Genomic DNA, 50,247 nt, shown 5'->3' with positions numbered 1-50,247 from the left:
CCACCACCCCCGTCAGCGAAGTACGCGCACCGCTCCAGGAAGGCGCCCCAGCCGCATGACCACCACCCCCGCCACCGCCCCCACCACCGGCGCCCCCACCACCGGCACCGGCGCCCCCGCAACCACGCCCGCACCCACCCCCGCCGACGCCCGCGCCGAGCTGCTCGCCCGCCGTCTGCGCCGCGCCCGCACCGCCGCCCCGGCGGCGGCCGTGCCGCGCCGCCCGGAGGGCACCGCGCCGCCGCTGTCCTTCGCGCAGGAACGCCTGTGGTTCATGGACCAGTTCGTCCCGGACAGCACCGCCTACACCGTGCCGCTGGTGGTGCGGCTGCGCGGCCCGCTCGCCCCGGAGCGGCTGTCGGCGTCGCTGGAGCGGCTGGTGACCCGGCACGAGAGCCTGCGGATGCGCTTCCCAGCGGCGGCCGACGGTACGCCGACGGTGGTGGTCGACCCGCCCGGCGGCGTCCGGCTGGAGGTGCGCGCCGCCGACCCGGCGCTCGCCCCGGCCGACCGGGAGGCGCAACTCGACGCCTGGGTGCGGGAGGAGACCGGTCGGCCGTTCGACCTGGCGGCGGGCCCGGTGGTGCGGGCGGCGCTGCTGCGGGCCGACGAGCAGGACCACGTGCTGGTGGTGGTACAGCACCACATCGTCTCGGACGGCTGGTCCAGTGAGCTGCTCCTGCGCGAACTGCTGGCCGGATACCGGGAGGGCGGGGAGGGCCCGCTGCCCGAACTGCCGGTGCAGTACGGCGACTTCGCGGCCTGGCAGCGCGAGCGCTACCGGGGCGAGGTGCGCCGGGCGGACGTGGACCACTGGCGCGGGCGGCTGTCCGGCGTCCCGCCGCTGGACCTGCCCGCCGACCGCCCGCGCCCGGCGGTGCCGACGCTGCGCGGCGCGGGCCACGGCATCGCGCTGGACGCGGAGACCAGCCGGGCGGTGCTGGCGCTGGGCGCGGCGCACGGCGCGACGCCGTACATGACGCTGCTGGCCGCCTACCAGGCGCTGCTGGGCCGCTGGTGCGGGCAGGACGACTTCGCGGTCGGTTCCACCGTCGCGGGCCGGACGCTGCCCGAACTGGAGCCGCTGGTGGGCCTGTTCGCGAACGTGCTGGCGCTGCGTGCGGACCTGTCGGGCGACCCGGGGTTCTCCGGCCTGCTGGCGGACGTCCGGGAGCGGTTCGTCGCCGACCTGGCGCACCAGGAGATGCCGTTCGAGCAGTTGGTCGAGGAGCTGGCGCTGCCGCGCGACCCGAGCCGGACGCCGGTGTTCCAGACCTCGTTCACGCTGCTCAACTACGAGCGGGCCGAGGCCGGTTCGGCGGACGGCGGCCCGGAGGTGGGCCACCAGCCGTTCACCACCGGCTCCACCCGCTTCGACCTGGAGCTGTACCTGCGGCACACCGACGAGGGCCTGCACGGCTACTTCACCTACAGCTCCGACCTGTTCGAGCCCGGCACGATCGCCCGCCTCGCCGAGCTGTTCCACCGCCTGCTGCGCCAGGTCGTCCTTCACCCCGAACTCCCGCTCTCCCAGCTCGACCTGACGGACACTCAGGAGCTGCGCACCACCCTGGAGGAGTGGAACGACACCGCCCTCCCGCTCGAACCCGGCACCCTGCACGGCCGCTTCGAGGCCCGGGCCGCCGCCACCCCGGACGCCGTCTGCCTGGTCGTCGACGCCACCGGCGAGCAGCTCAGCTACCGCCAACTGGACGAGCGGGCATCGGCGTTGGCCGCGCACCTGGCCGTCGCCGGGGTGGGGCCGGGCAGCGTGGTCGCGGTCTGCGCCGAGCGGTCGGCAGAACTGGTGGCGGCCCTGCTGGGCGTGCTGAAGGCGGGCGGCGCGTACCTGCCGCTCGACCCGGACTCCCCGGCCGAGCGGCTGTCCGGCATGCTGGCCGACGCGGCGCCCCGGGCGCTGCTGGCCCAGGACGCCCTGCGCGACCGGCTGCCGTCCGAACTCCCTCGCGGCACGCGGCTGTTCTCCCTGGACGACGCCGCGCTGCGGCGGCCCCCGGCCGAGCGCCGCCCGCTGCTCCCGGCCGGGCCGGACGACCCGGCGTACGTGATCTTCACCTCGGGTTCGACCGGCCGCCCCAAGGGCGTGCTCTGCTCGCACCGGGGCATCGACAACCGGCTGGACTGGATGCAGCGCGCCTACCCGCTGGGCCCGGCGGACGCGGTGCTGCAGAAGACCCCGGCGGCGTTCGACGTCTCGGTGTGGGAGCTGTTCTGGCCGCTGCGCGAGGGCGCCCGCCTGGTGATGGCCCGCCCGGGCGGCCACCGCGACGGCGCCTACCTGCGCGACGCGATCCGCGAACACGCCGTCACCACCGCGCACTTCGTGCCGTCGATGCTCGCCGTCTTCCTCGCCGAGGAGGGCGTGGAGCACTGCACCGGCCTGCGCACCCTGGTGTGCAGCGGCGAGGAGCTGCCCGCTGACCTGGCCCGGCAGACCCTGGAGCGGCTGCCCGCCGTCGGCCTGCACAACCTGTACGGGCCGACCGAGGCGTCCGTCGACTGCACGGCCTGGACGTGCACCCCCGAGGGCCTGGCGGGCGCGCGCCGCACCCCGATCGGCCGGCCGATCCAGAACATGCGGGTGTACGTGCTGGACCGGCACGGCCGCCCGGTGCCCGCCGGGCTGCCCGGCGAGCTGCACATCGCCGGGCCCGGGGTCGCCCTCGGCTACCTGAACCGGCCCGAGCTGACCGCCGAGCGCTTCCGCGACGACCCGTGGGGCCCGCCCGGCTCCCGGATGTACGCCAGCGGCGACCTGGCCCGGCACCGGCCCGACGGCACCGTCGAGTACCTGGGCCGCACCGACCAGCAGGTCAAGCTGCACGGCCTGCGGATCGAGCCCGGCGAGGTCGAGGCCGCGCTGCGCGCCCTGCCGGGCGTGCGGGAGGCGGCCGTCGCGGTCCGCGAGGACCGGCCTGGGGTGCGCCGCCTGGTCGCCTGGACCGTCCCGGACGGCAGCGGCGCCGACACCGCGCCCGCCGTGCTGCGCGCGGGCCTGCGCCGCAGCCTGCCCGACTCGATGCTGCCCTCCGCGTACGTCGTCCTGGACGCCCTGCCGGTCGGCCCCACCGGCAAGCTCGACCGCAGGGCGCTGCCCTCCCCGGCCCCGGCCGCCCCGGGCGCCGACCGCGCCGAACCGGCCACCGACGCCGAGCGGGTGGTCGCCGGGGTCTGGTCCGAGGTGCTCGGCGTCCCGCTGCCCGGCCGGGACGACGACTTCTTCGACCTGGGCGGCCACTCGCTGCTCGGCATCAAGGTCGTCGCCAGGCTGCGCACCGCGCTCCCGGACGCCGCCGCCCTGTCCCTGATGGACCTGTTCAAGCACCCCACCGTCCGGGGCCTGGCCGCGCTGGCCGCCACCCCGGCCGCCGACCGCGGCCCGGCCCGCGTCCTGCACGAGCTGACGCCCCGGCAGGCCGCCGACCCGGTGCTGACCCTGGTGTGCGTCCCGTACGGCGGCGGCAGCGCGGCCGTCTACCAGCCGCTCGCCGACGCCCTGCCGCCCGGCCACGCCCTGCTGGCACTGGCGGGCACCGGCGAGGAGATGGGCCGGGCCGAGGGCCGGGCGGCCTTCCCCGAGCTGGTCGCCGCGGCCGTCGCCGAGATCCGCGAGCACGTCCGCGGCCCGGTCGCGGTGTACGGGCACTGCGGGGTCGGCGGGGCGCTGGCCGTCGCCCTGGCGCTCGCCCTGGAGGCCGACGGCCGGGAGGTCGAGGCGGTGTACACCGGCGCGATCTTCCCGTTCGCCCGCCCGCGCGGCCCGGTGGTCCGGCTGATGACCCGGATGGAGCGGCTGACCGGCGACCGCCGCTACCGCAACTGGCTGACCTCGCTGGGCCTGAGCCTGGACGACGTCGACCCGGCCACCGCCCGCCGCCTGGTGCGGGACATGCGCGCCGACAGCGAGCAGGCCGAGGAGTACTTCACCGGTCTGCTGACCGGCGGCGTGACGCCGCTGGCGGCGCCGGTGGTCTCGGTGGTCGGCGAGCGCGACGACATCACCGACTACTACCGGGAGCGCTTCCGCGAGTGGCACTTCGTCACCGGCACCACCGCCCTGGTGGTGCTCGCCGAGGCGGGCCACTACTTCCTGAAGTACCGGGCCGCGGAGGTCGCCGACATCCTCACCACCGTCCACCGCGAGCTGCCCGCCGAGACCCCGCCCGCCCCGGTCGACGACCCCACCTGGCACCTCGCCGACGTCTCCCGCTCCACCGACGTCTCCCGCTCCGCCACCGCACCGCCCGCCACCACCGCGAAAGCGGCGAAGGCTGCCACGCCCGCACCCGGCATGCCGCGCTTCCTGGCGGTCGCCGCGGGCCAGCTGGTGTCGATGGCGGGCACCGCCACCACCGAGTTCGCGCTGCCGCTGTGGCTCTACCTGAGCAGCGACTCGCTGCTCCAGCTCGCCCTGCTCTCCTCGCTCGCCCTCGTCCCGGGCCTGCTGGCCGCCCCGCTCGCGGGCACCGTCGCCGACCGCTACAGCCGCCGGGCCGTGATGCTCGCCGCCGACACGGCCGCGGGCGCCACCCAGGCCGCGATGCTGGCCCTGCTGCTCGCCGGGGCGCTGCACCGCCCGGCGGTGTACGCGCTGATGACGGTGCTGTCCGTGGCCCTGACCTTCCAGCGGATCGCCTGGTCCTCCGCCGTCCCGCAGCTCGTCCCCAAGCGCTTCCTCGGCCACGCCAACGGCCTGGTCCAGGCGGGCGGCGGCGTGGTGCAGTTCGCGGTCCCGCTGCTCGCGACGACCGCCCTCGCCACGGTCGGCCTGCGCGGCATCCTGATCGCCGACGTGTGCAGCTACGCGGTGGCGATCGCCGTCACCGCCGCCCTGCGCTTCCCCCGCACGCTGGGCTGGCGCCGCCGGGAGAGCGTCGGCACGGAGCTGCGGGCCGGGTTCCGGCTGGCCCTCGGGACGCCGGGGCTGCGCGCGATGCTGTTCTTCTTCGCGGGGACGAACCTGCTGGTCGGCCCGCTGTTCATCTTCTTCCAGCCGCTGGTCCTGGGTTTCGGCTCGCTCGCCGACGTCGCCCGGGTCTCGCTGGCGGGCGGCCTCGGCATCGTCCTGGGCGGCACCCTGATGGCGGTGTGGGGCGGCCCGTCCCGGCACCGGATGCGCGCCGTCCTGGGCGCGTTCCTGCTGATGGCGGCGGGCTGCCTGGTCACCGGCCTGCGCCCGTCGACGGCGCTGGTCGGCGTGGGCGTGTTCGGCATGTTCCTCGGCCTGACCGTGATGAACACCGTGTACGCGACGATCGTCCAGGTGAAGGTGCCGGCCCGCTTCCACGGCCGGGCCTTCGCCGTCAACGCGCTGTTCGCCTGGTGCACGATGCCGATCGGCTTCGTCCTGCTCGGCCCCGGCACCGCGGCCCTGCTGCAGCCCGCCCTGGAGCCCGGCGGCGCGCTCGCCCCGACCGTCGGCCAGCTGATCGGCACCGGCCCCGGCCGCGGCCTCGGCCTGACGTACGTCCTGTTCGCCCTGGCCCTGATCGCCACCGGCCTGGTGCTGCGCCGCCTGCCGGTCTTCGCCCACTTCGACCGGCAGGTCCCCGACGCCCGCCCGGACGACCTGGTCGGCCTGGAGGCGCTCCACAACCGCGGCTAGCCCCGCCGTTCCCCGGGCCCCCGGCCCGGCCCGACCCCGGCCCGCCCGTCGGCGGCTCCTCCGCCCCGCGGGGCCTCTCAGCCGCCGATCGCCGACATCGGCCGCTCCGGCTGGTGGAACTCCGGCTGGTCGATGCCCGCGCCCGCCTTCTTGCCCCACATCGCGGCCCGCCACAGCTCGGCCAGTTCGGCGTCGTCCGCGCCGCTGCGCAGCGCGCCCCGCAGGTCGGTCTCGCCGGTCGCGAACAGGCAGTTGCGGACCTGCCCGTCGGCGGTGAGCCGGGTGCGGTCGCAGGCGCGGCAGAACGGCCGGGTCACGGACGCGATGACGCCGACCGTCGCGGGGCCGCCGTCGACGAGCCAGCGCTCGGCGGGGGCGGCGCCGCGGTCGGCGGACGGCTCGGGGGTCAACTCGAAGCGGGTGCGCAGGAGTTCGAGGATCTCCTCGGCGGTGACCATCTGGGTGCGGTCCCAGCCGTGCTGGGCGTCCAGCGGCATCTGTTCGATGAAGCGCAGCTGGTAGCGGTGCTCGATCGCCCAGGCCAGCAGGTCGGCGGCCTCGTGGTCGTTGACGCCGCGCATCAGGACGGCGTTGAGCTTGACCGGCCGCAGCCCGGCGGCCTCGGCGGCGGCGAGGCCGTCCAGCACGTCCTGGTGGCGCTTGCGGCGGGTGAGGCGGGCGAAGGTGTCGGGGTCGAGGGTGTCGAGCGAGACGTTGACCCGGTCGACCCCGGCGTCGCGCAGCGCGGGGGCGATCCGGGCGAGCCCGATGCCGTTGGTGGTGAGGGAGATCTCCGGCCGGGGCTCCAGCGCGGCGCAGGCGGCGATGATCGCGACCAGGCCGGGCCGCAGCAGCGGTTCGCCGCCGGTGAAGCGGACTTCGCGCACGCCCAGCGTGCCGACGGCGAGGGCGACGAGGCGGACGATCTCCTCGTCGGTGAGCAGCTCGGGCTTGCCGAGCCAGTTCAGGCCCTCTTCGGGCATGCAGTAGGTGCAGCGCAGGTTGCACCGGTCGGTGAGCGAGACCCGCAGGTCGACGGCCTGTCGTCCGTAGGTGTCGAGGAGCATCCCGGCCACCCGCCTTCCTGTGGGAAAAAGCCTGCTGGCCCGGCCGCCGCGCGGCGGCCGGGCCAGCTTAGCGCCGCTCCCGGACACCACCGGGGAGCGGACCGCTCCGCGGGCGCCTCAGTGCGCGCCGAGCCCGGTGAGCGAACGGACCTCCAGTTCAGCGTACTTCGCCGGGTCGGCCTTCTCCCTGGACAGGTAGGTGCCGATCACGCCGGCCAGGAAGCCGACCGGGATGGAGACCAGGCCGGGGTTCTCCAGCGGGAACCAGTCGAAGTCGCCGCCCGGGATCAGCGCCTTGGCGTTGCCGGAGACCACCGGGGAGAAGACCACCAGGCCGACGGAGGTGATCAGGCCCGCGTAGGTGGAGGCGACCGCGCCGGTGGTGTTGAACCGCTTCCAGAACAGCGAGTACAGCAGGGTCGGCAGGTTCGCGGAGGCGGCGACCGCGAAGGCCAGGGCGACCAGGGCGGCGGCGTTCAGCTTGTCGGCGAAGATCGACAGCAGGATGGCGACCGCGCCGATCGCGACGGCGGCGAACTTGGCGCTGGCGACCTCCTCCTTCTCGGTGGCCTTCCCGCGCCGGATGACGTTGGCGTAGAGGTCGTGGGCGAAGGAGGACGAGGAGGCCAGGGTGAGTCCGGCGACCACGGCCAGGATGGTGGCGAAGGCGACCGCGGAGATCACCGCCAGCAGCACGGCGCCGCCGGTGGTCCCGGCGCCGCCGCCGAGGTGTTCGGCGAGCAGCGGGGCGGCGGTGTTGCCGGACTTGTCGGCGGCGAGCGCCTTGCGGCCGACCAGGGCGGCGGCGCCGAAGCCGAGGGCGAGGGTCATCAGGTAGAAGACGCCGATGATGCCGATCGACCAGAGCACGGACTTCCGGGCGGTGCGCGCGGTGGGGACGGTGTAGAAGCGCACCAGGATGTGCGGCAGGGCGGCGGTGCCGAGGACCAGGGCGATGCCGAGGCTGAGGAAGTTGAGCTTGGTGGTGCCGTTGGTGCCGTACTTGAGGCCGGGCTGCAGGAACTTGTCGCCGCTGCCGCTGGCCTTGGCCGCGGAGCCGAGCAGTTCGGACAGGTTGAAGTGGAACTTGGCGAGCACCAGGACGGTCATCAGTCCGGCGCCGAGGATCAGCAGCACGGCCTTGATGATCTGCACCCAGGTGGTGCCCTTCATGCCGCCGATGACGACGTACAGCACCATCAGCGCGCCGACCGCGACGATCACCCAGCGCTTGGCGGCGTCGCCCTGGGCGCCGAGCAGCAGGGCGACCAGGGATCCGGCGCCGACCATCTGGGCGAGCAGGTAGAAGATCGACACCACGATGGTGGAGATGCCCGCGGCGGTGCGGACGGGCCGCTGGCGCATCCGGAAGGCCAGCACGTCGGCCATGGTGTAGCGGCCGGAGTTGCGCAGCGGTTCGGCGACCAGCAGCAGGGCGACCAGCCAGGCGACCAGGAAGCCGATGGAGTAGAGGAAGCCGTCGTAGCCGGAGAGCGCGATGGCGCCGGTGATGCCGAGGAAGGACGCGGCGGACATGTAGTCGCCGGAGATCGCCAGGCCGTTCTGGAAACCGGTGAAGCCGCGGCCGCCGGCGTAGAAGTCGGAGGCGTCGCGGGTGCTGCGGCCGGCCCACAGGGTGATGCCGAGGGTGGCGAGGACGAACACCCCGAACAGCGACATGATCAGGGTGCGGTGGTCGCCCGCGGAGGTGGCCAGCTGCATCATTCGGCGGCCTCCTCGGCCACGGGGGCGTGGTCGCCGGACTGGGCGGGCAGGGTGGCGTCGGCGCGGCCGCGGATGACGGCGGCGCGCGGGTCCAGTTGCCGGCCGGCGAACCTGGCGTACCAGGCGGCGATGGCGAAGGTGCTGACGAACTGCAGGATGCCGAGCACCAGCGCGAGGTTGATGTTGCCGACGACCTTGGTGCTCATGAAGCCGGGGGCGTAGCAGCTGAGCAGGACGTACAGCAGGTACCAGAGGACGAATCCGGCCGTGACCGGGAATGCGAAGTTCCGGAAGGAGCTCCTGAGTTGCCGGAACTCCGGTGACTCCTCGATACGTTGGAACGATTCGGGGACTGTCTCGGGCGGGGGTGCCACGCGGGGTCTCCTGACGTCTTCGGTGCGACGGACGATCAGATGGACGTGAGTGACGTCACATTGAGTGCGCTGCATGCTAGATCCAGGAGCGGGCGGCGAGAAGATCCCCCACGCGATGTGGCCGAAAACTGACCAGAACACGCCACCGGGGCGGCCGTTTTGCGGCCACCCCGGTGTGATGATCCTTCGATTTCCGCTGTTCAGCGGTCAGTTGTTCACCCGACCGACGGGTCTCAGAACGCGATCCGCACCTTCAGCGCCGTCCGCTCGTCCATCGCCCGGTAGCCCTCGGGCACCCCGTCCAGCCCCACCGTGCGGTCGAACACCGCGCCCGGGTCGATCGCGCCGGAGAGCACGTCCGCCAGCAGCTCGGGGATGTACGCCCGGGCCGGGGCGACGCCGCCGCGCAGCTGCACGTTCCGGTTGAACATCTGGCCGATGTCCACGCCCGCGCTGCCGCCGTGCGGCACGCCGACGTAGCCGACCGCGCCGCCGTCCCGGGCGATCGAGATCGCGGTGCGCATCGACTCCTCGGTGCCGACCGCCTCCAGCACGGCGTGCGCGCCCTGCCCGCCGGTCAGCTCGCGCACCGCCTCGACCGCCGCCTCGCCGCGCTCGGCCACCACGTCGGTGGCGCCGAAGGAGCGGGCGATCGCGGTGCGGCCCTCGTGCCGGCCGAGCGCGATGATCCGGCCCGCGCCCAGCCGGTGCGCGGCCAGCACGCCGCACAGCCCGACCGCGCCGTCGCCGACCACCGCGACCGTCGCCCCGGGCCGCACGCCCGCCGAGACCGCCGCGTGGTGCCCGGTCGCCATCACGTCGGACAGCGCCAGCAGCCCGGGCAGCAGCTTCTCGTCCCCGGCCGCCTCCTTGGGCAGCCGCACCAGCGTCCCGTCCGCGAACGGCACCCGGACGGCCTCGCCCTGCCCGCCGTCCGACCCCGGGGTGCCCCAGAACCCGCCGTGCGGGCAGGAGGTCTGCAGGCCCTCCCGGCAGTACTCGCACACGCCGTCCGACCAGACGAACGGGGCCACCACCAGGTCGCCGACCGCGAAGCCGCGCACCTCGGCGCCGACCTCCTCGACGAAGCCCAGGAACTCGTGCCCGATCCGCTGCCCGGCCTTCCGCGCGGCCACCCCCCGGTACGCCCACAGGTCGCTGCCGCAGATGCAGGCGTTCAGCACCCGCACCACCGCGTCGGTGGGCCGCTCGATCCGCGGGTCCGGCACCTCCTCGATCCGGATGTCCTGGGGGCCGTGGATCACGGTGGCGCGCATGAGGGGAGTCCTTCGTCCGTACGGGGGAGCCGCGGGTGTCCGCACCCGCGTCCCCAGTGCCAAGGCGCGGCCCGCCCGCACTATTCCGACCGGGGCAGTCGGGGCCGCCCGCCGTTCCCCGTAAAGTGGTGCGTTATGTACGCGCCATTCCCCACCCCGCCGATCCCGGCACCGCGCACCGGCCCCGGCGGGGGCGGCGGGCGCGGCTTCGCGGTGGTCGACGTGGAGACCACCGGTCTCGGCCGCTCCGACCGGGTCATCTCGGCGGGCGTCTACCAGCTCGACCCCGACGGCGAGACCACCGACCACTGGTACACCCTGGTCAACCCCGAACGGGACCCGGGGCCGGTCTGGATCCACGGCCTGACCAGCGAGGTGCTGGCGGGCGCGCCGACCTTCCCGGAGGTCGCCGCCGAGTTCGCCGAGCGGCTGCGCGACCGGGTGCTGGTCGCCCACAACGCGCTGTTCGACTGGAACATGATCTCCCGCGAGTTCTCCCGGGCGGGCCTGCGCGCCCCGGTCGAGCAGCGGCTGTGCACCATGGTGCTGGCCCGCGACCTGCGGCTGCCGCTGCCCAACGGCAAGCTCTCCTCGCTGGCCGCGCACTTCGGCGTGCACCAGCGCCAGGCCCACCACGCGCTGGACGACGCCCGGGTGCTGGCCGAGGTGTTCCGGCCCTCGCTGGAGCTGGCCCGCAGCGGCGGCGTCCCGCTGCCGCTGACCGCCTGCGTCGCCGTCACCGACCTCGGCGAGGACGCCGCGGCCGCCGCGCCGGCCACCGGCCCGGCCCGCGGCTCGTGGAGCTCCTCCTACCGCCCCGGCCGCAAGCGCCCGGCCTGCCCGTACCCGAACCCGGGCCGCTGGACGGACGGCTCGCCGCTGGTGCAGGGCATGCGGGTGGCGATCACCGGCGACACCGCCACCGACCGCGAGCTGCTGGAGGACCGGGCCACCGAGGCCGGGCTGCACATCGCCTCCTCGGTGAGCCGGCTCACCAGCCTGCTGGTCACCAACGAGCCCGGCTCCTGGAGCGGCAAGGCCCGCAAGGCCCGCGAGCACGGCACCCCGGTGGTCGGCGAGGACGCGTTCCTGCAGCTGCTGCGCGAGGTCGCGCCGCACCCCGGTGCCTGACCCGGCGGTAAGGAGGGCTAGCGTGCCGGGTGTGTACCGATTCCTGCTGTCCCTGCGCTGGGCGGTCATCGTGCTGGTGGCCGCGGTGCTGGTCCCCACCATGATCAAGCTGGGCTTCTGGCAGTACCACCGGCACGAGGCCCGGGTGGCCCGCAACGACCTGGTGGCGCAGAACCTGGGCAGCACCCCGGTCGCCTTCGACTCGCTCTCCTCCCCCGGCTGGTCCGTCCCGACCGGCGAGGTGTGGCGCACCGTGACCGCCACCGGCAGCTACGACACCGCGCACGAGGTGGTGATCCGCGGCCGCACCGAGCCCGGCGGCTCCACCATCGGCTACTTCGTCGTCACCCCGCTGGTGCTCGCCGACGGCCGGGGCTCGGTACTGGTCAACCGCGGCTGGGTGGAGTCCGCCGCGGACGCCGCCAGCATCCCGGACGTCCCCGCCCCGCCGTCCGGCGAGGTCACCGTCACCGGGCGGCTGCGCGCCGACGAGACGTACGCCTCGCTGGGCGTGAAGAACCGCGGCGGCCTGCCGGACCGGATGTTCAAGGTGATCAACACCGCCGAGCAGGCGAAGTACGCGGGCACCGCCGTGCTCGGCGGCTACCTGGAGCTGGCCTCCTCCCTCCCCGCCGCGGGCCCCTCCCCCGAGCTGCTCGCCGAGCCCGGCCACTCCGACATCGGCCCGCACATGGCGTACGCGATCCAGTGGTGGCTGTTCACCGCGCTGATCCCGGTCGGCCTGGTGGTGATGGCCCGCCGCGAGGCCAGGCAGGACGCCGCCGGGCCGGCCGCGGCGGCCGAGGAGCCGGTCGCCGTCACCGGCTGAGCGGCGGCGCGCGCCCGGTGGGGGCCGTCAGGCAGGCCCCAGCGGCTGCTCGGCCCAGATGGTCTTGCCGTTGCGGGTGTAGCGGCTGCCCCACCGCTCGGTCAGCTGGGCGACCAGGTACAGGCCGCGGCCGCCCTCGTCGGTGAGCCGGGCCCGGCGCATCCGCGGCTGGGTGGAGCTCGGGTCGGAGACCTCGCAGGTCAGCACCGAGGAGCGGATCAGCCGCACCATCACCGGCCCGCCCGCGTACCGGATCGCGTTGGTGACCAGTTCGCTGAGCACCAGCTCGGTGGTGAACACCAGCGCGTCCAGCCCCCACCCCTCCAGCGTCCGGGTGGCGGCCTCGCGGACCCCGGCGACCGCGGACGGGTCGGCGTCGATGGTCCACACGGCGGTGTCGGCGGCCGGGACGGGGTGCAGCCGGGCCAGCAGCAGCGTGACGTCGTCGCTGAGCCCGGCGGTGGACATCTCCGCGACGATCGCCCGTCCGGCCGCGGCCAGGTCGCCGCCGAGGTCGGCCTCGCCGAGCCGGGCGGCGAGCTGGGCCATGCCCTCGTCCAGGTCGCCGCCGCTGCCGCCGCCCTCGATCAGCCCGTCGGTGTACAGCGCCAGCACGCTGCCCGCCCGCAGCGCGCACTCGGCCGTCTCGAACGGCAGCCCGCCGACGCCGAGCGGCGGCCCGGGGTTGACCGGTAGGTACTCGACCCGGCCGCCGGGGTGGACCAGGGCGGGCGGCGGGTGCCCGGCGCTGGCGGCCTGGCAGATCCCGGAGACCGGGTCGTAGACGGCGTACACGCAGGTCGCCCCGGAGGGGTCGGCGACGCCGCGCTCGCGCTCCTCCTCGCTGCCCTCGACGACCAGCTGGGAGACCAGGTCGTCCAGGTGCACCAGCAGCTCGTCGGGTTCCAGGTCGAGGTCGGCGAGGGTGCGCACGGCGGTGCGCAGCCGGCCCATGGTGGCGCTGGCCTGGAGCCCGTGGCCGACCACGTCCCCGGCGACCAGGGCGACCCGGGCGCCGGAGAGCGGGATGACGTCGAACCAGTCGCCGCCGACGCCGGTCGCGGTGTCGGTGGGCCGGTAGACGCTGGCGGTGGTGGCGGCGGGCACCACGGTCTCGGCGGGCGGCAGCAGCGAGCGCTGCAGGCCGACGGCGGCCCGGTGCTCGCGGGTGTAGCGGCGGGCGTTGTCGAGGGCCAGCGCGGCCCGGGCGGCGATCTCCCGCAGCAGTTCGAGGTCCTCGTCCTCGTACGGGCCCTCGTCCTCGCCGCGGTGGACGGCGACCCGGCCGAGCGGGCCGCCGCGGGCGTGCAGCGGGGCGCTCATCGACAGCGGTCCGGCCGCGGCGGGGGCCCCGAGGCGTTCGCGGCCGAGCGGGCCGAGCGGGCGGGCGTCGGGGCCGGGCGGGCCCGCGGTGGCGGTGCGGCGGACGGCGAGCAGGCCATCGGCGCCGGGCGCGGGCTCGTCGCCGGTGAAGACGGCCTCGGCGATGTCCACCTCGGCGCGGCCGCCGAGGCCGGGCACCAGGACGCCGGCCAGGTCCTCGGCGGTGCCGACCACCGAGAGCGAGCCGCCGACGGCGGCGGTGGCCCGGTGCAGCACGTCGGCGCGCCGCCGGTAGCGGTGCAGCTCGGTGACGTCGCCGAACAGCGCGGTCACCCCGATCAGCGTCCCGTCGGGGGCCTGCAGGCGGAAGGCCTGCACCTCCATGACCACGGCCGGGCCGGGGTCGTCCAGGGTCCGGATCGGCAGCTCGGCCCGCACCACCGGCTCCCCGCTGACCAGCACGCCGCGCAGCACCGCCTCGGCGGCCGCGGCGTCGGCGGGCTGCAGGAAGTCGCCGAGCCGGTGCCCGGCCAGGTGGGCGGGCAGGCCGGTGTACGGGAGCAGGTGGGTGTTGGTGCGCAGCAGCCGCAGGTCGGTGTCGAAGAAGGCCAGGCCGAGCCGGTCCTGCAGGAACAGCTCCCGGGTGAACGCCTCGTCCTGGCGCCGCCGGGCGACGGTGTCGGCGGGGGTGGCCAGCACCAGGGCGCGGACCTCGCCGTGCTCGCCGGCCAGCGGCAGCACCTGGTAGGCGACCTCCAGGGTGGCGCCGTCGCCGGTGCGCAGCCGGACCTCGCCGGTGCGCCGGCCGAGGGCCCGGGCGTCGCCCGCGCCGTCGGCCAGCAGGTCGGCGGCGGGGCGGCCGGTGACCTGGTCGGCGGGCAGGCCGAGCAGGTGCTCGGCGGCGGAGGTCCAGCCCACGACGCGTCCGTCGCCGTCGACCAGGGCTGCCGCGACGCCGTCGATGTTCGGCATCCGCCGACTGTCCATGCGCTGCACCTCGGGTGGGTGGTCCGGTTCCCCCATCTTCGGACGGTTCCCGGTCCGGCGCCATTGACACCCGGTCGGCGCCGGGTCGGGCGGCCGGTCGGGGACCTGTCCGCGCACACCCATTGACTCCCCGCAATGGTCTAGTCCAAATTGGCCGTGCACATGCCCTGAACCGCTCTTTCCCCCACACCGGAGCGCTCGTCATGACACACCGCCCCCACCGCGGCGCCGCCGCGGCCGGCGCCCTCGCCCTGGGCTCGGCCGTCCTCGCCCTGCTGCCCGCCCAGGCCGGCGCGGCCACCGAACTCCTCGCCAACGGCGGCTTCGAGGCCGCCGCGCTCTCCCCCTGGACGTGCACCGGCACCGCCGCCACCACGACCTCCGCCCCGCACTCCGGCACCGCCGCGCTCAGCGCCTCCCCCGGCGCCGCGGACCTCGCCCCGTGCACCCAGGACGTCGCCGTCCAGCCGAACACCGGCTACACCCTGACCGCCTGGGTGAAGGGCTCGTACGTCACCCTCGCGGCCTCCGGCACCGGCGTGTCCACCTCCACCTGGGCGAACGCCCCCGGCTGGACGCAGCTCGCCCGCACCTTCACCACCGGCCCGGACACCACCCGGGTCACCGTCGCGCTGAGCGGCTGGTACGGCAGCCCCTACCAGGCCGACGACGTCTCGCTGACCGCGACCGGCGCCGCCCCCTCCTCTCCCCCGCCCGCCTCGGCCTCCCCCACGCCCTCCTCCTCGGCCTCCCCCACGCCCTCGGCCCCCGTGAGCACCCCCGGCCAGAACGACGCCACCCTCTCCCCGCCCCCGGCGGACACCGTCCGGGTCTCCACCGCCAAGGAGCTCCAGGCCGCGCTGAGCGCCGCCGTCCCCGGCCGCACCATCCAGCTCGCCGACGGCACCTACACCGGCAACTTCAAGATCACCACGGCGGGCACCGCCGCCGCCCGGATCACCCTGACCGGCTCCCCCGCCGCCGTCCTCACCACCTCCACCGGCGGCGGCTACGGCCTCTCGCTGGCCGGCGCCCCGTACTGGACCGTCCGGGGCATCACCGTCACCCACGCCCAGAAGGGCATCATGGTCGACGCCTCGGACCACGTGGTGCTCGACGGGGTGACGGTCCACCACACCACCATGGAGGGCGTGCACTTCCGCAACTCCTCCAGTTACGGCGTGCTGCGCGGCTCCACCGTGCACGACACCGGCACCGCCCGCGACGGCAAGGGCGAGGGCGTGTACGTCGGCACCGCCAACACGCTCACCGACCGGAGCGACCACGTGCAGATCCTGGACAACACCATCGGCCCCAACATCGGCGGCGAGAACATCGACCTCAAGGAGGGCACCACCGGCGGCCTGGTCTCCGGCAACCGCTTCGACGGCAACGGCCTGACGAACGTCAACTACGACGACTCCTGGGTCGACGTGAAGGGCAACGGCTACGTCATCGAGAACAACACCGGCACGCGCACCATGAACGACGGCTACCAGACCCACACCCAGCAGCCCGGCTGGGGCTGCGGCACCGTCTTCCGCCACAACGCCTCCGACCTGACCGGCGCCACCGGCAGCAACCCCGCCAAGTACGCGATCGACGTCACCAACTACTCCGCGGCCTGCCCCGTCACCGTCACCGCCGACAACACCGTCACCGGCCCCGCCGCCCTCACCAACCCCGGCGTCCCGGTGGGCTGACCCGCCGTCCGGGATCCGTGCCGACCGGCGAGAATGGTCGGCATGGATCTCGGACTCAAGGACAGGGTGTACGTGGTCACCGGCGCGACCCGGGGACTCGGCCACGCCACCGCGCAGCAACTGATCGCCGAAGGCGCCAAGGTGGTCGTCACCGGCCGCACCGAGGCGGCGGCCGCCGCCGCCGCGGACGCCCTCGGCGAGCACGCCCACGGAGTCGGCGCGGACAACGCCGACCCGGCCACCCCGCAGCGCCTGGTCGACGCCGCCCGCAGCCGCTTCGGCGGCTTCGACGGCATCCTGATCAGCGTCGGCGGCCCCGGCGCGGGCCCGGTCGCCACCGCCACCGACGAGGCCTGGCGCACCGCGTTCGACTCCGTCTTCCTCGGCGCCCTCCGGCTGGCCCGCACCGCCGCCGAGCACCTCCCCGCCGGGGGCGTCATCGGCTTCGTGCTGTCCACCTCGGTCCGCCAGCCCATCCCCGGCCTCGGCATCTCCAACGGCCTGCGCCCCGGCCTCGCCATGGCCGCCAAGACCCTCGCCGACGAGCTCGGCCCCCGCGGCATCCGCGTCCTCGGCCTGCTCCCCGGCCGGATCGACACCGACCGCGTCCGCGAGCTCGACGCCCTCGCCCCCGACCCGGCCACCGCCCGCGACACGGCCGCCGCCGGCATCCCGCTGCGCCGCTACGGCACCCCCGAGGAGTTCGGCCGCACCGCCGCCTTCCTGCTCTCCCCCGCCGCCTCCTACCTCACCGGCCTGATGCTCCCCGTCGACGGCGGCGCCACCCGCAGCCTGTAGGACGCACCCGGGCAGCGAGCCCGGACGCGAACCCAGGGGCGCGGGGAACTGCGCGGCCGACCGAGCACGCCCAGCCGGATCGCGACGCAGGACGATCACTTGCCCTGTCCCGCGAACCGATTGACGTGCTCCCCCGCCCCGCGCAGTTCCCCGCGTGCCTTCCCCGGCTACTGCACCCGCGGGGCCTTCTTGCGGGACCGCTCCCGGCGCGCCTTCGCGCCGCGCAGGCGCAGCTGGGCGGGCAGCGCGGCCAGGCCCAGGGAGCGGCGGGCGTGCTCGACGGGGCCGGTGCGGTAGGCGGTGACCAGGGCGCCGGTGTCGGCGCCGGGCGCGAGCCGCACGGCGGTGCGCACCTCGGGGCGGCGGGCCGCGCCGGTGACCTTGACGGTGACCCGCTCGACGTCCGGGAGGGCGACCGTCTCGGCCTCGATGGCCTCCTCGACGGCCCGGCTGCGCACGTGCAGGGCGAAGTGCGGTTCGCCGGACGCCGCGGGCGAGGGCAGGTCGACCCCGGCCGGGCCACCGCGGTGCAGCTGGGAGAACAGCCACCACAGGCAGCCGGCGACCACCAGCGCGGGGACGGCGATCGCCACCGGCCACCACCAGTCCCGGTCGGTCCAGCGGGTGCGGCTGGCCTCACTGAGCACGGGCTGGTCGGGCGAGGTGAGCGGCCACCAGTCGGGCGGGGTGACGCCGAGGTGCCGGTAGGCGTCGAGCCCGCCGAGCAGCACCAGCGCCCCGCCGGCCAGCAGGCCCAGTCCGACCAGGCCCAGCAGGGTGCGGTTGACGGCGCGTCGGCTCATCGGGGCGGCTCCAACTCGGCGAGTTCCCGGCGGTGGTGGCGTTCGTGCACCGGCTTGGTGCGGACGTCCAGCCGGTGCGGGGCGGCCAGCGGGATCCGGGCCAGTTCGGCCCGCAGCTCGCGCTCCGCACCGGCGGCGTCGGTGGTGCCGGTCAGGGTGACCCGGGTGCGCCGCCGGCCGACCTTCACCTGCCAGGAGTGCACGTCGGACCGGTGCTGGGCGCGCCGGGCGATCAGCGCGGCGACGGCCGTGCGGTGGATCGCCGCCCCGCGCGGCTCCAGGGCGAGCCAGCCGCGCAGGCCGCGGGCGAGCGCCAGCCACAGCAGCAGCAGGCCGAGCACGACCGCGCCGCCCGCGATGCCGAGCACCCACGGGTCGTCCAGGTGCCGGGTCGCGAGCTGCTCCGACAGCTCCCGCCGCCACGGCCGGGCCTGTCCGCCCGCCCGGACCGCCACCACGTCGTACAGCAGTGTCCCGGCCGCGACCAGCAGCGCCGCCACCACCAGCGCGGTCGGCACCGCCCGCCGGGAGCGCAGCCACCGCCCGGCCCGCCGCCGCCTGCCCTCCACCTCGCTCGGCCCGCTCCCGTGCACCGACTCGGGCACGGGTTCGGCCGCGGGCTCCCGCTCCGACTCCGGCCCGGTCATCCGGCGGCCGCCGGGTGCAGGCGGTCCACGATCACGTCCGCCCCGGTCACCGGCGTGCCGGTGAGTTCGGCGACGGTGCGGCAGGCCGCGTCCCGCGCCGTCCGGGCCAGCGTGCCGACGTCGGACGGGAAGGGCAGCTCCAGGTGCAGCGTCAGCCGGACCCGGCCGTGCGAGAGCAGCGCCGAGACCTTCGGGTACGGGCCCGTCCCCGGCCGGTCCTGCCAGGCCGGGGCGAGCGCGTCGGCGGCGGCACGGGCCGCGATCCGCCGGTAGACCCGGTCCGCGACCTGTTCGCCGCCGCGCTGCGCGACCACCCCCGGGTGGGCCATCAGCGCCGCCGGTCCCGGCCGCGCAGCAGGTCGCCGAGGTCACCGAGTTCGATGTCCCCCTCGATCAGCCGCCCGACCACGAAGCCCACCGCTCCGAGCACCGCCACCAGCAGGAACGCGGCGAAGCCGCCGAAGTAGCCGGCGAATCCGAGGGCCATGCCCACGAGCAGGCCCACCAACGCCAGGTTCATCCACTACTCCTTCACGATCCTGCTGCTCGGCACTCCGGACGGTCACGACTCACTGCACGCGGGGGCGCTTGCCGGAGGACTGGGACTCCTCCTCCTCGTCCTCGTCCGGCTCGTCGGGCAGGTGGACGTCGTTGACGGAGATGTTCACCTCGACCACCTCCAGGCCGGTCATCCGCTCGACCGCCTCGATGATGTTCGCCCGCACCTCGGAGGCCAGCCTGGGGATCACCACCCCGTACTCGACCACCAGCGCGATGTCGATGGCGGTCTGCTTCTCGCCGACCTCCGCCTTGATCCCGCGGCCCACGCTCGACTTCGAACCCGGCACCCGGTCCCGCATCGCCCCGAAGGTCCGGGAGAACCCCGAGCCCAGCGCGTGGATCCCGGACACCTCCCGGGCCGCCATGCCGGCGATCTTCTCCACCACCCCGACGGCGAGCGCCGTACGGCCGCGCTCACCGCCGGACTGGTTCTCGGTCGAGCTCTTCTGCAGGTCCGCGGGGGTGGGGGTGTGGGGCTGCGTCATTTCGGGTCTCCTGACGTTCGACACCAGCTATATCGCAAATCACCCCAACCCTGACATCGCGCCACGCAGGGCGCACCACAAGTGCGTACAGTCAGGTGCACCCCCCCCGGCTACCGGCCCGCGAGGTCCCGGAGGCGGCGCGCCTGCGACTCGCGCTCCGCCGCGCGCTGCTGGTCGTAGGTGCGGTCGGCGGCGCCGCGGAGCAGGGCCTTGGTCTCGATGACGGCGCTGCGGGGGGCGGCCAGGAGGGCGGCGGCCAGGTCGGCGGCGGCGGCGTGCAGGTCCGCCGCGGGGACGGCGAGGTTGGCGAGGCCGGTGGCGACGGCCTCCTCGGCGGCGACCCGGCGGCCGGTGGCGCAGATCTCCAGGGCGCGGGCGTAGCCGACGAGTTCGGTGAGGGGCTTGGTGCCGGCGAGGTCGGGGACCAGGCCGAGGGAGGTCTCCTTCATGGCGAACTGGACGTCCTCGGCGACGACCCGCAGGTCGCAGGCGAGGGCGAGCTGGAAGCCCGCGCCGACCGCGTGGCCCTGGACGGCGGCGATGCTGACCAGGTCGTTGCGGCGCCACCAGGTGAAGGCCTCCTGGTAGGAGGCGATGGCGGCGTCGAGTTCGGCGTCGGCGGAGGCGGCGAGCTGCAGGAAGCCGGTCTCGCCGGGGATGCCCCCGGGGGTGAACATGGCGCGGTCGAGGCCGGCCGAGAAGGAGCTGCCCTCGCCGCGGAGCAGGACGACCCGGACGCTGCCGGGCAGCGCGCGGCCGACGGCGGCGAGGGCGCGCCACATCGCGGGGGTCTGGGCGTTGCGGCGGTCCGGGTCACAGAGGGTGACGGTGGCGAGTTCGCCGTCGAGGTCGAGGCGGACGCCCGCCTTCTCCCACTCGGTACGGTCGGCGTCGGGGATGTCGGTGGTCATGGCGGGGCTACCTTCCAGCGGCGGGGCGGGGCGCCCGCCGACCCCGACGGGCTACTGGAGGGTAACAAAGGCCCCGGTGTACGTACAGGCGCCCGCGCGGGCCGCCGCGACCGGGCCCGGAAACGGCGGTCGGCGGCTCGGGAGTGACCCGGCCGCCGATCCGCTGTGGAGCGTCGTGCATGGCGAGCAGCGTGCTGTGAACCGGGGCGGCCGGAGCTGCTCGGGTGCCGCCCGCCCGATGTGACGGGCCGTCAGGAGCCGGTGGCGGCAGCGGCCTTGCCCTTGCCGCGGGTGGCGCCGCCGCGACCCCGGAGGTTGACCCCGGACTCGCTGAGCATCCGGTGGACGAAGCCGTAGGACCGGCCCGTCTCCTCCGCGAGGGCCCGAATGCTCGCCCCGGAGTCGTACTTCTTCTTGAGATCGGCCGCGAGCTTCTCACGCGCGGCACCTGTTACCCGGCTGCCCTTTTTCAGAGTCTCGGCCACCCGTGCCTCCTCGTAGAGGTGATCGGTCAGATTCCCATGATCACCCATTGCCCCGTCCATGGCCACCCATTCGACAAGGTCCGTCGCGGGAAAGCGGGCGCGAGTGGTGGTGCGCGCTCCGCACCGGGGCGCTCACGGAGGGTGTGCACGCCCCTGCGGGATTCGCTCCGGTGAGCGAATCCGCTGATCAGCCCGGACCGTCAGCGGGCAAACCGCGCACCCCGGCGCGGGCCCCCGGGGCCCTCCCTCCGGGGACGCCGGGTCGACGGGGGACGAGTTCCCCTCGTACCGAAAACGGACCCCGCGTCTACGCGCGAGGTCCGTACGGTGGCCCGGAGCGGGCCGCGGGGTGGCCGGGCGGGGGGTCAGGCCAGCGACACCAGGTCGTGGTAGGCGGGGCTCCACAGGTCCTCGACGCCGTCGGGCAGCAGGATGATCCGCTCCGGCTGGAGCGCCTCGACCGCGCCCTCGTCGTGGGTGACCAGGACGACCGCGCCGGTGAAGGTGCGCAGCGCGCCGAGGATCTCCTCGCGGCTGGCCGGGTCGAGGTTGTTGGTCGGCTCGTCGAGCAGCAGCACGTTGGCGCTGGAGACCACCAGCGAGGCCAGCGCGAGCCGGGTCTTCTCGCCGCCGGAGAGCACCCCGGCCGGCTTGTCCACGTCGTCGCCGGAGAACAGGAAGGAGCCGAGGATCTTGCGGATCTGCACCAGGTCGGTGTCCGGCGCGGCGGAGCGCATGTTCTCCAGCACGCTGCGCTCGGGGTCGAGCGTCTCGTGCTCCTGCGCGTAGTAGCCGATCTTCAGGCCGTGGCCGGGGATCACCTCGCCGGTGTCCGGCTGCTCCACGCCGGCCAGCATCCGCAGCAGGGTGGTCTTGCCCGCGCCGTTCAGGCCGAGGATCACGACCCGGGAGCCGCGGTCGATCGCCAGGCCCACGTCGGTGAAGATCTCCAGCGAGCCGTAGGACTTCGACAGGCCCTCGGCCGTCAGCGGGGTCTTGCCGCACGGGGCCGGGTCCGGGAAGCGCAGCTTGGCGACCTTGTCGGAGACCCGGACCTGCTCCAGGCCGGAGAGCAGCTTCTCGGCGCGGCGGGCCATGTTCTGCGCGGCGACCGTCTTGGTGGCCTTGGCGCGCATCTTGTCGGCCTGCGAGTTGAGCGTCGCGGCCTTCTTCTCGGCGTTGGCGCGCTCGCGCTTGCGGCGCTTCTCGTCGTCCTCGCGCTGCTGCTGGTACTGCTTCCAGCCCATGTTGTAGATGTCGATGGCGGAGCGGTTGGCGTCCAGGTAGAAGACCTTGTTGACGACCGTCTCGACCAGGTCGACGTCGTGCGAGATGACGATGAAGCCGCCCTTGTAGGTCTTCAGGAAGTCCCGCAGCCAGGCGATCGAGTCCGCGTCGAGGTGGTTGGTGGGCTCGTCGAGCAGCAGGATGTCGGCGTCCGAGAACAGGATCCGGGCCAGCTCGACCCGGCGGCGCTGACCGCCGGAGAGGGTGTGCAGCTCCTGGCCGAGGATGCGGTCGGGCAGGCCGAGCGCGGCGGCGATGGTGGCGGCCTCGGCCTCGGCGGCGTACCCGCCCTTGGTGAGGAACTCGGTCTCCAGCCGGGCGTACTTCTTCATCGCGTTGTCGCGGGTGGAGCCCTTGCCGTTGGCCATCCGCTCCTCGTTCTCGCGCATCTTCTTCAGCACGGTGTCGAGGCCGCGGGCGGAGAGGATGCGGTCCCGGGCCAGAACGTCGAGGTCGCCGGTGCGCGGGTCCTGCGGGAGGTAGCCGACCTCGCCGGAGGTGGTGACCGTGCCGCCCGCCGGGAGGCCCTCGCCGGCCAGCACCTTCGTCAGCGTGGTCTTGCCCGCGCCGTTGCGGCCGACCAGGCCGATCCGGTCGCCCGGAGCGATCCGGAAGCTGGCGGACTCGATCAGGATGCGGGCACCGGCACGAAGCTCCAGGGCGTTCGCGGAAATCATGGCTGGGGTCTCTCCTCGACGTGGGTATGGCACTCAGCCATTGGGACCAAGTCTACGGGAGGGCGGGAAAGCCTTTTCTCGACGCCGGCCGCGACGGCGCGCACCACCGGGCGCCGGCCCGGGCGGCAGCGGGTGCCGACCGGGCCGGGGCGGTCACTTCCCGCAGGCCGGGCGGGCCGCCGCGAACGGGGCGCCGTCGGTGCCGCAGGCGGCCTCCCGGCCGCCCAGCGTGGTGTCGTACACCCAGCTGCCGATCACCGGGCCGTCCTCGACCGAGACGCGGTGGCCGTCCAGCGGGCGCATCACCACGTCGGGGCCGGTGTTGAGGAAGTTGCCGTGGTCGGTGAGCGAGAACACCATGACGCCGCCCGGCAGCTGGCGGGCCCCGGCGCTGGTGGTGGGCGGGCACAGCCGCGGGACGAGCACCGCGTCGTCGGTCTCCGCGGTGCGCACCGGGGAGAAGGTGCAGCCCGCCGGGGGGCGGGAGTTGAAGCGCAGGTCGCCGTCGCGCTCCCGGAAGCCCATCAGCAGGCCCGGGGTGACCACCGTCACGAAGGCGTCGTTGACCTTGTCCGCGGACGGGTGCAGGGCCTCGGCGGCGCGCCGGGCCATCAGCTCCTTGCGCTGCCCCTCGGTGCGGTCGGCCGCCTCCGGCTCGCCGTCGGCGCGCAGCCAGTCCGCCAGGCCGGGGACGCTGCGGTGCCAGCGCACCGCGTGGTCGCCGGTGTCCACCGCGGTGACCATGCCGTCGTCCCAGACCACCACGACGTCCTCGCCGACCGGGGTGAGGTGGAGCGCGGTCGCGCCCTCCCGCCGGTAGGACCACAGGCGCTCGCCGGTGGACTTCGAGAAGGCCTCCACCCCGGGGCCCACCTGGAAGTCGGTCTCCTCCGCGGTGGTCGACTGCGCGCTGACCGGGCTGGCGTCCGACGCACCGGCGACCACCCGGTCGCCGAACGGCTCGGGACGGTTGGCGTGGGCCGCGGCACCGGCCGCGAGGACCAGCAGGGCGGCGGCGGCAGGCAGGACCGAACGGGGCGACAGGCTTCTCAGCGGATTGAAGGACACGGCCGGAGTTTATCCGGCGGCCACTGACAGGACCGCCGGGTTTACCGCCCGGCGGGCCCCGGCGTGTCCCAGGTCCAGACCTTTATCCGCCGCTGACGCGACCCGCCCCGACCAGCGCCGACACCGGACCGCCGGACGGCGACGGCCCGCCGGGCCGCGCCTTCGGTCGGTCCACGGACTGTTACAGAGGTGAGACGGAACGCAGTGCGGCGACGGCGCGGGCCCCGGCGCCCCGGGGCCGGCCGGCCCCCCGGGTGACCCGTTGGGGTGACATGGGGCATTTATGACGGTCCGTCAGGCTAGGCTCCTGGGGCCGGAACCCGTCCCTGGACCCGTACGGAGAACCCATGCGTCTCGGCCGCCTGACCCTGGCCGCCGCCGCGCTGCTGCTGGTGACCACCGCCAGCGTGCCGTCCGGCACCCCGCTCAGCCAGACCGAGCGGCACGCCGCGCTCTCCTCGGACGCGGTCCAGCCGCGCGGGGCCGCGCCGCGGCCGGTGGTGCAGCGGGCGCTGCACGAGGTGCCGTTCGGGGCGTTCGTCGGCTCCTGGGACAACTACATCCCGAACATCGCGCGGATGGCGTCCTGGCTGAACGACGCCAACATGCAGGTCGGCCACACCTACCTGGCGGGCAACGGCTGGCAGGACATCGAGGGCGAGCCGATGGTGCTCGGCCTGTGGTCGCAGTGGCGGCAGTCCGACCCGGGGCGGCGGCTGGTGCTGGGCGTGCCGATGCTCGTCCCCAACGAGGGCAACGTGCCGGACGCCGAGGTGGCCCGGCTGCTGGCCCGCGGCAACCAGGGCGAGTTCGACCAGCACTTCCTGCGCCTGGCCCGGAAGCTGGTCGCGTTCGGCGGCGGCGACACCGTCATCACCCTCGGCTGGGAGATGAACGGCGTCACCTACACCTCGCGCTGCAAGCCCGACCCGACGGCCTGGAAGGCGTACTGGCGGCGGATCGTCGGCGTGATGCGCTCGGTGCCGGGCCAGCGCTTCTCCTTCGACTTCACCCCCACCCGCGGGCTGGACGCCATCCCCTGGACGCGCTGCTACCCCGGCGACGACGTGGTCGACATCATCGGCATGGACAGCTACGACCAGCCCGCGGGCGGCACCTTCGACGAGTACGTCTCCGAGCCGTACGGGCTGCAGGACCAGGTCGAGTTCGCCGCCAAGCGCGGCAAGCCGGTGTCCTACCCGGAGTGGGGGCTGTTCCGCAACGGCGACAACCCGGAGTTCGTCCGGCGGATGGTGGAGTGGATGCGCACCCACGACACCGCCTACCAGACCGTCACCGACTACTGCCCGCACGGCTTCTGGCAGTGCAAGGAGAACCCGAAGTCGGCCGCCGTGTACAAGCAGCTGATGTCGGGTTCCTCCGGGGCCGTCGGGCCGGTGAAGGCCTCACCGCAGTCGGCGCTGCGCTAGCGCCTCCTTCAGCCTCGGCGCCCGGGTGCGCAGCACGTGCACCGCCGCGATCCGGGCCCGGACCCGCAGCGCGCGGGCCGCGGCCCACGGGGCGAGCCGGCCGGGGCCCAGCACCAGGCGCTGGTTGGACAGCTGGTCCGGCCGCCAGCGCTGCTTGTACGGCTCCTGGCCGCGCAGCAGGCTCAACTGCGGTATCCCCGCGCTGCGGGCCTCGTCCAGGGCCGCGTTGAACAGCATCCCCGCGATGTCCACCTTGTCGCGCAGCTTCGGGTGCGCCCCGTACATGTAGAGGCCGCCGAACCGGGTGCCCAGGATCACCAGGTTCACCGCCAGCACCTCGCCGTCCAGCTCGAAGCGGTGTATGGCCGCCCGCCCGGTCGCCACCAGGCCGGTGGTCGACTCGGTCAGGTGCGCGGCGAAGCGCTCGGTGCGGTGCTCCGGGGTGACCCCGCGGTCCTGCCACTGCAGGGCGTGCAGCCGCAGCAGCTCGCCGACCGTGTACGGGACCTCGTCGGCGGTCGCGGAGTGCACCACCACCCCGGACTGGGCGATCTTGCGGAGCTTGACCCGGCTGCGCTGGGCGGTCTTGCCGGGCAGCCGCTTGAGCAGCTCGTCCATCGGGACGGCGGGCAGGTACTGGCACAGCGAGTCGGTGAACCGGTGCCGGCGCCCCCGCCAGTGCGCGTACACCCGCTGCACGGCCGCCGACGGGTGCACCTCGCGCAGCTCCAGGCTGTGCCAGGGGCGGCGCAGCGGGAGGGCGGCGGCCAGCTCGGCGGCGGCCCGGTCCGCGCAGTCGTCGTCGAGCAGCACGTCGGTGTAGTCGACCAGGCCCGCGCCCAGGTTGGTCAGCCCGCCGAACGGGCCGCGGCGGCGCAGCGCGGCCGCCCCCACCAGCCGCCCGTCCCGGCGGACCAGCACCAGCACCAGCGCGCCCGGGCGGCCGTACCGGCTCCACCAGGAGCGCAGCCAGGGCGCGGCCTGGAAGCTGGTGGCGGTGGAGCAGCGGCGGTGCAGGTCGTCCCAGTCGTCGGCGAGCCGGTCCAGGGCGTCGTCGGTGCGCAGCACCTCGGCGCTCCAGCGCTCGCTGTCGGCGGCGGAGCGGGCCGGCTGGGCGGGCACCCGGGGGCCCGGTCCGGGCCGTTGGCGGAGCTTCACCGGGCGGCCGCCGGTTCGGGGGCCGACTTCTTCGCGGCGGCGGCTTCGGCGGCGGTGTCGACGGGCTCGGGCGCGGGCGCGGGCGCGGGCTGGGGCTGGGGCTGGGGCTGGGCGGGCAGGGCGGCCGCTCCGGCGGGCTCGGGCCTGCGGCGGGTGAGCATCACCAGCGTGCCGAGCAGTACGCCCGCGGCCGTGCCCACCGCGGTGTCCAGGACCGCGGACGGGGAGGCCGGGGCGTCCGGCTCCGCGGCGGGGGCCAGCGGCACCAGCCGGACGCCGGTCTCCTTGCTGCTGGTGTTGCCGAACGCGATCAGCGACTTGGCGACCGCGTCGGCGTTCTTCACGGCGTCCTCGCCGCGGGCGCCGGTGCCGGTGATCTCGATCATCGGGGCGTCCGGGGAGGTGGTGCCGCGCACCATCCCCGCCAGCGTGGCCACCGAGTGGCCGGTCTCGGCCGCGGCCCCGAGCAGCACCTGCGGCTGCCCGGCCAACCGGCCGTACGCCTGGGCGAAGTTGACCGCGGTCGAGTTCTCGCCCGGGTTGTTCGGCACCACCACCACGTAGGAACTGGCGGCGTAGCTGGGCGGCGAGACGACGGCGTAGCCGGCCCCGGCCGCCGCACCGAGCGGGACGGCGACGGCCAGCGGCCACCAGCGGCGGGCCAGCGCACGGGCGCGGCGACGTGGTTCGGGCATCGGTGACTCCAGGAGGGTCGAAGGGGTGAACTGATCAGTGCGCGGCCGCACGGCCGCGCGGACCACCGGGCCGCCGGGAGCCGGCCGCAGCCGACCGGTGCCGCGTCTCAAGGAGCGGCTCCCCCGGCACCGAGGAGGTGGGGAGGCGCCCCCTCGGTGCGGGCTCTCGGCGTGCCGACCGGAAGCCCTCGTACTGGGTGTGCTCGGGTTTTCGGCCGGTGCGGCGAGCGGGCCCCTCCTGTCCGGCGGCGGGCGAGGAGGGCACGTGCCGAGGGGGTACCGCCCAGCCCCCCTCGGGACTGGGGGAGGCGCGACGGGCGAAGGCTGCCTGACGCGGCACTAGGACCGCCCGCCCCGCCCCCGGCGGGAGGGCGGCCCGGGCACCGCGGGGGCGGCCGGGAGCGCCCCGGACCCCGGGACGGCAGCAGCGGTCGAACGGGACCCCCCGTCCGGCCTGCGCCCCGCGGGCTCGCGCCCGGCCCGGCCCGAACCCTGGGCGGCAGCAACCTGACGGGACTCCCCGCCGGGAGCCGCCGCAGGCCCACGACCCGCGCGCAGCAGACCGCGGGCGAACGACGCAGGGCGGGCAGCACCCGAAGCCGCCGCGGGCTCGCGCCCGGGTCGGCCGGGGTCCTGGCGGGTGTCCCCGGCCGTGCCGGGCGGGGTGGTCAGGTGGCGGTAGAGGTCGGCCAGGTCGGTGGCGATGCGGGCGATGTCGTAGTGGGCGACGGCCGGGGGGACGGGGTGGGGGCCGGGGCGGGTGGTGGCGAGGAGGGCGAGTTCGCGGGCGTAGGGCTCGGGTTCGGAGGGGAGCAGGCGGGCGTGCGGGGCCGCGTCGGCGGGGAGTTCGGCGAGGGCTGGGCAGGCGGAGTGGAGGAGGGGGAGCCCGGCGGCGAGGCCTTCGAGGGCGGCCAGGCCGAAGGTCTCCTCGCGGGAGGGGGAGACCAGCACGTCGACGGCGGTGAGCAGTTCGGGGACGTCGTCGCGTTCGCCGGTGAGCACCAGGCGGTCGCGGACGCCGAGCCGGGCGGCCAGGTCGAGCAGGGCGCCCCGTTCGGGGCCCTCGCCGATCAGCAGCAGGCGGGCGTCGGTGAGCCGGACGAGTGCCTCCAGCGGGACGTGGAAGCGTTTTCCGGGCACCAGTCGGCCGACCGCGCCGATCACGAACACGCCGATGGGCAGGCCGAGTTGGGCCCGCAGGCGGCCGCGGTGGGCGGCCCGGGCGGCGGGGGTGAAGCGGTAGCGGGCGGCGTCCACGCCGTTGGGCAGCAGGCGGACCCGGTCGGCGGGCACGCCCCACTCGTCCAGGACCGCGGCGACCTGGCCGGAGACGGCGAGGGTGGTGGTGCCGAGCCGTTCGGCGCCCAGGTAGAGGGCGCGGACGCCGCGCGAGGTGGGGCGGCCCTCGATGACGCCGGACTGCAGCGAGTGCTCGGTGGCGACCACCGTGCGGACGCCCGCCAGCCGGGCGGCGAGGCGGCCGTACAGCATGGCCCGGTAGAGGTGGGTGTGCACCAGGTCGTAGCGGCCGGAGCGGATCAGCCGGGTCAGCCGGGGCAGCACGCCGAGGTCGCGGTTGCCGCGCATGTCGAGGTGGTGGACGGTGAAGCCGTCGGCGCGCAGGCCGCGGGCGACCGTGCCGGGGTTGGTCAGGGCGGCCACCTCGTGCTGCTGGTCCTTCGGCAGGTGCCGCAGCAGCAGGGCGAGCTGGCGTTCGGCGCCGCCCGCGTGCAGGCCGGTGACCACGTGCAGGACTCTCATCGGGGCTCTCCCGCGGTGGCCGTCGGCAGGGGCTTCGGCGCGGACTTCGGCGGGGCCCAGCGCAGCCCGGTCACGGCGTCCCGCCAGCGGTGGCGGCCGTGCTTGGCGCGCAGCCGCCAGGCGCCGTCGCGGTCGCCGACGTAGCAGCGGGGCAGGGCGTGGCGGCCGGTCAGCCAGGAGTGGTCGATGGCGCAGGCGTAGTCGTACCCGGCGTCCCGGACGGCCCGGGTGGCGGGCAGGTCGACCGCGCCGTACGGGTAGCAGAAGCCGGTGACGGGGCTGCCCAGCAGGTCCTCCAGGGCGCGCCGGCTGTCGGTGGTCTGGCGTTCCAGGGCGGCCGGGGAGAGGCCGGGCAGGGCCTGGTGGCCGAGGCCGTGCGAGCCGATCTCCCAGCCCGCGCCCGCGAGTTCGACGACCTGCTCGACGGTGAGCAGCTTCTTGCGCGGGCCCTCGGCGTCCCAGCCGTTCTCGCAGCCGAGCAGGTCGGGGACGACGTACGCGGTGGCGGTGAAGCCGTGCTCGCGCAGCACCGGGACGGCGTGCCGGGCGAAGTCGGCGTAGCCGTCGTCGAAGGTCAGGCCGACCAGCCGGGCCTCCCGGCCGCGGGCCTGCGCGGCCAGCAGTTCGCGGATGCTGACGCCGCGGCGGCCGGTGCGGTGCAGCCAGTCCATCTGTTCGGCGAAGCGTTCGGGGGTGACGGTGAGCAGGTACGGGTCCTCGTCCTCCTCGGCCACCGAGTGGTACATCAGGATCCAGGGCGCCAGCCGGGGGGCGAGTGCCTGGGACGGCAGGTGGGGGTCAGCGGTCATGGGGGCTCCCCTCGGCGGCGGTGGACGGGACGGGGCGCGGCCGCCGGGCCCGGGCCAGCAGGCCGAGCACCGGGCCGCGCACCTCGGCGGCGCCGAACAGCGCACCGAGGGCGGCGAAGGAGAGCAGGACGGTGCCGCCGCCGAGCAGCGCGGCGGGCAGCGGGTCGGCGGCGGCCCGGGCGGCCAGCCAGCCGAGCGCGGCGGCGGCGAGGGCGGCGGCCAGCAGCCGGGCCTGGCCGCCGAGCACCCGGGGCAGCCGCAGGGCGACGCCGCGCAGCATCAGGCCGCGCAGCAGCAGCGCGGCGGTGGTGGTGATGCCCGCGGCGTTGCCCGCGGCCAGGCCGAGCGCCCCGAAGTGCGGGGTGGCGCCGACGCCGACGGCGACGGTGACGGCCAGGCCGAGCAGCATCGCGCCGACCGGGTACCAGTCCAGCCAGGTGATCCGGTCGCCCTCGGCGCGCGGGGTGTCGGCGCGGCGCACCACCGGGCGGACGCAGAAGTACGGCCGGACCATCACGCCGATCATCGCCTGCGCGGGCAGCCCGAAGGAGTAGACCCGGATCACGGCGGCGGTGGCGGAGGTGTCGGCCGGGCCGAACGCGCCGCGCTGGAACAGCAGGGCGACCAGTGCGGGGGCGCAGGCCATCAGGAAGGCGGTGCCGAGCAGGACGAGCGCCGCGGCCTGGCCGAGGTCCTTCTCGACCCGGTCGCGGGCCGCCGTGAAGTCCCCGGCGGCCATCGCCCGGGCCACCACCGGGAAGGTCACGGTGACGATCAGGATCGCCGAGGTCATCGCCAACTGGCTGATCTTGGCGGCGTAGTTGAGGTGCGAGATGGTGCCGGGCGGCAGGTCGGAGCCGAGGTAGCGCTCGATGAACACCTGGGCCTGCCGGGTCAGGGTGAACGCGGCGACCGGCAGCAGCGCCAGCGGGATCAGCACCAGCCGGCGGGCCGCGCCCCGGCTGAGCCCGCGCCGCCGTCCGCCGGAGCGCAGCTTGCGGGCGAACGGCAGCAGCAGCACGCCGGCCATCAGCGCGCTGCCGACGGCGACGCCGATCGCCGCGGAGCGCACCCCGAGCAGCTGGTGGCCGCTGAGCAGCAGCGCCAGGATGCCCAGGTTGTACATCACGTAGATGACGGCGGGCGCGGTGAAGGAGTGCAGGGCGCGCAGCGCGGAGGCGAGGTACCCGGCGACGCCGAACGGCAGGATGGTGAGCGCGGTGATCCGGGTGCAGGTGACGGCGAGCTGCGGGTCGGCCAGGCCGGGGGCGAGCAGGTCGACCAGCTGGGGGGCGCCGAGCGCGGCGGCGCCGGAGAGGGTGCACAGCGCGAGCAGCAGCCAGGGCAGCGTGGAGCGGGTCAACTGCCGTACCGGGTCCGGCCCGTGGGGGCGTTCCTCGCGCAGCACCAGGGCCAGGCTGAAGGCCGGGACCATCAGGAAGGCCATCGCGTCCTCGATCAGCAGCGGCGCGGCGGTCTCCGGCACCGTCCAGGCGACCAGGAAGGCGTCGGTGCCCTGGTTGGCGCCGAAGTACCGGGCCAGCAGCAGGTCGCGGAGCAGGCCGAGGCCGGATCCGGCGGCGCTGAGCAGCGCGGTGACGCCGAAGGCCTTGGCCAGGAAGCCGCGTCTGGCCGGTTCGGCGGCCGCGCGCGGGGCGGGGACGGCCGCGGGGACGGTCGCGGTGGCGGTGGCGGTGGCGGTGGCCGGAGCGGGCCGGGCCACCGGCTGGTCTGTCGTCATGCACCGTCCGCTTCGCGGGAGTCGGGGCCGGGGAAGGCGGTGCGGGCGGCCAGGCCCAGCACCACCGAGGTCAGTACGGTGGTGGTGCCGCCGATGTCGGCGTAGAGGAAGTCCCAGAGCACCCAGCAGAGCAGGGCGAGCGCGGCCAGGCCGGGGCCGGTGGCGCGGCGCAGGCAGCCGGTCAGCAGGGCGAGGAACAGCGCCAGGTAGGCGACGACGCCGAGCAGGCCCTGTTCGCTGAGCACCAGGAAGTACATGTTGTGCGGGGAGAGCAGCGGTTCGCGCTGGAAGCCGATGGTGGCGTCGGCGGCGTCGCTGCCGGAGGAGAGCCGCAGCGGGGCGTGGCTGTCGCGCAGCTGCTGGAAGGCCTTCGGTCCGGCGCCGGTCATCGGGTGGTCCTGCCAGATCCGGCCCGCGGTGGCCCACAGGTCGTAGCGGTCGGAGACCGACTGGTCGGGGGCGGCGGAGACCGAGCCGATCGAGCTGATCCGCTCGGTGACGCCGGACGCGCCGAGGCCGAGCCCGCCGACCAGCACCACCGCGGCGGCGGCGCCGACCAGCACGCCCTTGACGGCGAGCCGGGCGTCGGCGCGCAGCAGCAGCACGCTCGCGGCGACGGCGGTGGCGATCCAGCTGCCCCGGCTGAACGACACGGCCAGCGGGAAGGCCAGGAACGCGGCGGCGGCCCACATCGCGCGGCGCAGCCAGCGGCTGCCGCCGGGGCGGCGCTCGGCGAGCGCCAGTCCGAGGGCGGCCAGCAGCCCGTACGAGACGACGGTGGACATCGCCATGACGTCGAGCGCGCCGAAGGTGCCGATCGCGCGGATGGGCTGGCCGGTGTAGGAGGCGCCGGTGCGGGTGAGGTACTGGTTCGCGCCGACCGCGCCCTCGATCAGGGCGGCCAGCACGAAGGAGCCGAGGACCAGGCGGCGGTCGCGGGTGTCGCGGACGGCGAGCAGCACCGCGGCGGGGACGAGCACGAAGATCTGCACCAGCCGGACGAAGCCGGTGGCGCTGCTCGCCGGGTCGATGGAGTGCACGGTGGCGAGGGCGGCGGCCAGCACCACCCCGCCCAGCAGCGCGCAGACCGCCGGGTCGAGCCGGGGCAGCCGGCCGCGCAGCAGGTCGAGGGCGACCAGCCCGACCAGGGCCAGCGAGGCGAGGTCGGCCGGGGTGACGTGCACGGACGCGGTGACGTCCTTCTCCCCCGTCGGCACGCACACCAGGAGGACCGTCGCGGCCGCCAGCCAGCTCGGCCGGGGTGGGACTATTGCGGCCAACCGCCTGGCGGGGTAGGGCAGTTGGAGGGCGATGGCCATGGGTTCAGCTCCCGTCCGGGCGGACCACCAGGGCGGCGGTGCGGAGCAGGATCTTGGCGTCCCCCCACAGGCTCCAGCCCTCGATGTAGCGGTTGTCGAAGCGCGCCCGGTCCTCGATCGAGGTGTCCCCGCGCAGGCCGTTGACCTGGGCCAGGCCGGTCACGCCGACCGGGACGCGGTGCCGGTCGGCGTACTCGGGGTACGCCTGGCCGAACCGCATGACGAAGTACGGGCGTTCGGGGCGCGGGCCGACCAGGCTCATGTCGCCGCGCAGCACGTTCCACAGCTGCGGCAGCTCGTCCAGCGAGGTCCTGCGCAGGAACTTGCCGGTGGCGCCCATCCGGTGGTCCTGGGAGATGTTCCAGCGGGTGGCCGACTCGTGCTCGTTGGAGGGGCGCAGGGTGCGGAACTTGAGGACGGTGAACACCTTGCCGTCCAGGCCGGTGCGCTGCTGGCGGAACAGCACGCCCGGGCCGGTGTCCCAGCGCACCGCGAGGGCGCAGAGGGCCAGCACCGGGGAGGCCAGCAGCAGGCCGAGGCCGGCCGCGGCGATGTCGAAGCCGCGCTTGACGACCCAGCCGCCGCGCCGCATCGCGGGGGCGCCCAGGCGCAGGCAGGGGAAGCCCCACAGGTGGTCGCCCGCGCCCTGGACGGAGTCGAACTCGCGCAGGCCGGGCACCAGCCAGACCTGGCAGCCCAGCCGGGCGGCGTGCCGCAGCGCGGACAGCGTCTCGGCCTCGTCGGCGGCGCCCGCGGTGGCCAGCACGTGGTGGATCCGGTAGCGGCGCAGCACCCGGCCGAGCACCTCGCGGCCGCCGAGCACCGGCAGCGGGGCGCCGGGCGGCAGCAGCACCGGGTCGGGGTCGAGGTAGCCGACCGGGCGCAGGCCGTACTCGGGGCGGGCGGCGAGCACCGCGGCGATCTGCTGGCCGAGCTCGCCCGCGCCGAGGATCAGCACCGGGCTGGGGCGGCGGCGGCGGGCCCGGCGGGTGAGGTGGTGGACGAAGGCCCGGCCGAGGGCGGCGAGCGGGAGCACCAGCAGCAGCAGGGCGAGCAGCCGCAGCGGGCTGACCGGGCCGAGGTCGGCCCAGCGGTCGGCCAGGCAGGCGTCGGCGGTGATCGCGAAGGCGGTGGCGACGGCCGCGCGGGCGGTCAGGGCGGGCAGTTCGTCGAGCGCGGACAGGCTGAGCCGGGTGCGGTAGAGGCCGCCGGCCAGGTTGAGCGGGAGCAGGGCGGGCAGCAGCAGGGCGGCGGTGGCGACCGGGCGGGTGCCCGCGGGGGTGGTGGCGGCCGCGGCGAGGCCGACGGCCAGGCTGTCGACGGCGGCCAGGGCCAGCGGGAGGGCGACCCGGGCGTGCAGGCGGCCGCGGTGCCGGCCGACGCCCGCCGAGGCGCGGGGCGCGGCGGACCGGGACTTCGGGCGGCCCTTCGACCGCGCTCCGGGCCGGTCGAGCACGCCGGTGCCGGGGCGGCCGTCCGGCCTGGCGCCGTGACGGCCGTCCGACGGGGCGCCGTGACGGCCGGGGCCCGTCAGCGTTCTGCCCGGCCGCGGCACGCTCTCGTGGTCAATGGTCATCAGCGCACGAACTCCCCTGCTGTGTACCCGCCGCGACCGGGCCGCCGGACCGGACGCGCACCGGCTCGGCGCCCCGGCCCGGTGGACGCGGTCCAGGTAAGCACCTGCTGCCGTGAAAGGCGGTCGACCATTTCGCTGTCGAAATTGGAGACGAAGCAGGCAAAATCAGACATTAGCGAACGCCGACCGGCCCGCAGGAGGCTGACATGCCATTTCATTCCACCCGCCCAATAATCAGACATTCAGGAAAGAAGGCCGCACCTGCACGGGCGGGCATTCACAGTCTGACAAACGATCAGAACCGCTGCGGGACACGGTCCGTACGGCCCACCGGCACCGCTCCGCTCCGAACAATCGTCCGGTAGACCGCCGCCACCTGCCGAATCACTCCGCGAATATCGTGATGATCTGCCATGTGTGACCGGGCCAGCACTCCGCGCCTTTCGCATTCGACCCGGTCACCCAGGAATTCGACCAGCCGTTCGGCCATCGCAGCGGAATTCTCCGGCGGCACCACCGCGCGCTCCCGCTCCCCCGGCGGCAGGCACTCCCGGGCCCCCGGCACGTCGGTCAGCAGCACCGGCCGCCCGCAGGCCATCGCCTCCAGCGGCGCCAGCGCCATCCCCTCCCAGCGCGAGGGCAGCACCGCCAGGTCCGCCGCCGCCAGCCACAGCCGCGGGTCCGCCACGTCGCCCACCATCCGCACCCGGGACGGGTCCGGCAGCGAGCGCACCTGCTCGGACAGCGCCTCCGCGTCCGGGCCGCCGCCTACCAGCACCAGCCGGGCCGCCGGGCGGGCCAGCTGCACCCGCGTCCAGGCGTCCAGCAGCACGTCCTGGCCCTTCTGCCGGCACAGCCGCCCCACGCACACCGCCAGCGGATCGGACCGGTCCAGGCCCAGCGTCATCCGGGCCGCCCGCCGGGAGGCCGGGTCGGCGGGCGCGAAGTGCTCCAGGTCGACGCCGTTGGGCACCACCCGCCAGTCCGCGACCAGCCCCGCCGCCTCGCCGTCCGCCCGCTCCCGCTCGCTGACGCACAGCACGGTGCGGGCCCAGCGGGTCGCGTGCCGCTCCCAGCGCAGGCTGGCCTCGGCCAGGGTGCCGTCCACCGCCGCGAACGACCAGGCGTGCGGCTGGAACACGGTGGGCGGGGTGCCGCGGGCCGCCAGCCGCCCCGCCAGCCCGGCCTTCGCGCTGTGCAGGTGCAGCACGTCCGGCTCGGTGCGGCGGATGATCCGGCGCAACCGCCAGGCCTCCCGGGCGACGCCCGCACCGGGCGAGCGTTCGGCGGGCCAGTCCAGCACCCGGGCACCGGCCGCGGCGGCCTCGCGGGCCAGCCGCCCGCCGGAGGGACACGCCACCAGTACCCGGCACCCGGCCGCGCGCTGCCCGCGCACCAGGTCCACCACCACCCGGGCCACCCCGCCGTCGACCGGCTGGGACACATGAAGGATCGTCATCTGCACGGCCCGGAGCCTAAGTTGACGCCACCCCCCGCCCGGGCCCGCTTCACCCGTCCCGGGGAAGCCAAACACCCGTACGGATGACGCGCCGCACGGGTGTCCGAGTACTGCGGGGGCTCCGGCCCGGCTCAGCCGAGCTCGGCCGCCAGGTTGGCCAGCACCTGGTCGTGGATCCGGTTCAGGCCCTTCGGCGCGAACGTCCGCTCGAAGAAGCCGCCGATGCCGCCGGCGCCCGTCCAGTCCGCCTCCACCGTGACCTTGCTGCCGCTCTCGCCGGCCGCCGAGACCGTCCAGGTGATCACCATCGAGGAGTTGGCGTCGGTCTCCACCAGCTTCTCCGGGCTGGGCGCCGACACCGTGAACAGGCAGTCCCGCACCCGGCTCTCGGTCGCCTGCAGCTTCCAGTGCACCTGCGTCCCCGCGCCCTGGCCCCCCGCCCGCACCTCGTACTCGCTGTACTGCGCGGGCAGCAGCTTCGGCCGGGTCACCGCGTAGTCGGCCAGCACCTCGTACACCCGGGCCGGGTCGGCCCCGTACGTCCGCTCGGTGGTGGCGTGCACCTTGCCCATCGCTTCACATCTCCTCGGTCGGCTGCTCGACGGTCGGCCCCACCCAATCACCGCCCCGGACAGCCGCCAAACCGGGGGCGTCCCTCCGCGTTAGGGTGGGCGGATGCTCGATGAGGTGAAGGCGCTGCGCTATGTCGATCCGCTGCGGGCGGGCGGGTCGGTGCCCGGGGTGGTGGAGGCCGACGACCTGGGGACGTACGTGGTGAAGTTCACCGGGGCGGCGCAGGGCGTGAAGGCGCTGGTGGCCGAGGTGATCGTGGGGGAGCTGGCGCGGCGGCTGGGGTTGCGGGTGCCGCCGCTGGTGCTGGTGGACTTCGATCCGGCGGTGGCCGCGGACGAGCCGGACCAGGAGATCCAGGACCTGCTGCGGGCCAGTGCGGGGCGCAACCTCGGGATGGACCTGCTGCCGGGGGCGCGGGACTTCCGGCCCGGGATGATCGGGGTGCCGCCGGAGGAGGCGGGCCGGGTGGTGTGGCTGGACGCGCTGACCGGGAACGTCGACCGCAGCGTGCACAACCCCAACCTGATGGTGTGGCACGGGCGGCTGTGGCTGATCGACAACGGCGCGGGCCTGGTGTTCCACCACCGCTGGGCGTCCGCCGCGGCCTCGGTGCACCGGCGCTACGACCTGAGCGGCCACGTGCTGGGCGGCTACGGGCCCGACCTGGCGGCCGCCGACGCGGCCCTCCGCCCGCTGGTGACGCCGGAGCTGCTGGCCGAGGTGGCCGCACTGGTGCCGGACGCCTGGCTGGCCGACGAGCCGGGTTTCGACTCGCCGGCCGCGGTGCGGGAGGCGTACGTGCAGCACCTGGCCGCCCGGGTGGCGCACTCGGCGGCCTGGCTGCCGGAGGGCTTCGCGACGCCCGAGCAGATCCGGGCCGCCGAGGAGCGGGCCGCCGCGGCGCGGCTGGCGGCCCGTCCGGCCTGGTTGAAGCAGGTGCCGAACCGGGCCGGTCTGGCTCCGGTGGAGTCGGACTGGTCCCGGCACGTCGGCGGGGAGTGAGGGCGGCGCGCTGAGGTCGGGTCAGTTGCGCCACCAGTCGGCCGCCTTGGCGGCGGAGACCACGCCCGCGCCGTAGAAGCCGTTGTGGGTGTCGGTGCCCTCGCAGGTGGCCTTGTAGCTGCCGGTGCCACCGGGGTCGAGGACGCCGCCCGCCGGGCAGGCGTGCGGGTCGGCCTGCCCGAGCAGGAGGGTGCGCAGCTGTTCGGGCCCGGCCCACGGGTGGGTGGAGGCGAGCAGGGCGGCGACGCCCGCCACGTGCGGGGAGGCCATCGAAGTGCCGGAGCTGTAGCCGTACTTGCCGCCCGGGATGGTGGAGAGCACCGCGCCGCGCCGGTCGGGGGTGTCGGGCACCTGGTAGCGGCTGTCGCCGCCGGGGGCCGCGACGGCGACCTTGTTCAGCCCGTAGCTGGAGTAGTAGGACTTGTCGCCCTTGGCGCCGACGGCGGAGACCGCGACCACGCCGGGCAGTTCGGCGGGCAGGTCGAGGCAGCTGTCGTCGATCGGCCGGGTGACCGGGTCGGTGTCGTCGGGGCTGGAGGTGTCGACGGTCTTGTGCGCCAGGTCGATGTTCTCGTTGCCCGCGGCGGCGACGTTCAGCACCCCGTTGCGGCGGGAGTAGTCGACGGCCCGGCGGACGGCCTCGCTGACGGCGGCCTGGTCCGGGTCGTCCGCGCAGTTGAACATCCACGGGTCGACGTAGTAGCTGTTGTTGGTGACCTGGAAGTGGTGCTCGGCGGCCCAGACGAAGCCGCAGATCGCGTACTCGGGGTAGATGAACCCGCCGTCGTCGACCACCTTGACGGCGGCCAGCCGGACGCCGGGGGCGATGCCCTCGATGCCCTTGCCGTTCTTGGCGGCGGCGATGGTGCCCGCCACGTGGGTGCCGTGGCTGCTGGTGGTGGGCTGCCAGGACTGCCAGTCGGTGTCGGGGCGGCCGCTGAGGCAGGACGCGGAGAGCTTCGGGTCGACGTTGGCGGCGAGGTCCTCGTGGGTGGCGTCGATGCCGGAGTCGAGCACGCCGACCACCACCGCGCGGCTGCCGAGCGTCTTCTCGTGCGCCCGGTCGACGCCGATCTGCCGCATGTCCCACTGGTTGGCCCAGAGCGGTTCGCTGCCGTCGGCGGGCGCGGCGGCGGGCACCTCGGCCTCCTGGACGACGCCCTCCGCTCCCCCGGCCTGGATGCCCGCGGTGCGGCTGGCGCCGACCGAGTCGATCGCCCTGGAGGCGCGCAGCTTGGCCGCGAAGCCGGGGTCGGCGGAGCGGGCGACCACCACGCCTATCTGTTCGTACGAGGCGACCACGGTGCCGCCGGCCGCCCTGACCTCGCGCTCGGCCTTCTGGGTCTGGCCGTGGTTGGCCCTGGTGTTGACCACGTAGCTGAGCAGCGGGCCGTCGGCGGTCTCGGCCGCGGCCGCGGTGGCGGGCAGGGCCAGTGCTCCGGTCGTGGCGAGTGCGAGACAGGCCGCGGCGGTGGTGAGTGCGGAGCGGCGGATCCGGGGAACGCTCATAGGGGTTGACCCTCCCGAGTGTCGGCGGCGCGATCGTGGGTGATCGATGGCGTCCGAATGGCCGGGAGACTATTCACCCCATATGACAAAAATCAAGAGGCAGTAGGGGAATCTCCTCATAACGGGCGAGTGCCCGGTCCGCTGTCGGTCGGACCGGGCACTCGCGCTCGGGTGACGGCGGGTCAGCCGTCGGGGGTGGCGGTCGCTCAGCCGCCGAACAGCTCGCCGTAGGTCGCCATCGCCGTGGCGATGTCGGCCTGCGCCCAGAACCGGTGGTACGTGAAGGTCGGCGCGGCGCCGCCGTTCAGGTACGCCTGGACCTTGGCGAACGACGGGTCGTTCTTGTACCAGGACCGGATCGACAGGAAGGTGGAGGTGCTGTTGATCGGGTCACCGTTGGGCATGGTGCCGGTCCAGCCGCTCGGCACCGAGACCGAGTCGTTGAAGCGGCTGTAGTCGGCGCGGGTCTCCGGGATGGAGATGCCCAGCGCGTCCTGGTTGTTGGTCCACATGCCGTCGAGCAGCTTCTGCGCCGCGGTCTTGGCCGCCGTGTTGCCGGACTTGGCCGCGTAGTACGACAGCAGCTTGGCGTACGAGCCGGCCACGCCGACGTCGCTGGTGTAGTCGACGACGCTCACGTGCAGGCCGCTGTTGGCGCCCGGGGAGGTGGCGTTCCAGGTGTCCGGCTTGCCGCTCCAGGCCAGCGTGGACGGGATCTGGTAGCTGCCGTCCGCGTTGAAGGTGGTCTTGGACAGCGCCCAGGTCACCCACTTGTCCAGGATGGCCTTGGCCTTCGGGTCGTTGCTGGAGTAGTAGTACTCCGCCATCCGCTCCAGGCCCCAGGCCTGGAAGCCGAACCACTGGTTGGAGGCCGGGTCGTGGTAGACCGGCGCCTCGTCGTAGAACATCCCGTAGAAGGTCGGGGTGCCGGCCGGCGGGGTCCCGTAGTTCCCCTCCCAGCTGTTGGTGGCACCGCCCGCGATCGCGCCCTCGTTGGACTGCAGCCACTGGGTGAACTCGACCTGGCGGGCCATCGAGGTGGTCCAGTCGGCCTTGCCGGTGGCCGACTTGGGGGCCATCGCCGGGTTGTTGACCAGCGCGTACGCGGCCATCGGGTTCTGGTAGCCGCCGTGCGCCGCGCTGTCGCCGATCCGCCAGGACCAGCCGGCCGAGGTGTCGGTGGCGCCGCCCCAGGCGTAGTACCAGGACAGCAGGTAGTGCTCGGAGGTCTTGCCGCTGCCCGGCGCGCAGGTGGTGGCGCCGACGCAGTTGCCGACCTGCTTGAAGTACTTGTCGAAGAACGCGTACCGCAGGTAGTCGCCCATCTTGCCGGCCTTGGCCACCGTGGTGGCGACCTTCGCGCCGTTGCCCTGCGCCTTGGCCCAGGTGTCGGCCCAGTAGGCGGCCTGGATGGCGCGCGCGTCGGCGTCCGGCGCGTCAGTGTACTTCCACTGCTTGGCGTAGGAGCTGTCCTTGACGAACAGGTCCAGGTACCCGTTCTTGCCACCGTACTTGAAGCTGTCGCAGGTGGGCTGCGGGATGGTCTCGAAGACCGACTCCTGCGCGCCCCGCTGGTAGGTGTTGATGAAGGACGGGCCGGTGTCGGACGGGCCGGCCTCGCACTTGCCGGGCGCGTTGCCGTAGCCGTAGACGTTGTCGACGTCCTGCAGCCAGTGCATGCCGTAGATGTCGTCGGTGCCGTACGCGCTCTTCAGCTCACCGGCGATCGGGTCGCTGCCCGCGGTGACCGAGGGGTCCAGCGCGGCCGGGTAGTCGCTCGGCAGCGGGCGCTCGGGCGCGTAGGTGGCCGGCTTGGAGGCGTTGTAGAACGCGTTGGTCGGCTGGTCGACGTGCCCCGGGATCATGTACGTCTCCATGAGCGTCCATGCCGCGTTGAACTTCGACCAGTCCTGGGTGACCCGCCCGTACTGGGCCTCCAGCCAGAGCAGGTACGAGTACGCCTCCGAGGTGGTCTCGTGCCCCTGGTCGGGGGCCTCGACCAGCAGGGTCTCCACCGAGTGGTAGGGGATGCCCTCCGGCGAGAAGTAGCCGTTCGCCGGGTCCTTGATCTTGTTGTACAGCTGCAGGAACCGGTCGTTGTACACGCCCGAGGCGGCGGCCAGTTCGGTCACCGTGACCGCCGAGGAGGTGTACCCGGTGGCGCTGGAGGTGAAGGTGGCCGAGCCGGTGGAGGAGGCGTCGGCGGCGAGCGTGACGTTCTGCGCCGTCGACCAGTTGCTCGGGGTGAAGGTCAGCGTCGCGCCGGAGCTGATCGACAGACCGGTGTTGCCCGAGGTCCGGGTGGTGGTGACGGTGACGTTCGCGCTCGGCTGGCTGGTGAGCTTCAGGGCGAAGCTGCCGGTCTTGCCCTGGTTCACCGACAGGGTCAGCGGGGTCGCGCTGATCGCCGGACCGGTCGCGACCGTGATGCCCGCCGGGGTCGACTCGCTGCTCGCGCCCAGGCTGTCGTACGCCTTGGCGTAGATCGAGTGGCTGCCGCTGGCCGCACCCGTCCAGTTGAAGGTGTACGGGGCGGTGGTGGCGGTGCCGATCAGCGTGGTGTTGTCGTAGAACTCGACCTTGCTGATGCTCGCGCCGTCCGCCGCCGAGGCCGTCGCCGAGAGCGGGATGGCCGCCCCCGCCTGGTAGTTGGCGCCCGGGGCGGGGCTGGTCAGGGCGGTGGTCGGGGCCGCGTGCGCGCCGGTGCAGCTGGTGCCGTTGACCGCGAAGGCGGTCGGCGCCGTGTTGGTGCCGCTGTACGAGAAGTTGGCGCCCGCGGTGGCCGAGCCGCCCGCCGCGATGGTGCCCGACCAGGCCGGGGCGGCGACGGTGACGTTCTTGCCGGACTGGCTCCAGGTGCCGTTCCAGCCGCTGCCCGAGAGCGTCTGGTTGCCGGTGTAGGAGTAGGTGAGCGTCCAGCCGTTGATCGCGGCGGTGCCCTTGTTGTTGATCGCCACGTTGGCGGTGAAGCCGCTGCCCCAGTCGTTCGCCGTGTAGTCGACGGAACACTGGACCACGGCGGCGGACGCCGGGACGGCCACGGCGGTCGACAGACCGGCGGCGAGCAGCGTGAGGGCGGCGGTGAGCGCCGAGACCCGGGGGCGGGTCGTCCGGTTGCGGGGCGGGGAGGACATGACGGCTCCTCGGATGGGGTGGGTGGGGGAGTCCGGGGACGGTGGTGCGCGGGGCGGATCCGGCAGGGCGTCCTGCGAGGTCGTCCGGGGAACCCGGTGCGGAGGTTGGGGCCTTCCGCGAGGTCCTCCCGGTGGGGTCTGCTGAGGTCCTGCTGGGGTCCTGCTGGCGTGGATCCGCCGGGGCCGTTCTGTGGGAGCGCTCCCAAATATCGGGAGGGGCACGCCTACTGTCAAGGGAGTGCGCACAGGAGTGCGCAGCCGGAGCGTGTTGGCAACTGCCTTACCCCTGGCTATCGTTCGGGTCGGGCCCGTGGGAGCGCGCCCATTTCTCCCCCTCCGAGGAAGTCGGACATGACTCTCCGCACCACCACCCTGGCGCTGGTCTCGGCGCTGGCCGCGACCGCTGCGGCCACCCTCGCCCTCACCGGCGCCGGCCCCGCGGCAGCCGCCGGTGTCCAGTGCTCCGTCGACTACACGGCGAACGACTGGGGTAGCGGCTTCACCGCGAACGTGAAACTTACCAACCCCGGCACCACCCCGATCGACAACTGGAGCATCGGCTACTCCTACACCGGCAACCAGACGCTCTCGGGCAGCGGCTGGAACGGCACCTGGAGCCAGTCCGGCAAGAACGTCACCGTCGCGGCCCCCGCCTGGGCGGGCACCATCGCGGCGGGCGGCTCGGTCAGCGCGGGCGCCAACTTCTCGTACAGCGGCACCAACGCGGCTCCCACCTCGTTCACCGTCAACGGCGTGGCCTGCAACGGCGCGGCGAGCCCGTCGCCCACGCCGTCCGCCTCGGCTTCGGCCTCCCCCTCTGCTTCTGCTTCGGCCTCTGCTTCTGCCTCCGCTTCGGCTTCGGCCTCTGCTTCGGCCTCTGCTTCGGCCTCTGCTTCGGCCTCTGCTTCGGCGTCGCCGTCGCCCTCGGCCTCCTCCTCCGGGAGCACCGGCAGCGGCAAGGCCCCGGCGCTGCACGTCTCCGGCAACAAGCTGGTGGACGCCAACGGTTCGCAGGTGATCCTGCGCGGCGTGAACCGCTCCGGCATGGAGTTCATGTGCGTGCAGGGCTACGGCTTCTCCGACGGGCCGGTGGACGCCGCCTCGATCGCCGCGATCAAGAGCTGGAAGGCCAACGCCGTCCGCGTCCCCGTCAACGAGGACTGCTGGAACGGCTACTCCAACGTCAAGCCGGAGTACGCGGGCGAGAACTACCGCACCGCGGTGAAGAACTTCGTCTACGCGCTGCGGGACGCCGGGATCACCCCGATCATCGACCTGCACTGGACCCAGGGCCTCTACACCGGCAACTCCTCGGGCTGCTCGGACGTCAACTCGACCTGCCAGAAGCCGATGCCGGGCGCCGGTGCCGCGACCTTCTGGTCCTCCGTCGCGAGCACCTTCAAGAACGATCCGTCGGTGGTCTTCGACCTGCTCAACGAGCCCTACGCGGACCGCGCCGTCTCCGGCATCGACCAGGCGTGGAACTGCTGGCGGGACGGCGGCAGCGCCTGCCCCGGCATCAACTACCCGGTCAGCGGCATGCAGACGCTGGTGAACGCCGTCCGCACCGCCGGGGCGAACAACGTCATCCTGCTCGGCGGCCTGGCCTACTCCAACGACCTCGGCCAGTGGCTGGCCCACAAGCCCACCGACCCGGCGGGCAACCTGGCCGCGTCCTGGCACGTGTACAACTTCAACACCTGCGCCAGCCAGTCCTGCTGGAACTCGACCGTGGCACCGCTGGCCGCCCAGGTCCCGGTGGTGGTCGGCGAGATCGGTGAGAACGACTGCGCCCACTCCTTCATCGACCAGGTGATGTCCTGGGCCGACGCCGCCAAGGTCTCCTACCTCGGCTGGACCTGGAACACCTGGGACTGCGGCCAGGGCCCGTCGCTGATCTCCAACTTCGACGGCACCCCGACCGCGTTCGGCCTCGGCCTCAAGAACCACCTGGCCGCCGTCAACTGACGCCCCGTCGGGCTCCGTGCGGCCGCGCCGCTCACACCGACCGCCCCCGGCGGACGTGCGTGTGCAGCGCGGCCGCCGCGCCCGCACCGAACCAGCAGACCTCGAACGCCACCCGGGCCGCGCCGTGCAACGGCCGGTCGGCCGTCGGGGCGGCGAACCACCCCCACAGCACGGCCAGTCCGGCCACCGCGGCGCACGCGAGCAGCAGGCGGGCCGGCTTCCGTCGCGGGCGGTGGACCCGGAGCCCGTGCAGCGGCAGGCGCCAGGCCCACCGGGCGACCGCCGCGTACACCGCCAGCTCCGCCGCGAACGCCGCCGCGTCGAGCAGCGTCAGGCCCGTTCCCGCACTCGTCTCCATACCCACCCCCGTTAATCATTCGAGTCGTGAATGATAATGGGAAGGTACCACTTGTGGCGTGAACGATGTCAAGGGATCCCGCCGCAACCGGGGTCCGGGGCCGCTTGACATCCGTCTCCAGCGGAATGAACATTCATTCCGTGACGCCGAAACGACCGGACCTGGACCGGCTGCTGATCGACTCCGCCCTCGCGCTGTTCGCCGAGCGCACCTACGAGGGCACCCAGATGCCCGCCGTCGCCCAGCACGCGGGCGTCGGCGTGGGCAGCATCTACCGGTACTTCCCGAGCAAGGAGGCGCTGGGCAACGCTGCGTTCCGGCACGCCAAGCGCACCCTGCTCGACACCCTCGCCGGAGCGCTCGCCGACGGCGGCCCGACCGGCACCGCCCGGGAGGAGTTCGCCCGCTTCTGGCGCGGCTTCACCCGTTACGCGAGCGCTCATCCGGACGCCTTCGTGTTCCTGGAGCACCAGCAGCACGACACCTTCCTCGACCCCGAGAGCCGCGCCCTGGCCGACGAACTGCACCGGCTGGCCGCCGACTTCATCGAGCGCGGCCAGCGCGGCGGCGCGATCCGCGACGGCGACGCCGAGCAGCTGGTCGGCCTCGCCCTCGGCGCCTTCACGGGCCTGGTGAAGCTCGTCCGCCCGGCGGGCGGCCTCGACGCCCTCCCCGCCGAGGACCTGGACCGCGCCGAAGCCGCCGTCTGGGACCTCCTCCACCGAAAGGCCGACCGATGACCCCGCCCCGGACCGTCCTGATCACCGGCTGCTCCTCCGGCATGGGCCGCCGGACCGCCCTGGCCCTGCACGGCCTCGGCCACCGGGTGTACGCCACCGCCCGCCGCCCCGAGACGCTCGCCGACCTGGCCGCGCTCGACATCGCGACCCTGCCGCTCGACGTCACCGACGAGCGGTCGATGACCGACGCGGTCGCCGCGGTCGAGGCCGCGCACGGCAGCGTCGACGTCCTGGTCAACAACGCCGCGTACGGGCTGCACCTGCCGGTGGAGTCGGCCACCCCGGACGAGGTCCGCGCCCAGTTCGACACCAACGTCTTCGGCCTGGTCCGGATGGCCCAGCTGGTGCTGCCCGGGATGCGCCGCGCCGGGCGGGGCCGGATCGTCAACATCTCCTCGATGGCGGGCCGTTTCTCCCCGCCCGGCGGCGCCTTCTACCACGCCAGCAAGCACGCGGTGGAGGCGATCAGCGACTCGCTGCGGCTGGAGGTCGCACCGTTCGGCATCGAGGTCGTCGTGGTCCAACCCGGCCCCACCATCACCGAGTTCGGTGCCACCGCGGTCGGCACCATGCACCCCGCCGCCGACCCCGCCGACCCGTACGGCTCCTTCCGCACCCGGCTCGCCGACATGTACGCCCAGCGGACGTTCACCCGTCGCAACGGCGCCGTCACCGCGGAGGCCGCGACCAAGGTGATCGTCCGCGCCGCGACCGCCGCCCGGCCGCGCGCCCGGTACGCGATCGGCGCGCTGGCCCGCTCCACCATGCTGGCCAAGCGCCTGCTGCCGGACGCGGCCTTCGACGCCCTGATGCGCCGCAGCTTCCCGCTGCCCGAGCCGGCCTGACCGCGCCCGAGGGCCGGGGGCCGTCCCGCAGTTGACCCCCTGTGGACAGCCCTTAACCTTCCGATCATGGCTTTGACACCTGACGAGTTCTACGACCACGCACGTGCGGCCGCCGACGGTGAACTCCGGCTCCCGCTGGCCCGGATGACCGGCTGGGACATCAGCCCGTTCGAACCGGAGGGGCTGCGCGTCTCACCGCTGCGCCCGCCGGTGCTGCCCGAACCGCCGCGGCACGGCGAGAACCCGGCGGACTGCGGGATCTGCCGGGACCGCGACGAGGGCCTGTGGTTCACCGACCACTGGCGGCTGGGCCAGGTCACGGGCGTCGGCGTGCCGCTGGCACTGATGCTCTACCCGCGCGACCACTACGACCTGGCCGAACTGCCCGACGAACTGGCCGCCGAGATGGGGGTGCTCACCGCGCACATAGCCCGCCAGGTGCAGGCCCGGCCGCACGTCGCCCGGGCCCACGTCTACCGCCTGGGCGACGGCGCCGCCCACCTGCACCTCTGGTTCTTCGCCCGCCCGGAGGGGCAGGGCCAACTGTTCGGCTCCTGGCTGCCCGTCTGGGACGACCTGCTGCCGGAGTACCCGGCCGAGGCGGCCCGGGCGGACGCGGTGGCCGTCGCCGACGCCCTGGTCGCCTCGTACGGCGGCCGTCGCACGGCGACCGCCTGACCTGCACCGCTCGGTGGGTGGTGGTGCGGGGTGCCTCCTCGCCCACCGGGCGGCCGCCTCGCCGGGGTTCACCAGGCTTACGCCGCACCGGGGTTCAGCAGGCGTACGCCTCGGGCGCGGGCTTGGAGCCGTTGGGCCCGGGCGAGGGGAAGATCGCGTCAAGCTCGGCGAGGGTGTCGGCGCCGAGCGTGATCTGAAGGACGCGAAGGGCCCCGACGCCCTCGCCACCCTCGTCGTGGACACCCTGCTGCGGGGGGGGGGGGGGGGCAGCCCGCACCCCGACCGCCTGTGACCCCGTAGCCCGGCCGCGGGGGCACGGGGCGGGACAGGTCAGGACGGGGCCGGACCGGACCGGGCCGGTCAGTGGGCCCGGCGGATCTCCACGCCGGAGGCGGTGAGGCGGTCGAGGGTCGGGTGGTCGGGGGACGCGTCGGTGATCAGGCCGGCGATGCGGTCCCAGGGCAGGACGCGGAACGGGGAGGCGGTGCCGATCTTCTCGGCCGAGGCGAGGATCCAGGTCTCGGCGGCGCGGGCGGCCAGGGCGCGCTTCATCGCGGCCTCGTCGGCGTCGCCGGTGGTGAGGCCCGCGTCGGGGTGGACTCCGGTGACGCCGAGCAGGCAGAGGTCCGCGGAGACGTTCTGGGCGGCTTCGACGGCGGCGGCGCCGCAGGCGACCGCGGAGTGCTTGAACACCCGGCCGCCGAGCAGGAACAGTTCGGCCCGGGGGTGTTCGAGCAGGGCGGCGACGACCGTCGGGCTGTGGGTGATCACGGTGCAGTCGAGGTCGGGCGGGAGCAGCCCGGCGACGGCGAGCGCGGTGGTGCCGCCGTCCAGGATCAGCGTGCTGCCGGGGCGGACCAGGTCGACGGCCGCGGCGGCGACCCGCCGCTTGCCGTCGGGCTTCACCGACCGGCGCTCGGCGTAGCCCGCCATCGCGGGGGAAGCGGGCAGCGCACCGCCGTAGACCCGCTGGCAGCGGCCCTCGGCGGCGAGGTCGCGCAGGTCGCGGCGGACGCTGTCCTCGGAGATGCCGAGTTCGGCGGCGACGTCCTTGGCCACCACCTTGCCCTCCCGGGCGAGCAGTTTGAGCAGGTGGTCGCGCCGTTCAGCAGCCAGCATCCGCATTCTCTCCTGTTCATTCACGTTTCTGCATGTATCGTAGCGTCCCATGACCACACCTGCAGCAGCACACCCCGACACCGACTCCCCCCTGCTCGTCCTGATCGCCGGGCCGTACCGCTCCGGCACCGGGGGCGACCCGGCGGCGATGGCCGCCAACCTGGCCCGGCTGGAGGCCGCCGCCTGGCCGGTCTTCGCCGCCGGGCACCTGCCCGTGATCGGCGAGTGGATCGCCCTGCCGGTGCTCCGCTCGGTCGGCGCGGGCCCGACCGACCCGCTGGCCGAGCAGGTGCTGTACCCGACCGCGGCCCGGCTGCTCGCCCGCTGCGACGCGGTGCTCCGCCTCCCCGGCGAGTCCACCGGCGCGGACCTGGACGTCGCCACCGCCCGCCGCCGCGGCCTGCCGGTCTACCACGACGTCTCCGAACTCCCGCACCGCGCACGACGGGAGGACGCGTGAACACCCGCCCGGGAACCGGCTCCCGCCCGGGGATCGACCTCCCCGACCACCGCGGCCGCACCGGCCTGGACCGCGCCGGACGCGACCTGGACCGCAACCCCGACGTGCGGGTGCGCGAGGTCGAACTCACCTCGCAGGGCTGGCACGTACTGCGCCGCACCACCTTCGACCACCGCCGCCGCGACGGCCGGTGGACCACCCAGCAGCGCGAGACCTACGACCGGGGCAACGGCGCGGCGGTGCTGCCGTACGACACCGCGCGCGGCACCGTCCTGCTGACCCGCCAGTTCCGGTACCCCGCCTACGTCAACGGGCACCCCGACGGGATGCTGATCGAGGCGGCGGCCGGGCTGCTCGACGCGGACGACGCGAACGACCCGGTCTCCGCCGTGCGCCGCGAGGGGCTGGAGGAACTGGGCGTGGAACTCGGCCCGTTGACGCACGTGCTGGACGCGTACATGAGCCCGGGCTCGGTCACCGAACGGGTGCACTGCTACGCCGCGCCCTACCGCCCCGCCGACCGGACCGGGCGCGGCGGCGGGCTGGAGGAGGACGGCGAGGACATCGAGGTGCTCGAACTGCCCTTCGTCCAGGCGCTGGCGATGACCCGGGACGGGCGGATCGTCGACGGCAAGACCGTGCTGCTGCTCCAGTGGGCCGCCCTGGACGGGCCGTTCGCCGCGCGGACGGCGCGGACGGCGTAGGCCCCCGTACGGGCCCGCTGGGCCGCGCGGGCCGGGGGCGGAGGACCGGCGGCGGTACGGGTGGGTGAGAGCGCGGGCCGGCGCCTCCCGCCCGTACTGCCGTCACCCGCGCAGGAACGTGCAGGAACGTGCAAACGGGGTGGGGCGGGTCGGCTCAGAGCTGGGTGGGGCCGCCGTGGTGGGCGAAGAACTCCTCGGCGAACATCGCGAACAGCACCACGTCGCGGTGCCGACCCGCGACGAAGAAGTGCCGTCGCAGGCGGCCCTCCTCGGTGAAGCCGAGCTGCCGCTGCAGGGCCAGCGAGGGCTCGTTGTGGGCGAACACCCGGGCGGTGCCCTTGTGGCAGCGGCGCTCCTCGAACTGGTGGCGCAGCAGCAGCGACACCGCCTCGGTCGCGTAGCCGCGACGACGGTGCTCGGCGCCGATGGTGATGCCGTACTCGAACAGGCCGCTACGGCTGTCGGCCCGGTGCACGCTGGTCATGCCGACGGCGGTGCCGTCGGCCAGCGACTCGATGACCAACTGGTAGGTGTCGGCCGTCGGGTCCGCGGCGGCCTTCTCGCGGGCGAAGGCCGCCCACCCCTCGAGGGAGCGCGGCGGGTCGAGCGCGTCACCGAGCCGCTCCTCCTCCACCGAGAGCCGGGCGAGCAACGGCCCGTCCTCCGGCTCGACCGCACGCAGGCGTACGCGTTCACCCGTCCAGTAACTTGTCATCCGATCTTCGTACCACGACCCCCTCGGCCCCGTCCGGGGGTTTCGCCCCCGCCCGGGGCCGCGCCTCCGGAACCGCTGTGACATCCCGTGCACCGAACAGCGTCTGAAGAGTGACAGGTACGAATCCTCGGGGGAGCGGTGATCGTGGCACCAGCAGCAGCGCGCGGCGCGGACGCGGAGTACGCGGAGTTCGCCGCCAACCGGTCCGGCCACCTCTACCGCTCCGCGTGCCTGTTGACCGGCGGGGACACCCACCTCGCGGAGGACCTGGTCCAGGAGACGCTGAGCCGGATGTACGCGGTGTGGCGGCGCCCCGGCCGGTTCTTCGGCGGGCGGGCGATCGAGAACCCGGCCGGGTACGCGCAGGGCGTGCTGTACCGGCAGTTCATCAGCCACCACCGGCGGCGCAGCGCGGGCGAGCGGCCGATCGCGCAGGTCCCGGACCGGCCGGGGGCGGAGAGCGACAGCACGCTGCGGGTGACGCTGCTGGAGGCGCTGGGCGCCCTCCCGCCGCGGGACCGGGCGGTGCTGGTGCTGCGCTACTGGGAGGACGTCAGCGTCGAGGAGACGGCGACGATCCTGCGCTGCGGTTCGGGCGCGGTGCGCACCCGGACCTCGCGGGCGCTGGTCCGGCTCCGGGCACTGCTCGGCGACAGCCTCAGCGACCTGGTCCAGCCCTGACCCGCCCGGCCCCTCGCGTTCCTCCCCTCCCTCCCCCTCCCCGCCCCTC

41 protein-coding genes and 2 pseudogenes are annotated in these 50,247 nt (G+C 74.6%); 15 read left to right on the top strand and 28 right to left on the bottom strand.

Annotated elements, in window-relative coordinates:
* The first annotated feature begins 55 nt into the window (after positions 1–55).
* Positions 56–5,626, top strand: coding sequence for a non-ribosomal peptide synthetase/MFS transporter (locus OO57_RS23000; protein ID WP_081973889.1), 5,571 nt, complete (start codon positions 56–58; stop codon positions 5,624–5,626).
* 77 nt (positions 5,627–5,703) lie between these two features.
* Here the strand turns inward: OO57_RS23000 and moaA are convergent, their stop codons facing one another.
* From moaA to OO57_RS22980, 4 genes are all read right to left on the bottom strand, one after another.
* Positions 5,704–6,693: a GTP 3',8-cyclase MoaA gene (gene moaA / locus OO57_RS22995; RefSeq protein WP_033254506.1), complete on the bottom strand. Its 990-nt coding sequence runs from the start codon at positions 6,691–6,693 to the stop codon at positions 5,704–5,706.
* Positions 6,694–6,810: 117 nt separating this feature from the next.
* Positions 6,811–8,418, bottom strand: coding sequence for a cation acetate symporter (locus OO57_RS22990; protein WP_033254491.1), 1,608 nt, complete (start codon positions 8,416–8,418; stop codon positions 6,811–6,813).
* Positions 8,415–8,792, bottom strand: a complete 378-nt coding sequence (locus OO57_RS22985; protein WP_033254490.1) for a DUF485 domain-containing protein — start codon at positions 8,790–8,792, stop codon at positions 8,415–8,417. The genes OO57_RS22990 and OO57_RS22985 overlap by 4 nt, the downstream gene beginning before the upstream one ends.
* Positions 8,793–9,025: 233 nt before the next feature.
* Complete coding sequence (locus OO57_RS22980; RefSeq protein WP_033254489.1) at positions 9,026–10,069, bottom strand: zinc-dependent alcohol dehydrogenase family protein; 1,044 nt, start codon at positions 10,067–10,069, stop codon at positions 9,026–9,028.
* A gap of 135 nt (positions 10,070–10,204) precedes the next feature.
* Here OO57_RS22980 and OO57_RS22975 point away from each other — a divergent pair, with 135 nt between their 5' ends.
* Both OO57_RS22975 and OO57_RS22970 read left to right on the top strand, forming a co-directional pair.
* Positions 10,205–11,200 carry a DEDDh family exonuclease gene (locus OO57_RS22975; protein ID WP_033254488.1) on the top strand — a complete coding sequence of 332 codons (996 nt, stop codon included), beginning with the start codon at positions 10,205–10,207 and terminating at the stop codon, positions 11,198–11,200.
* A 31-nt stretch (positions 11,201–11,231) separates the two neighbouring features.
* Complete coding sequence (locus OO57_RS22970; RefSeq protein WP_033254487.1) at positions 11,232–12,029, top strand: SURF1 family protein; 798 nt, start codon at positions 11,232–11,234, stop codon at positions 12,027–12,029.
* A gap of 27 nt (positions 12,030–12,056) precedes the next feature.
* On the opposite strand, the gene OO57_RS22965 is transcribed toward OO57_RS22970, so the two are convergent.
* Entirely contained in the window at positions 12,057–14,339 is a 2,283-nt protein-coding gene (locus tag OO57_RS22965) for a SpoIIE family protein phosphatase (RefSeq protein WP_033254486.1), read from the bottom strand.
* A 203-nt stretch (positions 14,340–14,542) separates the two neighbouring features.
* On the opposite strand from OO57_RS22965, the pseudogene OO57_RS45860 reads away from it, so the two are divergent.
* From OO57_RS45860 to OO57_RS22955, 3 genes and pseudogenes are all read left to right on the top strand, one after another.
* A pseudogene (locus OO57_RS45860) lies at positions 14,543–14,968 on the top strand (carbohydrate binding domain-containing protein); the annotation flags it as partial.
* 141 nt (positions 14,969–15,109) lie between these two features.
* Positions 15,110–16,042 carry a right-handed parallel beta-helix repeat-containing protein gene (locus OO57_RS45855; protein WP_033254505.1) on the top strand — a complete coding sequence of 311 codons (933 nt, stop codon included), beginning with the start codon at positions 15,110–15,112 and terminating at the stop codon, positions 16,040–16,042.
* A gap of 42 nt (positions 16,043–16,084) precedes the next feature.
* Complete coding sequence (locus OO57_RS22955; protein WP_033254504.1) at positions 16,085–16,840, top strand: SDR family oxidoreductase; 756 nt, start codon at positions 16,085–16,087, stop codon at positions 16,838–16,840.
* Positions 16,841–17,007: 167 nt separating this feature from the next.
* On the opposite strand, the gene OO57_RS22950 is transcribed toward OO57_RS22955, so the two are convergent.
* From OO57_RS22950 to OO57_RS22910, 9 genes are all read right to left on the bottom strand, one after another.
* On the bottom strand, positions 17,008–17,643 hold the full coding sequence (locus OO57_RS22950; protein ID WP_033254485.1) for a hypothetical protein: 636 nt from the start codon (positions 17,641–17,643) through the stop codon (positions 17,008–17,010).
* Positions 17,640–18,290 (bottom strand): DUF6286 domain-containing protein, encoded by a 651-nt coding sequence (locus OO57_RS39710; RefSeq protein WP_051778114.1) that lies wholly within the window; start codon positions 18,288–18,290, stop codon positions 17,640–17,642. Before OO57_RS39710 ends, OO57_RS22950 begins: the two co-directional genes overlap by 4 nt.
* On the bottom strand, positions 18,287–18,619 hold the full coding sequence (locus tag OO57_RS22940; RefSeq protein WP_033254484.1) for a hypothetical protein: 333 nt from the start codon (positions 18,617–18,619) through the stop codon (positions 18,287–18,289). The genes OO57_RS39710 and OO57_RS22940 overlap by 4 nt, the downstream gene beginning before the upstream one ends.
* A complete protein-coding gene (locus OO57_RS22935) occupies positions 18,619–18,810 on the bottom strand; it encodes a hypothetical protein (RefSeq protein WP_014138759.1) in 192 nt (63 codons plus the stop codon). Before OO57_RS22935 ends, OO57_RS22940 begins: the two co-directional genes overlap by 1 nt.
* A 49-nt stretch (positions 18,811–18,859) precedes the next feature.
* Positions 18,860–19,336, bottom strand: coding sequence for an Asp23/Gls24 family envelope stress response protein (locus OO57_RS22930; protein ID WP_033254483.1), 477 nt, complete (start codon positions 19,334–19,336; stop codon positions 18,860–18,862).
* A gap of 110 nt (positions 19,337–19,446) precedes the next feature.
* Positions 19,447–20,247: an enoyl-CoA hydratase/isomerase family protein gene (locus tag OO57_RS22925; protein WP_051778113.1), complete on the bottom strand. Its 801-nt coding sequence runs from the start codon at positions 20,245–20,247 to the stop codon at positions 19,447–19,449.
* Between the two features lie 251 nt (positions 20,248–20,498).
* Positions 20,499–20,732: a helix-turn-helix domain-containing protein gene (locus OO57_RS22920; RefSeq protein WP_033254501.1), complete on the bottom strand. Its 234-nt coding sequence runs from the start codon at positions 20,730–20,732 to the stop codon at positions 20,499–20,501.
* 365 nt (positions 20,733–21,097) lie between these two features.
* The gene (locus OO57_RS22915; RefSeq protein ID WP_033254482.1) at positions 21,098–22,696 is read right to left on the bottom strand and encodes an ABC-F family ATP-binding cassette domain-containing protein; all 1,599 of its coding nucleotides are present in this window, start codon (positions 22,694–22,696) and stop codon (positions 21,098–21,100) included.
* 153 nt (positions 22,697–22,849) lie between these two features.
* The gene (locus tag OO57_RS22910) at positions 22,850–23,764 is read right to left on the bottom strand and encodes a PQQ-binding-like beta-propeller repeat protein (protein WP_033254481.1); all 915 of its coding nucleotides are present in this window, start codon (positions 23,762–23,764) and stop codon (positions 22,850–22,852) included.
* A 347-nt stretch (positions 23,765–24,111) separates the two neighbouring features.
* On the opposite strand from OO57_RS22910, the gene OO57_RS22905 reads away from it, so the two are divergent.
* A complete protein-coding gene (locus OO57_RS22905; RefSeq protein ID WP_033254480.1) occupies positions 24,112–25,194 on the top strand; it encodes a glycoside hydrolase family 26 protein in 1,083 nt (360 codons plus the stop codon).
* On the opposite strand, the gene OO57_RS22900 is transcribed toward OO57_RS22905, so the two are convergent.
* From OO57_RS22900 to OO57_RS22860, 9 genes and pseudogenes are all read right to left on the bottom strand, one after another.
* On the bottom strand, positions 25,171–26,316 hold the full coding sequence (locus OO57_RS22900; RefSeq protein WP_051778112.1) for a GNAT family N-acetyltransferase: 1,146 nt from the start codon (positions 26,314–26,316) through the stop codon (positions 25,171–25,173). The genes OO57_RS22905 and OO57_RS22900 overlap by 24 nt on opposite strands.
* Before the next feature lie 32 nt (positions 26,317–26,348).
* Positions 26,349–27,047, bottom strand: coding sequence for a Wzz/FepE/Etk N-terminal domain-containing protein (locus OO57_RS22895; protein WP_051778111.1), 699 nt, complete (start codon positions 27,045–27,047; stop codon positions 26,349–26,351).
* A 657-nt stretch (positions 27,048–27,704) separates the two neighbouring features.
* Positions 27,705–28,808 (bottom strand): annotated as a pseudogene (locus OO57_RS22890) (glycosyltransferase); the annotation flags it as partial.
* Entirely contained in the window at positions 28,805–29,617 is an 813-nt protein-coding gene (locus tag OO57_RS22885; RefSeq protein WP_051778110.1) for a polysaccharide deacetylase family protein, read from the bottom strand. The pseudogene OO57_RS22890 and the gene OO57_RS22885, both read right to left, overlap by 4 nt.
* Positions 29,607–31,358: a lipid II flippase MurJ gene (locus OO57_RS22880; protein WP_158715194.1), complete on the bottom strand. Its 1,752-nt coding sequence runs from the start codon at positions 31,356–31,358 to the stop codon at positions 29,607–29,609. The genes OO57_RS22885 and OO57_RS22880 overlap by 11 nt, the downstream gene beginning before the upstream one ends.
* Positions 31,355–32,677 carry an O-antigen ligase family protein gene (locus OO57_RS22875; RefSeq protein WP_051778108.1) on the bottom strand — a complete coding sequence of 441 codons (1,323 nt, stop codon included), beginning with the start codon at positions 32,675–32,677 and terminating at the stop codon, positions 31,355–31,357. Before OO57_RS22875 ends, OO57_RS22880 begins: the two co-directional genes overlap by 4 nt.
* A gap of 4 nt (positions 32,678–32,681) precedes the next feature.
* Positions 32,682–34,253, bottom strand: a complete 1,572-nt coding sequence (locus OO57_RS22870) for a sugar transferase (protein ID WP_051778107.1) — start codon at positions 34,251–34,253, stop codon at positions 32,682–32,684.
* Between the two features lie 295 nt (positions 34,254–34,548).
* Positions 34,549–35,712 (bottom strand): glycosyltransferase, encoded by a 1,164-nt coding sequence (locus OO57_RS22865; protein WP_033254479.1) that lies wholly within the window; start codon positions 35,710–35,712, stop codon positions 34,549–34,551.
* A 131-nt stretch (positions 35,713–35,843) separates the two neighbouring features.
* Positions 35,844–36,284: an SRPBCC family protein gene (locus tag OO57_RS22860; RefSeq protein WP_033254478.1), complete on the bottom strand. Its 441-nt coding sequence runs from the start codon at positions 36,282–36,284 to the stop codon at positions 35,844–35,846.
* Positions 36,285–36,387: 103 nt separating this feature from the next.
* On the opposite strand from OO57_RS22860, the gene OO57_RS22855 reads away from it, so the two are divergent.
* Positions 36,388–37,287 (top strand): HipA family kinase, encoded by a 900-nt coding sequence (locus tag OO57_RS22855; RefSeq protein ID WP_033254477.1) that lies wholly within the window; start codon positions 36,388–36,390, stop codon positions 37,285–37,287.
* Between the two features lie 21 nt (positions 37,288–37,308).
* Here OO57_RS22855 and OO57_RS22850 read toward each other — a convergent pair whose 3' ends face one another.
* Together OO57_RS22850 and OO57_RS22845 are read right to left on the bottom strand one after the other, a co-directional pair.
* Positions 37,309–38,796 (bottom strand): S8 family peptidase, encoded by a 1,488-nt coding sequence (locus OO57_RS22850; protein ID WP_033254476.1) that lies wholly within the window; start codon positions 38,794–38,796, stop codon positions 37,309–37,311.
* 206 nt (positions 38,797–39,002) lie between these two features.
* Positions 39,003–41,930, bottom strand: a complete 2,928-nt coding sequence (locus OO57_RS22845) for a glycoside hydrolase family 48 protein (RefSeq protein WP_033254475.1) — start codon at positions 41,928–41,930, stop codon at positions 39,003–39,005.
* A gap of 351 nt (positions 41,931–42,281) precedes the next feature.
* Here OO57_RS22845 and OO57_RS22840 point away from each other — a divergent pair, with 351 nt between their 5' ends.
* Complete coding sequence (locus OO57_RS22840; RefSeq protein WP_033254474.1) at positions 42,282–43,898, top strand: cellulase family glycosylhydrolase; 1,617 nt, start codon at positions 42,282–42,284, stop codon at positions 43,896–43,898.
* Between the two features lie 31 nt (positions 43,899–43,929).
* Here the strand turns inward: OO57_RS22840 and OO57_RS22835 are convergent, their stop codons facing one another.
* Positions 43,930–44,256, bottom strand: coding sequence for a DUF2568 domain-containing protein (locus tag OO57_RS22835; RefSeq protein ID WP_033254473.1), 327 nt, complete (start codon positions 44,254–44,256; stop codon positions 43,930–43,932).
* A 140-nt stretch (positions 44,257–44,396) separates the two neighbouring features.
* Between OO57_RS22835 and OO57_RS39705 the strand changes: the two genes are divergently transcribed.
* The 3 genes from OO57_RS39705 to OO57_RS22820 all read left to right on the top strand — a co-directional run bounded on the left by OO57_RS39705 (position 44,397) and on the right by OO57_RS22820 (position 46,519).
* Positions 44,397–44,996: a TetR/AcrR family transcriptional regulator gene (locus OO57_RS39705; RefSeq protein ID WP_051778106.1), complete on the top strand. Its 600-nt coding sequence runs from the start codon at positions 44,397–44,399 to the stop codon at positions 44,994–44,996.
* Positions 44,993–45,841 carry an SDR family NAD(P)-dependent oxidoreductase gene (locus OO57_RS22825; RefSeq protein WP_033254472.1) on the top strand — a complete coding sequence of 283 codons (849 nt, stop codon included), beginning with the start codon at positions 44,993–44,995 and terminating at the stop codon, positions 45,839–45,841. The genes OO57_RS39705 and OO57_RS22825 overlap by 4 nt, the downstream gene beginning before the upstream one ends.
* A 66-nt stretch (positions 45,842–45,907) precedes the next feature.
* Entirely contained in the window at positions 45,908–46,519 is a 612-nt protein-coding gene (locus tag OO57_RS22820) for a hypothetical protein (protein ID WP_033254471.1), read from the top strand.
* A 360-nt stretch (positions 46,520–46,879) separates the two neighbouring features.
* Here the strand turns inward: OO57_RS22820 and OO57_RS22810 are convergent, their stop codons facing one another.
* The gene (locus tag OO57_RS22810; protein ID WP_033254469.1) at positions 46,880–47,638 is read right to left on the bottom strand and encodes a DeoR/GlpR family DNA-binding transcription regulator; all 759 of its coding nucleotides are present in this window, start codon (positions 47,636–47,638) and stop codon (positions 46,880–46,882) included.
* Between the two features lie 49 nt (positions 47,639–47,687).
* On the opposite strand from OO57_RS22810, the gene OO57_RS22805 reads away from it, so the two are divergent.
* The gene (locus OO57_RS22805) at positions 47,688–48,098 is read left to right on the top strand and encodes an NUDIX hydrolase (RefSeq protein WP_033254468.1); all 411 of its coding nucleotides are present in this window, start codon (positions 47,688–47,690) and stop codon (positions 48,096–48,098) included.
* The gene (locus OO57_RS22800; RefSeq protein WP_033254467.1) at positions 48,095–48,802 is read left to right on the top strand and encodes an NUDIX domain-containing protein; all 708 of its coding nucleotides are present in this window, start codon (positions 48,095–48,097) and stop codon (positions 48,800–48,802) included. Before OO57_RS22805 ends, OO57_RS22800 begins: the two co-directional genes overlap by 4 nt.
* 154 nt (positions 48,803–48,956) lie before the next feature.
* Here the strand turns inward: OO57_RS22800 and OO57_RS22795 are convergent, their stop codons facing one another.
* On the bottom strand, positions 48,957–49,517 hold the full coding sequence (locus tag OO57_RS22795; RefSeq protein ID WP_033254466.1) for a GNAT family N-acetyltransferase: 561 nt from the start codon (positions 49,515–49,517) through the stop codon (positions 48,957–48,959).
* Between the two features lie 144 nt (positions 49,518–49,661).
* On the opposite strand from OO57_RS22795, the gene OO57_RS22790 reads away from it, so the two are divergent.
* Positions 49,662–50,198 carry a SigE family RNA polymerase sigma factor gene (locus OO57_RS22790; protein ID WP_033254492.1) on the top strand — a complete coding sequence of 179 codons (537 nt, stop codon included), beginning with the start codon at positions 49,662–49,664 and terminating at the stop codon, positions 50,196–50,198.
* Positions 50,199–50,247 lie beyond the last annotated feature (49 nt).

This window comes from Kitasatospora phosalacinea (genome assembly GCF_000717185.1).
Classification (GTDB): Bacteria; Actinomycetota; Actinomycetes; order Streptomycetales; family Streptomycetaceae; genus Kitasatospora; species Kitasatospora phosalacinea_A.
This window is presented reverse-complemented; position numbering and strand designations above follow the sequence as displayed.

Coding starts and splice junctions, on each gene's coding strand:
- OO57_RS22840 (WP_033254474.1), top strand. CDS start 42,282: ATGACTCTCCGCACCACCACCCTGGCGCTGGTCTCGGCGCTGGCCGCG.
- OO57_RS22885 (WP_051778110.1), bottom strand. CDS start 29,617: ATGACCGCTGACCCCCACCTGCCGTCCCAGGCACTCGCCCCCCGGCTG.
- OO57_RS22965 (WP_033254486.1), bottom strand. CDS start 14,339: ATGGACAGTCGGCGGATGCCGAACATCGACGGCGTCGCGGCAGCCCTG.
- OO57_RS22805 (WP_033254468.1), top strand. CDS start 47,688: ATGACCACACCTGCAGCAGCACACCCCGACACCGACTCCCCCCTGCTC.
- OO57_RS22855 (WP_033254477.1), top strand. CDS start 36,388: ATGCTCGATGAGGTGAAGGCGCTGCGCTATGTCGATCCGCTGCGGGCG.
- OO57_RS22915 (WP_033254482.1), bottom strand. CDS start 22,696: ATGATTTCCGCGAACGCCCTGGAGCTTCGTGCCGGTGCCCGCATCCTG.
- OO57_RS22950 (WP_033254485.1), bottom strand. CDS start 17,643: ATGAGCCGACGCGCCGTCAACCGCACCCTGCTGGGCCTGGTCGGACTG.
- OO57_RS22980 (WP_033254489.1), bottom strand. CDS start 10,069: ATGCGCGCCACCGTGATCCACGGCCCCCAGGACATCCGGATCGAGGAG.
- OO57_RS22905 (WP_033254480.1), top strand. CDS start 24,112: ATGCGTCTCGGCCGCCTGACCCTGGCCGCCGCCGCGCTGCTGCTGGTG.
- OO57_RS22825 (WP_033254472.1), top strand. CDS start 44,993: ATGACCCCGCCCCGGACCGTCCTGATCACCGGCTGCTCCTCCGGCATG.
- OO57_RS22860 (WP_033254478.1), bottom strand. CDS start 36,284: ATGGGCAAGGTGCACGCCACCACCGAGCGGACGTACGGGGCCGACCCG.
- OO57_RS22930 (WP_033254483.1), bottom strand. CDS start 19,336: ATGACGCAGCCCCACACCCCCACCCCCGCGGACCTGCAGAAGAGCTCG.
- OO57_RS22880 (WP_158715194.1), bottom strand. CDS start 31,358: ATGACGACAGACCAGCCGGTGGCCCGGCCCGCTCCGGCCACCGCCACC.
- OO57_RS22895 (WP_051778111.1), bottom strand. CDS start 27,047: ATGCCCGAACCACGTCGCCGCGCCCGTGCGCTGGCCCGCCGCTGGTGG.
- OO57_RS22820 (WP_033254471.1), top strand. CDS start 45,908: ATGGCTTTGACACCTGACGAGTTCTACGACCACGCACGTGCGGCCGCC.
- OO57_RS22845 (WP_033254475.1), bottom strand. CDS start 41,930: ATGTCCTCCCCGCCCCGCAACCGGACGACCCGCCCCCGGGTCTCGGCG.
- OO57_RS22850 (WP_033254476.1), bottom strand. CDS start 38,796: ATGAGCGTTCCCCGGATCCGCCGCTCCGCACTCACCACCGCCGCGGCC.
- OO57_RS23000 (WP_081973889.1), top strand. CDS start 56: ATGACCACCACCCCCGCCACCGCCCCCACCACCGGCGCCCCCACCACC.
- OO57_RS22875 (WP_051778108.1), bottom strand. CDS start 32,677: ATGGCCATCGCCCTCCAACTGCCCTACCCCGCCAGGCGGTTGGCCGCA.
- OO57_RS22810 (WP_033254469.1), bottom strand. CDS start 47,638: ATGCTGGCTGCTGAACGGCGCGACCACCTGCTCAAACTGCTCGCCCGG.
- OO57_RS22990 (WP_033254491.1), bottom strand. CDS start 8,418: ATGATGCAGCTGGCCACCTCCGCGGGCGACCACCGCACCCTGATCATG.
- OO57_RS22955 (WP_033254504.1), top strand. CDS start 16,085: ATGGATCTCGGACTCAAGGACAGGGTGTACGTGGTCACCGGCGCGACC.
- OO57_RS22925 (WP_051778113.1), bottom strand. CDS start 20,247: ATGACCACCGACATCCCCGACGCCGACCGTACCGAGTGGGAGAAGGCG.
- OO57_RS22975 (WP_033254488.1), top strand. CDS start 10,205: ATGTACGCGCCATTCCCCACCCCGCCGATCCCGGCACCGCGCACCGGC.
- OO57_RS22935 (WP_014138759.1), bottom strand. CDS start 18,810: ATGAACCTGGCGTTGGTGGGCCTGCTCGTGGGCATGGCCCTCGGATTC.
- OO57_RS22865 (WP_033254479.1), bottom strand. CDS start 35,712: ATGACGATCCTTCATGTGTCCCAGCCGGTCGACGGCGGGGTGGCCCGG.
- OO57_RS39710 (WP_051778114.1), bottom strand. CDS start 18,290: ATGACCGGGCCGGAGTCGGAGCGGGAGCCCGCGGCCGAACCCGTGCCC.
- OO57_RS22835 (WP_033254473.1), bottom strand. CDS start 44,256: ATGGAGACGAGTGCGGGAACGGGCCTGACGCTGCTCGACGCGGCGGCG.
- OO57_RS22870 (WP_051778107.1), bottom strand. CDS start 34,253: ATGACCATTGACCACGAGAGCGTGCCGCGGCCGGGCAGAACGCTGACG.
- OO57_RS22795 (WP_033254466.1), bottom strand. CDS start 49,517: ATGACAAGTTACTGGACGGGTGAACGCGTACGCCTGCGTGCGGTCGAG.
- OO57_RS22940 (WP_033254484.1), bottom strand. CDS start 18,619: ATGGCCCACCCGGGGGTGGTCGCGCAGCGCGGCGGCGAACAGGTCGCG.
- moaA (WP_033254506.1), bottom strand. CDS start 6,693: ATGCTCCTCGACACCTACGGACGACAGGCCGTCGACCTGCGGGTCTCG.